The following is a 55,552-nucleotide window of genomic DNA, read 5'->3' on the forward strand; positions in this document are numbered from 1 at the left end:
TCTCCGGGCGATGACCGGCGACATGGGCGATGCGATCGCAGCCCTCACCGAGATCCAGCGTAAAGGCATGCAAGCGACCGATCAGTCGAACAGCGATCTTTACAATTCCACCAAGCTCATCCTCACCACAGCATCCGGGCTCGCCGTGCTTGTGGCGCTCGGCGCCGCATTGTGGATCACGCTCGGCATCAACAATGGTCTGAGAAAGATCACGAGCGTCGCAAACGCCGTGGCAATCGGCGATCTCAATCAGAAAGTCGACGTCAGGACCAATGACGAGATCAAGGACCTCATCGAGACGGTCAACACCATGACCGCCAATCTGCGCGCGACCGCCGCCCTTGCCGACCAGATCGCCACGGGCGATCTGACCACCGATGCCAAGCCTCTCTCGGACAAGGACTCGCTCGGGATTGCGATGCAGAGCATGATCGCCAATCTGAGGACCACGGCGGGGATTGCCAACCAGATCGCCAATGGCGATCTCACCGTGTCTCCGAAGCCGCTTTCCGACAAGGATGCGCTGGGCCTTGCGCTGGAGCAGATGGTCGAGCGGTTGCGCGGTGTGGTCGCGGACGCGATTTCGGCCGCCGAGAACGTCTCCTCTGGCAGCCAGCAGCTCTCATCGAGTTCCGAGCAGGTGTCGCAGGGCGCTACCGAGCAGGCGGCTTCGGCCGAAGAAGCTTCCGCCTCGATGGAGGAGATGGCCTCCAACATCAAGCAGAATGCCGACAATGCCGCCCAGACCGAGAAAATCGCCCGGCAGTCGGCCAAGGACGCGGAAGCCAGCGGCGAAGCCGTCGCCCGAGCGGTTGATGCCATGCGCACGATCGCACAGAAGATCGGCATCGTGCAGGAGATCGCCCGTCAGACCGACCTCCTGGCTCTCAACGCTGCCGTCGAAGCCGCACGCGCCGGCGAGCATGGTAAAGGTTTTGCCGTAGTGGCCTCGGAAGTGCGCAAGCTTGCCGAACGCAGCCAGTCGGCCGCTGCCGAAATCAGCGCCATGTCAGGCGACACAGTGACAGCCGCCCAGGAAGCCGGCGAAATGCTGGGGCGCCTGGTGCCTGATATCCGCAAGACGGCGGAACTCGTTTCCGAGATCAGTGCCGCCTGCCGTGAGCAGGATATCGGTGCAGCCCAGATCAATGAGGCGATCCAGCAGCTCGACAAGGTGACGCAGCAGAACGCCGGCGCCTCCGAACAGATGTCGGCAACGTCCGAAGAGCTCGCTTCGCAGGCGGAAGAACTGCAGACCTCGATTGCCTTCTTCAAGGTCGATATTGCGGGTGGGCGCCGCGATCGCACACAGGGCGCCAAGATGACGGTTCGTAGCCCGGCCCCTGCCGCTCGCAAGCCGGCGGCCAAGAAGCCGGCCGCCGACAGCGTTGCAGGCCAGCAGGCCCGCGTGAAGGGCTTTGCCCTCGACCTGTCGATGGGCGGCCCTGACGCCGGCGACGACGATTTCAGGGAGAGCGCATGACGCTTCCCAGAGAATAGGCGGCTTTCCCTTGCAACTGTCGTGGGCCAGCCAGCACGGCCCGCGACGCAATTCCGGCGCCCCGGGGGCGTCGCCACGGAAGTCCGCCAATTCTTCTTACCTGTCTTCGCCTGCCGGACTTTCTTTGCTGCATGACGCCGCGCGCCCGGTCCATATCATTGCTTCGCTCTCAGAGAGGAATATTGAGATGCGTATTACGATCAAACTCAAACTCGCAGCCGCATTTGGTGTCGTCATACTATTGCTGGTGGGTAGCGCGATTTATGGCATCATCAGTCTCAGTTCGCTGAACGACGCTGTCGGCAGCCTTATCTCCGGTCCTGCAAAAAGCCTCGAACTGGCTCTGGAGGCCAAGACGGCCGAGCTCAATGCGGTTCGCTGGCAGAAGAATGCCCTTCTGGAAATGAATCCCGAAACAGCGGTCAAGAACTATCAGAACTCGGCAAAGAGCGCGGATGATATGCTCGCCTTCGCTACCAGCGGTGAACAGCTCGCAACCACCGAGAGCAAACCCAACTGGGATAGGCTGATCGAGCTGGCCAAGCGCTTCAGCGAAGGTTCCGCCAGAGTTGCCGCCATCCAAGAAAGCGGTGACAGGGCAGGGGCCGCAGCGCTTTCGTCAGGAGAGGTTCGCGCTGTCGTCGTGGAACTGGAAGAGGTGTTCGAGGCGCTTGTATCGCTGCAGCAAAAGGCCATGATACAGGCTGATAACGACACTGAAGTCCTCTATGGCTCTACCAAGAACATGCTGATCGTCATTGCGGTTGGTGCGTCAGTTATCGCTTTCGCGGCTGCATTGTGGATAGCCCTCGGCGTCAACAGCGGCCTGCGCAAGATCATGGACGTTGCCAATGCCGTCGCCATCGGCGACCTAAACCAGAAGGTGGAGATCAAGAGTAATGACGAGATCAGGGATCTCGTGAATACAATCAATGTCATGACCGATAATCTTCGAGCCACCGCCGACATCGCTACGCAAATCGCCGGCGGCGACCTGAGGGTCTCGCCGAAGCCGCTGTCGGAGAAGGATACACTGGGCATCGCGCTGGAACAGATGGTCGAACGGCTGCGCGGCGTCGTCGCCGATGCGATCTCGGCCGCCGAGAACGTCTCGGCCGGCAGCCAGGAACTTTCGGCAAGCTCCGAACAGGTGTCACAGGGTGCCAGCGAACAGGCAGCCTCCGCCGAAGAGGCTTCCGCCTCAATGGAGGAGATGGCCGCCAATATCAAGCAGAATGCCGACAATGCTGCCCAGACAGAAAAGATCGCTCGCCAGTCGGCCAAAGATGCGGAGATGAGCGGCGAAGCCGTTTCGCGCGCGGTGCAGGCGATGCGGACCATCGCCGACAAGATCAGCATAGTCCAGGAAATCGCCCGCCAGACCGATCTGTTGGCGCTGAACGCCGCCGTCGAAGCGGCGCGCGCCGGCGAACATGGCAAGGGCTTTGCGGTCGTCGCCTCCGAGGTGCGCAAGCTTGCTGAGCGCAGCCAGTCGGCGGCGACCGAAATCAGCTCTATGTCGGGCGATACCGTTAAGGCTGCCCAGGAAGCCGGCGACATGCTCGGCCGCCTGGTGCCAGACATTCGTAAGACGGCCGAACTCGTGGCCGAGATCAGCGCCGCCTGCCGCGAGCAGGACGTCGGTGCGGCCCAGATCAATGAAGCGATCCAGCAGCTCGACAAGGTGACGCAGCAGAATGCCGGTGCCTCCGAGCAGATGTCTGCGACCTCCGAGGAACTTGCCTCCCAGGCCGAGGAACTGCAGGCCTCGATCGCCTTCTTCAACGTCGATGCGGCCGGCAACCGCCAGTCCCGCACGCCGGCCGCCAGAATGACGGTCCGCAGTCCGGTTCAGGGCTCCGCCCGCAAGACTGCCGCCAAGAAACCGGCCAACAGCGTTGCCGGTCAACAGGCGCGGGTGAAAGGTTTCGCTCTCGATCTCTCCATGGGCGGCCCCGATGATTGGGACGCTGAATTCAAGGAAAGCGCATGATCATGGCTACCACATCTCTGGAAGCGCAATTCGTGACCTTCAGCCTCGGCGACGAGATTTTCGCCGTGCCGGTTGAGGTCGTACGGGAAATCCTCGACTATGCGGAAGCCTTCAAGATTCCGAACGGTCCCGACTATCTGCTCGGACTGCGCGACGTGCGCGGGCAAGGCGTGCCGACCATCGATCTTCGCTTGAAGCTTGGCATGACCAAGACCGTGCCGACGCCGCACACGCGGGTGCTGGTGCTCGACGTGCCGATGGAAAGCCGGCTCCTGACTCTGGGCCTCGTCGCCGACCGCGTCTTCGAGGTCACTCCGTTCCGGCGCGACCAGATCGAGGCGGCGCCCGACATCGGCGTGCGCTGGCGTTCGGATTATATCGCCGGCGTCGTTCGCCGTGATAACGGCTTCGTTGTCATCATCGATCTTGCACGACTCCTGTCGCGCGAGGACGCCTCGGCACTGCAATCGGCAGCCTGACGCCGCCTCAAATCGGAGTTCTGCGTTCTATGAGTATGGCAGCTGTGGAAACCCAATTGCCGGGCGACCGGATCAGCAAGCGCAATTTCGACAAGCTTGCGCATTTCATCTACGACTATAGCGGCATCAAGATGCCGCCGACCAAGCTGACGATGCTCGAGGGGCGGCTGAGGCGCCGCCTTCGCGCGACCAACCATTCGACCTTCGACGATTATTGCGATTTTCTGTTCAATCACGATGGGCTTGTCCAGGAAACCGTCTACCTCATCGACGTGGTGACGACCAACAAGACCGACTTCTTCCGGGAAGCCAAGCATTTTGAATATATGCAGACCGTGGCGCTGCCGGCGATCGCCAATAGCGGTGTGCGCACCATCCGCACCTGGAGCTCGGCCTGCTCGACGGGAGCCGAACCCTATACGATGGCAATGGTGCTAGCGGAATTCGCGGAAGGCCGCAGGGATGTTTCCTATAGCGTGCTTGCCACCGATCTTTCCACCGACGTGCTGCAGACGGCGCGTCAGGGCATCTATCCGGAAGACCTGATTGCGCCCGTGCCGCGCGACCTGCAGCGCAAATATGTGCTGGTCGCCAAGCAGTCTGGCCGCAAGGAGGTGCGCATAAACCCGAAGCTGCGCAGCAGAGTGGGGTTTGCACGGATGAACCTGATGGACGACAAATATCCCGTTGGCGACTTGATGAACGTCATCTTCTGCCGCAACGTGCTGATCTACTTCGACAAGCAGACCCAGGCGGGCGTGCTCAGCCGCCTCTGCGATTGCCTGGCGAAGGGCGGCTATCTGTTCATCGGTCATTCCGAATCGATCACCGGCTTCGACCTGCCGCTGAAGCAGGTCTCGAATACGGTGTTTCAGCGTATCTAGAGGCATTCATGCGCAAGAAAATCCGGGTTCTCATCATCGACGATTCCGCCAGCGTCCGGCAGACGCTGGCTCATGTGCTGGAGCAGGATCCTGATATCGAGATCATGGCAGTGGCGTCCGATCCTTTCGTGGCGGCGCGGAGGCTGCAGGAGGAGATTCCCGACGTCATCACGCTCGACGTGGAGATGCCGCGCATGGACGGCATCACCTTCCTGCGCAAACTGATGTCGCAGCGGCCGATCCCGGTCGTGATGTGTTCGTCGCTGACGGAAGCGGGCTCGGAAACGCTGATCCAGGCGCTGGAGGCGGGCGCCGTCGACGTCATTCTGAAATCGAAGATCGGCGCCGCCGACGGTCTTGCCGATGATGCGATGCGCATTCGCGAAGTCGTCAAGAGCGCCTCGCACGCGCGACTTTCCATCGCGCGCCGTGCCGCCGGAACCATTCGTTCCGCTTCCGCCGAGGGACCGGCCAAGAAGCTGACGGCCGATGCCATGCTGCCGCCGCCAACGGGCCGCGCCATGGCGAAGACGACGGAGATGGTCGTCTGCGTCGGCGCCTCCACCGGCGGAACCGAAGCGTTGCGCGAATTCCTGGAGGAGCTGCCGGCCAATGCGCCCGGCATGGTGATCGTCCAGCATATGCCGGAGAAATTCACAGCCGCCTTCGCCAAGCGCCTGAACGGGCTCTGCGAGGTCGAGGTCAAGGAGGCCGTCGACGGCGATCCGGTGCTGCGCGGCCATGTGCTGATCGCGCCCGGTGACAAGCACACGCTGCTCGAACGCCAGGGTGCGCGCTATTATGTGAGCGTGAAGACCGGGCCGCTGGTCTCCCGCCACCGGCCTTCCGTCGACGTGCTCTTCCGTTCGGCGGCGCGCTCGGCCGGCTCGAACGCCATGGGGATCATCATGACGGGTATGGGCGACGACGGTGCGCGCGGCATGCTGGAGATGCATGAAGCCGGCGCCTATACCGTGGCCCAGGACGAGGCGAGTTCGGTTGTCTTCGGCATGCCGAAGGAGGCGATTGCAAAAGGCGGCGTCGACCGCATTCTGCCGCTCGATCAGATCGCCCGCGAAGTCCTGATAACGCAGCAGAAGTTCTGAGGCCGGTCCAGTTCCAATGGCAAATAAGGCCGACGCTTTTCAGGCCTGTGAGCAGCCCTCCGTGCCTCCCCTTGAAATTTCCGCGATTTTGTGGTCTTGAGGCCGCCAATCTTTGCTAGCGCTGCCTGTCATGCATGTTCAGGGACATTTCCCGCCCCTGGCAGCGCGCGTCCCGTATCAGTCCCAAGGAAATGCGCCGATGGCCCGTTCAGCTCTTCTCAATGTCATGGTTCAGGCTGCTCTCAAGGCAGGAAAATCGCTGGGGCGTGATTTCGGCGAAGTGCAGAACCTGCAGGTTTCGGTGAAGGGACCGGGCGATTTCGTTTCCGCCGCCGACCGCAAGGCCGAGAAGATCGTCAGGGAAGAGCTGATGAAGGCGCGTCCGACCTATGGCTTCCTCGGCGAGGAAAGCGAAGAGATCAAGGGCACCGATGGCGCGCATCGCTGGATCGTCGACCCGCTCGACGGCACGACGAACTTCCTGCATGGCATCCCGGCCTTCGCTGTCTCGATTGCGCTCGAGCGCAATGGCGAGATCGTTGCCGCCGTCGTCTTCAATCCGGCGACCGACGAACTTTATACTGCCGAGCGCGGCGGCGGCGCTTTTCTCAACGACCGGCGCCTGCGCGTCGCTGCGCGCCGCGTGCTGTCGGATTGCGTCATCGGCTGCGGTGTGCCCGCGCTCGGCAAGCGCAATCACGGCAAGTTCCTGGTCGAACTGCGCCACGTGATGGGCGAAGTGGCCGGCATCCGCCGCCTGGGCGCACCGACCCTCGATCTCGCCCATGTCGCCGCCGGACGTTTCGACGGCTTCTGGGAGGCGGAGCTTGCGCCTTGGGACATGGCAGCCGGTATCCTGCTCATCCGCGAAGCCGGCGGCTTCGCCACCGACTGGGATGGCGGAACGGCCATTCTGGAGGGCGGCGCGATCGTCGCGGGCAACGAACATGTCCATAAGGCGCTGATCGAGGTCATCAAGCGGCCGATTCCCGCCAAGTGAGCGCATAAAAATCCGGCTGTTGTAAAGTCACGGTTTTCGCCACGGCATACTTCAATTCGGCACAATGTTGCTCTAGTCTCCGCCAGCAATGAGTTCGGAGGCTGCTGGACCTATGGAAAATGTGAATGTGGCGGAGATCGGCTCCACCGAAAAGACGGCCGGCAGTTATACCTACAGGCTCTCGAGCCCCATGCCCTTCCTTTGGACGATGCTGCTTTTCCTCGTCATTGTCGGGTTCATTGCCGCGATCCTCTTTCGGCAGACGCAAACCGCCTTCATGCACAATCCGGGCCTCAACGGCCTGATCCTCGGCGTTCTCGCAGTCGGAATCGTCCTTGTTTTCAATCACGTGCTGGCGCTTCGCCCCGAAGTGCGCTGGTTCAACTCCTTCCGCGCTGCCGGCAGCGCGGATAAGGTCAACCGTAACCCGCGGCTGCTTGCGCCGATGCGCGCGCTGATCGGCAGCCGCAAGAGCTCGGTGGCGCTGTCGACGACGGCGCTGCGTTCGATTCTCGATTCGATCGCCACCCGCCTCGACGAATCGCGTGACGTTTCGCGCTACCTGATCGGTCTCTTGGTCTTCCTCGGCCTGCTCGGCACGTTCTGGGGTCTCATCGGCACGATCGGCTCGATCAGCGCCGTCATCCAGTCGCTCGATCCCGGCTCGAACGGCACGGGTGACGTGCTCTCGGCGCTGAAGGAGGGACTTTCCATGCCGCTTTCCGGCATGGGGCAGGCCTTCTCGTCGTCGCTGCTCGGCCTCTCCGGTTCACTCATTCTCGGCTTCCTCGACCTCCAGGCCGGCCGCGCGCAGAATCGCTTCTATACGGAGTTGGAAAACTGGCTCTCCTCGGTCACCGATGTCGGCTCCGATCTTGCGCCGGCGCTCGACGCCGTTGCCGGGTCTTCCTCGGACGACATGCGCGCACTTTCCGAGTATCTGCGCAAGGTCTCCGAAGAAGGCGGTGTCGGCAACCAGCGCTCTGTCGCTGCCATGGCAAGCCTTGCCGAAGGCATTCAGGGTCTGGTCAAGAATATGCGCAACGAGCAGCAGATGCTGCGTGACTGGATCGAGGCGCAGCAGGACGAGGCGAAAGCCATGCGCCGGACGCTCGACCGGCTGGCCGAGCGCATCGGCCTGCAGGAGCGGGGCGGCGAGCGGTCCGAGCGCCTGCGCGAGCGCACGAGCCATGCAGAAAAGAGCGAGGGCAAGTAAGCCATGGCACTTGCCCGCAACCGCCGCCGCGAACGCACGGTGGATTACTGGCCGGGCTTCGTCGATGCGTTGTCGACGCTGCTCATTTCGATCATGTTCCTGCTGACCGTCTTCGTCGTCGGGCAGTTCATCCTAAGCCGCGAAATCACCGGGCGCGACGAGGTGCTCAATCGCCTCAATAGCCAAATCAACGAGCTGACGCAGCTTCTGGCACTCGAAAAGGGTAGCAATCAGGATCTCCAGGATTCGGTCGCCAACCTGCAGGCTTCGCTCGCGACTGCCGAAGGGGAACGCTCACGGCTTCAGGCGCTGCTGAACGCCGGCTCGGGCGGCCAGGATGCGGCTCAAAAGCGGATCGGCGCCATGACGCAGGAGCTCGACGAGCAGAAGCAGGTGAGCGAACGGGCGCTGAGCCAGGTCGAACTCTTGAACCAGCAGATCGCCGCACTCCGCAGCCAGATCGCCGCGGTCGAAGCGGCGCTGCAGGCATCCGAGGAGAAGGACCGGGTCTCGCAGACCAAGATCGCCGATCTCGGCAGTCGCCTCAACGTGGCGCTGGCGGCGCGCGTGCAGGAACTGAATCGCTACCGCTCCGACTTCTTCGGTCGCCTGCGTGAAATCCTTTCGGATCGCGAGAACATTCGTATCGTCGGCGATCGGTTTGTCTTCCAGTCCGAAGTGCTGTTTCCCTCGGGCAGCGCCGATCTCAACCCGGAAGGGCAGGGGGAGATGGCGAAGCTTGCCGCGGCGTTGCTCGACCTCGCCAAAGAAATTCCGCCGGAGATCAACTGGGTTTTGCGCGTTGACGGCCATACCGACAATGTGCCCCTTGCGGGAACGGGCCGCTACCGCGACAATTGGGAGCTTTCCTCGGCACGCGCGATTTCGGTCGTCAAATTCCTGATCGGCCAGGGTGTGCCGGCAGACCGGCTCGTTGCCGCGGGCTTTGGCGAATTTCAGCCGATCGCACCCGGCGATGCCCCGGACGCCCGTTCCACGAACCGCCGCATCGAGCTGAAGCTCACCGAGAAATGATCAGCCTGATGTCGTCCGCCGCGCTTCGGCGAGCCGATCGACGAGAAAGGCTCGGACAGAGGGGCTGTCGCTGAGGCCGATCGCCGTCATGTAGGCATCGGCCGCGGCCGCATCGTCGCCCGCTCGTGCCAGAAGAAAGGCACGTACGGCCCAGTAGGGCTGATAGGCAGCGATCGCGCGCGGATCGATCCTGTCGAGCAGGGTCAGGCCTTCGGCGGGCCTTAAAGCCCGGCCGATCACCGCTGCTTGGGCCACGCGCGCGCCGAGCGTCGGCTTCATCGTCAGCAACGCGGCATAGAGCGTCGTGAGCGCCTGCCAGTCGGTCACTCCCGAAAGGCGGCGCGCCGCATGCACCGATTGAATCGCCGCCTGGCACTGATAGGGGCCGAAACGGTTGAAGCTTCCGGCCTTGCGCAGCAGCGCATCCGCCTCCGCGATCATGGTGGCGTCCCAGCCGGCCGGATCCTGCTCGTCCAGCGGCACATAGCGCCCGTTGCCGTCGCGCCGGGCGCTACGGCGGGCTTCGCAGTGAAGCATCAGCGAGAGAAGGCCGATCGCTTCCGGCTCATCCGGAAGTACCGTCAGAAGCGCCCGGCCGAGCCAGATCGCTTCGCCGGCAAGCGAATGGTGCGCTTCCTCGCCATCGAGACCATCCCATCCGAGGCCGTAGGCGGCGTAGACCGCCGAAAGCACGGCGGCAAGCCGCCCTGGCAGCGCGGGCCGAGGTGGTATGGTGAAGGGAATGCCGGCATCACGGATCTTCACCTTGGCCCGCACCAGCCGCTGGCTCATCGCTTCCGCTGAAACGACGAAGGCCCGGGCGATGGTTCTGGCTTCGATGCCGAGAATCGCTTGCAGCATCAGCGCCGTGTGCACGGAGCTGTCGATGGCAGGATGGGTGCAGGCGAAGAGTAGCTTCAGCCGTTCATCGGGAAAGACGGAATTGCCGGCCTCGTTCATTCGTGCCTCCGCTTCCTCGAGGGCGAGTGATATCGTCGTTTGTGCGTTGGCCTCGACAGTGCGGTGCCGGGCCGCCTGCACCAAATTGCGGCGGGCGGCCACCAGCAGCCAGGCTTCCGGATTGGCGGGAATGCCGCGCTCCGCCCAGACGCGCAGGGCCGAAGCCAGCGCTTCCGACAATGCGTCTTCTGCCGCCGGCACGTCGCGCGAGCGGGCGGCGAGAAAGGCGATCAGCCTGCCATAGGACTGTCGCGCCACTTGTTCGACGGCGCGTCCGGCATCGGGCGGCATTGCCGCCTCACATCTGCAGGCGCGGGCGCACCTCGACCGAACCCTTGTCGGAGATTGGAATACGGGTAGCCCATTCGAGCGCGGTGTCGATGTCCGGGACCTCGATCAGGTAGAAGCCGCCGAGCTGCTCCTTGCCTTCCGGATAGGGACCGTCCTGGACATCGTGATCCTCGCCCTTGCGACGTATGACCGTGCCGGTCTCGGGGGCTGTCAGCCCCGCGCCGCCGGTCATGATCCCGGCCTGGACAAGCGCCTGGGTGTAGGCAACCCAGCCGTCGCGATAGGCCGGATCGCTACGGCGGGCGAAATCCTCCGGCGCTTCGCGAATGATGAGGGCATATTGCATGGAAAACTCCTGATATCGTTGTTGGCGTTGATCCAGGCCACCGGCGAAAGCCGTTTAGCCTGGTGGAGCGGCTAGCCGTTCCGAGACAATGAGGCGCGATCGCCGGTCGTTTCGACATGGCTTTGAAAAAATATTTGAAAAAGAAAAATCGCGCCGGAAATCACAAACAGGCGAGCCGGTCTCTAAGACACCAGCGCCGCTCGAGGGCGCAAAAAAGCAGGGCGGCATTGATGCCGCCCTTGCCATGCCGTTCAGGCTTCGGCCTTCGTCTGGTCGACGATCTCGGCGCCGGAGGTATTCTTCTTGATGGACTCGATGGCATTCAGGGCTGACGCCTTCGCCTTGTAACCCTCGGAGCTGAACATGGTTTCCCCGTTCGATGCCTTGAAGCGGAAACGGAATTCGCCTGATTTATCCTTGTAGACTTCGAATTTATACATGGATGTCTCCCGAAACGCTGAATTGCACCATCAGCGTCGAGGAGGCTAGATCAAAATGCCGAGCTTTTCCACTGCGTTAATGAGGATTGAGTTCAACTGGTGCTAATAAGCGCTGCGCGGAAGATACCGCAAATGTCCTCGCATCATTCCATCTGGATGTTTGCGCCCTTGACGACCGGCCCCCATTTGGCGAGCTCAGCCTTCACGTGGGCGGCAAGTTCCTCGGGCGTCGAGCCGACGATGGTGGCGCTGAATTCCTTCATGCGTTCGGCAACGGCCGGGTCTTTGAGCGCCTTGTTCGCCGAGGCGTTGAGGCGCGTCACCACCTCGCCCGGCGTGTTGGCTGGGGCAAAAAGCGCGTTCCAGGTATAGGTCTCGTAGCCCGGTATGCCCGACTCGGCGATCGTGGGCACATCGGGGAAGGAGGGCGCGCGCTCGGCGGTGGTCACCGCCAGCGCCCGCAGCGTGCCCGCCTTGATGTGGCTGGAGGAGGAGGGCAGGTTGTCGAACATGATCGGCACCTGGTTGCCGATGACATCGTTCAATGCCGGACCGGCGCCCTTATAGGGGATATGCTGCATGCTGACGCCGGCCATGGACTTGAAGAGCTCGCCGGAGAGATGCAGCGGCGTGCCGTTGCCCGACGAGGCGTAACTGTATTTGTCGGGCTCGGCTTTCAGCAGCGCGACCAGTTCCTGCACCGTTTTTGCCGGCAATTCCGGATTGACGACCAGCACGTTCGGCACGACGACGAGCAGGGAGACCGGCGCGAAATCCTTCTCCGGGTCGTAGGGCGTCGATTTGAGGATCAGCGGATTGAGGGCGTGGGTCGCAACAGTGCCCATCAGAATGGTGTAGCCGTCAGGCTCGGCGCGGGCGACGTTGCCGGCCCCGAGATTGCCGCCGGCACCGGCGACATTCTGGACGATCACCTGCTGGCCGAGGTCCTCCGACATCTTCTGCGCGACGATACGGGCGACGACATCGGTCGAGCCGCCGGCTGCAAAGGGCACGACCATGGTGATCGGACGATCGGGAAAATCTGCAGCAACAGCAGAGCTGCTGAACCCCAGCATTGCAGTCAGGCCAAGAACGAGCGCGAGCCCCGTGCGTCGCGTCATGTCGGAAAGCGCCATTCCTATCTCCTCCCACGATTTCAACAGCAATCCCACCCAGGGGCATGAAGAGGGTAGGGCAGGAGGCGGGAAAGACAACCGCAGGGAGGTGTGGTCGGCGTGAGACTTTAGTCGCTATCGGTGGAGAAGCGCGTACCGGTTATTTGGCAGGAGCGAGCACATCCTGATTGGCGGCGTCGAATTGCAGGCGCGCCAGCCGGGCATAGATGCCGCCCTGGCGGATCAGGCTCTGATGCGTGCCTTCCTCGACGACGCGGCCCTTGTCCATGACGAGGATTCGGTCGGCCTTCAGCACCGTCGCCAGGCGATGGGCGATGACCAGTGTCGTGCGACCGTCAACCAAGCCGTCGAGCGCCTTCTGCACCAGCGTCTCGCTTTCGGCGTCAAGCGCTGAGGTCGCCTCGTCGAGCAGCAGCACGGGCGCGTTCTTCAGGATGGCGCGGGCAATGGCGATGCGCTGTCGCTGGCCGCCGGAGAGGGTGACGCCTCGTTCGCCGACCTCGGCCTCATAGCCGTTATCCAGCCGGGCGATGAATTCGTCGGCCTGGGCGGCAAGCGCTGCGGCGCGGACTTCCTCACGCGATGCACCAGGGCGGCCGAAAGCGATGTTATCATGGATCGATGCGGCGAAAATGGTGACGTCCTGCGGCACGATGGCGATGCGCTGGCGCAACTCGTCAGGTGTCGCCAGCCGCGCATCGACACCATCAATCGCCACGCTGCCCTGCTGCGGATCGTAGAAGCGTAAGAGCAGCGAAAAGACTGTGGTCTTGCCGGCGCCGGAGGGGCCGACAATCGCGACCGTTTCGCCGGGCGAGACAGCGAAGTCCAAGCCATGCAGGGCCGATTTGCCGGGGCGCGAGGGATAGGCGAAATGCACGTCGGAAAACTCGACGCGGCCGCGGCTGGGCGAAGGGAGAGCCTCGGGGTTGGCGGGGGCTGATATCGGCGACACCTCGTCGAGGAGTTCGGTCAGCCGGTCGGCGGCGCCGGCCGCCTGCGAGAGTTCGCCCCAGACCTCCGACAGCGCGCCGAGCGATCCCGCGGAGATGACAGCATAAAGCAGGAACTGGCCGAGCGTGCCGGCAGACAGCGTGCCGGCCAGCACGCTGTGGGCGCCGACCCAAAGCACGGCGACGACGCTGCCGAAGATCAGCGTAATGGCGATGCCGGTCAAGAGTGCGCGTGAGCGGATGGCGGCGCGGGCGGCCTCGTAGGCGGATTCGACGGCGTCGGCGTAACGTCTCGCTGCGGCGTCCTCGCCGTTGAAGGCCTGTACCGTACGGGTCGCGGCGATCGTCTCGTTGGCGAAGGCGGACGCTTCGGCAAGCGTGTCCTGAGCGGCGCGGGAACGCCTGCGCACCGAGCGGCCGAAGGCGACGAGCGGGAAGACGATCAGCGGGATCGCTCCGATGACGAGGCTCGACAGTTTCGGCGAAGTGACGACCATCATGCCCAAGGCGCCGAGACAGAGAATGAGATTCCTAAGCGCCACCGAGGCGGTGGCGCCGACGGCGGACTTGATCTGCGTCGTATCGGCGGTCAGCCGCGAGACGATCTCTCCGGACTGGTTGACGTCGAAGAAGGAGGGCGACAGCCGCGTCACATGGTTAAAGACGTCGCGGCGAAGATCGGCGACGATGCGTTCGCCGATGGTGATGACGAAATAATAACGCAACGCGCTCGCGATCGCGAGCACGACGGCCATGACCATCAGCATAGCGAAGTAGCTGTTGATGAAGCTGCCGTCGGATTGGGTGAAGCCGTGGTCGATCATGCGGCGCACGGCGAGCGGCAGCGCCAGCGAGGTCATGGCGGCGAGCGCCAGTGAAATCAGCGCGCCGGCCACCAGCCCGCGATAACGCATGACATAAGGCATCAGCCTGCCGAGTGGCCGCAGCGACCGCCTTCTGTTTTCCTCAGCCCGTGCCTGTTCTGCCAAATCGTCTCCGATCGCCTGCAGGACCCGCTAATGCGGCCTGTTGGCTCTTGTTATCCCGGCGTCCTTCATGTATAGGCACCGCATCCTAATGGGAAGCCGTAGCCATCACGACTGCGGCTTCATTTATTCAATCGGTTCGGTGGCCGCAACTGCATGCGGCAAATTGAACTCCGGTATCGCAGGAAGATTGTTATGAAGGCAGGCATCCATCCCGACTATCACATGATCAAGGTAGTCATGACCGATGGCACCGAATACGAAACCCGCTCGACCTGGGGTTCGGAAGGCGCTGTCATGAACCTCGAAATCGATTCCAAGTCGCATCCGGCCTGGACGGGCGGCAACCAGCAGCTCATGGACCGCGGTGGCCGCGTTTCCAAGTTCAACAAGCGTTTCGGCGGCCTCGGTCTCTAATCGCTTTTGCTCGACGAAATTTCGCAAGGAGCCCGGTTCTGCCGGGCTTTTTGCGTTAGCAGAACATGCGCAGCGGCAACAAAAAACCGGCCGCGCACTGCGCAGCCGGCCCAAATGGATTTAGCAGCTCTGGTCAGTTGTTGCCGAAGGCCGTCTGCAGCAGCGAAAGCTGTGCCTGGACGCTGTTCTGATTGTCATGAACGATCACGGCTTCGGCCGGACGATAGATTTCGCGATCCAGCAGCGCGATGCGGTTCTGCAGGCGCAGGGAGCGCTCGACGAGGTCTCGGAACGATTCCGGCAGATCGCCCCAGCCGGGTGCTGCGCGGTCGACGTTGAAACCGTCGAGGCGGACCTTGTTCTTCTCGGCCAGCACCTGGTCACGCGACATCTCGCCATTGTTGACGGCGCGCTGCAGCAGCAGCCACGAGGCCATCTGCATCAGGCGGGTGGTCAGCCGCATCGATTCCGCGGCATAGAGCACGGATGCCATGCGCGGCAGAACCTTGGAGGCTGCGCGGCCTTGGCCGTCAAGATAGGCGGCGGTCTCTTCGACCAGCGACATGCCTTCGCTATAGAGTACCTTGAACTGAGAGGATGCAGCCGCGCGGCCCGCAAAACTGATCGTGTTCAATCCAACTTCCGACATCGCAATAGTCCCTGTTGCACGCAGCTACTTATGGTCAGGTAACGCGGGGGTTGACGGAAAAGTTTCCGCGTCCGGTCTTTATGACTTTAAGATGGTATCATTAGCGCAAATGCGCAAGCCGTTTCTTAAGAAAGGGTTAATCTCCACAGTTTCATGGAAATGCGCCGGCCGCAGCAAAAAGAAGAGCCGCAAAAGCGGCTCTCAAGGTAAAACAGGGAGAAAAATCAGACCAATTCACCGCTTGGAAAACTGTCTGAGATCCAGAGAAAGTCTGGATGAGTACAGTAATACCTCATAAAGCTTAATATTTTATTAACATTGTGCCGAATGAAGACTTGAGGCTGGCTCATTTTCCTGCCCATGCTCTTGTTTTCGGAGGCTTTTAGCGGATCACGAGCGGAAGAAGCTTTCAGCGGCCTGCCGCCCGGATGCCTTGCGGCTAGCTTCGGCTTCGAGCCGGGCGATCTCGGTTTTCAGCAATTCCACTCGCGCCTTCAACTCATCCACTGAAAGCATGGAGAGATCGGCGCCGATCTCGTGGGCGGTTCTCTTCTGCGGTCGGTCGTCATCGATAAAGCTCATCGGTTCTCCTCCTTTTGCTGCCGGCAGCATAATGCCGAAAAAATGCGGCCGACACGGAATCGGAATTTAGGTCGATCCGGCCCAAATCCAGCCTCGCCCTCCCCATTTTTATTTTTCCCGAGCCAGGGCGAAAACCGCAGTGCGGCTTTTGTAGAGAGGGCCTAACCGAACTTTACAGCAGGATCGCTGCTTTCGGGAGATTTGCCTGTGCCGCGATCGGCCAGCGACATGCTCTGCGGCGTCAGCATCGGCGAAGTGCCGGTCGGGATCGTCGTATAGGCGTCGCGGTCGCTGACTGGGACGGCCGCGCGGATGCGGCTTCTGATGATGGCGTAAACGGTGATCAGCACATGAGCGACGGCGGTGACCAGGAAAAGAGCATGCGGGGTGATTGCCGACATGACCGGGCCGCCCAGCGTCGGGCCGATGACTGTGCCGATGCCGTAGAGCAGCAGCAGGCCGCCGGAGACCTTGACGAAATCCTCCGACGCCGCGAAGTCGTTCGCGTGAGCCACAGCGATCGGATAGAGCGTGTTGGCCACCGCGCCGTAGAGGACAACGAGCCCGATCAGCAAGGCAGGGGATGTCGGGTGAAGCAGAAAGATCAGCAAGCCGGCGATGGCGGCAATCGCCGACAGGGCGGCGAGCACGTAGCGCCGGTCGATGCGATCAGAAAGTCGGCCGGCCGGCAGCTGCATCATCGCGCCGGCGAAGATGGTGGAGCTCATCATGACGGCGATGCTGGTGTCGGAAAGGCCGGCGCCGGCGCCGAAGACAGCCCCGAGCGTGCCGTAAGCGCCGTTGGCAATGCCGACGAGCAGGATGCCGAGGCAAGACACGGGCGAATTGCGGTAGAGCGCCGGCAGGTCGAGGCGCACAGCTTTCAGCGGCTGTGGTGAGGCCGCGGTCGAAAGCGTCGTCGGCAGCATGGCGATGCAATAGAAGATGCCGCAGATCATGAACAGCACCGGCGTGCGCACATCTTCGAGCGGGATCATCATCTGGCCGCCGACGACACCGAGCAGGGTGATGCCGATATAGAGCGAGAAAATCGCGCCACGGCTCTCGTTGCTGGCGCGCTCGTTCAGCCAGCTTTCGATGATCATGGACGTGCCGGCGGTGGAGAAGCCGGTCACCGCACGCAGGATCACCCACCAGAACGGATCGATGATGATGCCGCTGACCAGTGCGATGATGGCGATGATCGAGATGAAGCCGGAGAAGGCTCTGACATGGCCGACGCGGCGCACCAGTTTCGGCGCCACCAGGCAGCCGATGACGAAGCCGCCCGCCCATGAGGTGCCGAGCAGGCCGAGCGTCGTCGTGGCATAGCCTTCGAGATTGCCGCGCACGGGAAGCAGGATGCCCTGCAGACCATTGCCCATGAAAAGGAAGAGCGTGCCAAAGAGCAGCGCGGCGACGGACAGCAGATTTCTCTTCATTTCCCCAGACTCGGTCTTAAGCGATTTGCGATGGACATAAGGCACGACCTCAGTCAGCCCAGCCTCAAGATGATTGATTGTGCCCCGGAATATCTTTACGGCGTGTCGAGATCCTCTTGTTCGCGCGGAAAAATGTCCGTCCTGTGACATTCCGAAAAACGGAAAAAATAAAGCATGACAAAGCTGATAGCTCTGCTGCTCATCCTTGCCATGGCGATACAGGTGATCAAACCGCTCGGGCTTCCCGGCCTCAGGCGGCGGATGGATTTCTGGAAGATCGCTCTGATCGCCTTCGGCATATGGGCGATGGCGCTATTGTCGCGCGACTTCCTGATGTAATCCTCGGATTCGAGCTTCGATGCGGGCGTTAGTCCCGCAGAATGATTTCGCCGCGCATCGCGGAAACGCAGCTTCCCGAGATGACGACGTCAGTGACGGTGCCATCGGATTTCGTCACATCAAGGGCGATGATGCTGCGGCGGCCTATTTCCACGCCCTGTTCGATGGTGATGCGGACGTTCATATCGGCTTCCGCCTGCAGTGTGACGAGATAGGCACCGAGGGCTGCGGAAGCGCTGCCGGTCGCGGGGTCCTCGGGCACGTTATCGAGCGGCGCGAACATGCGAGCGCGTATATTCCACGGATCTTCGGATGTCCTGACATAGACGAAGAGCGAGAAGTCATGGCCGCTCGTCGTCTGGTGGCCGACAGCCGCCTGGAATCCGGCAAGGTCCGGTCGGGCGGCGGCCAGCGCTTCAAGCCCGCTCAACTCGGCAATGGCGAAGTTCAGACCGACCGAGGCAAAGACCGGGGCGTGGTTGGTCTTGACGATTGCGCCGGGTTCGAGCCCGATGCAGCGGGAGATAGTTTCCTCGGCAATGACATCGCCGATTGTCAGCGGCTGCGGCGCGCGGATGGCGGCGGCCGCGACCTTTCCGCCGCTGCGTTTGAGGGCGACTTCGACGATGCCAGCCTGTTCCTCGAAACGCAGCTTCTCGCCAACGGGCTTGCCGAAGATCTCCGCCTGCTGGCCGAGGACACAGGCGGTGCCGACGTTCGGATGACCGGCGAAGGGTATTTCCATCGTCGGAGTGAAGATGCGGACACGGGCCGAATTGCGAGGATCCTCCGGCGGCAGGACGAAGGTCACTTCGGAATAGTTAAATTCGGTGGCGATCATTTGCATCGCTGCATCGCTGAGCCCGCGCGCATCGGAAATGACGGCAAGCGGATTGCCCTCGAAACGCGTGGAGGTGAAGACATCGACGGTGATGTAGGGGATGGTATCCATAGCGGCTCCTGTTTCGGCGGGCCTTTATGAATAATCACGATTTTTCGTCAGGCGAAGCGGTATCTTGTCGCCGAGACAATGAGGAAGGGCGGCAACATAACGTTGCCGCCCCTTCCTGCAGGCGATTAAAGGCTCATTGTAATCAGGCTGCCTTTTCCAGATCCTTCTGCCAACTGCCCTTGGCGGCAAGGCTGTTCATTTCGGCGCGGTGCGTGAATTCGCGCTGGCCGGCGGCGACGTTTTCCGGTTTGCCGTTCCAGGCCTTGAGCGCACTGTCCTGAAGGGCGCGGCCGTAGGAGAAGGTGACGAACCAGGGCAGGTCGGCCGTGGCATTGATGGCGGAAAGATGTGCGGTTGCCTCTTCGGTCGACTGGCCGCCTGAGAGGAAGGCGATGCCTGGAACCGCTGATGGGACCGTGCGCTTCAGCACCTGCACGGTGCGCTCCGCGACCTCGGCGACAGAGGCCTTGCGGGCATTCTTGCCGTCGATGACCATATTCGGCTTCAGGATCATGCCTTCGAGGCTGACTCGGGCTTCGGCCAGTTCCTCAAAAACGATGCGCAGCGTGGATTCGGTGACTTCGGCGCAGCGGTCGATATTGTGGTCGCCCGGCTTGCCGTCCATCAGGCATTCCGGCTCGACGATCGGAACGATCTTGGCTTCCTGGCAGAGGGCCGCGTACCGGGCAAGCGCCTGAGCGTTGGCGCGAACCGAGCCGCGGGTCGGCAGCGTCGAGGAGATGGCGATGACGCCGCGCCACTTGGCGAAACGGGCGCCGGCCTCATAATAGCGAGCAAGGCGCTCGCCGAGGCCGTCGAGGCCTTCGGTGATGGTTTCGCCCGGGAATTTGGCCATCGGCTTGGCGCCGGTATCGACCTTGATGCCGGGAATGGAACCAGCAGCGCGAATGATGTCGACGAAAGGCGTGCCGTCTGCGGCCTTCTGGAAGAGCGTCTCTTCGAAGAGGATGACGCCGGAAATATATTTCTTCATCGCCTCGTCGGAGCGGAAGAGCATCTCGCGGTAATCGCGACGGCTCGTTTCGGTCGATTCGAGATTGATCGTGTCGAAACGCTTCTTGATGGTGGAGGTCGATTCATCAGCCGCAAGCAGTCCCCGGCCGCCTGCAACCATCTGCACTGCAATGTCTTCCAGTCGTTCGCTCATTCGTTCTCTCCACAGCATGAAACATCGGCGGTTTAAGAATATAGGACGGCGATAACAGAAGTTTATAGGGAGGAAAATGGACGGCTAAGTCATTGAAACGATTGAAATGGTTTCAATCGTTTGAAAAAATGGGAATTTTTCCGGCGCTTGAGCAAAAGACCGCGAAAGGCTTCTCGCCGCCGCGGTCTATCCACATGTAAAATCTGCCAAATCCGCTTAGCGTCATTTACCGGCGTTAAGGACGGCGACGCCGGGCAACTCTTTGCCTTCCATCCATTCGAGGAAAGCGCCGCCTGCGGTGGAGACATAGGTGAAGTCGTCGGCAACGCCGGCATGGTTCAGCGCTGAGACGGTATCGCCGCCGCCGGCTACGGAGGTCAGCTTGCCGGCCGCCGTGCGCTCGGCGGCGTATTTTGCGGCAGCAACCGTCGCGGCATCGAAGGGCTCGATCTCGAAGGCGCCGAGCGGACCGTTCCAGACGAGCGTCGAGGCGCGCTCGATCCAGGCATTGATGGCCTGAACGGATTTCGGCCCGACGTCGAGCACCATGGCATCGGCGGGAATGGCGTTGATATCGACCGTCTCATTGGCGGTACCCGCCTTGAACTCGCGGGCGACGACGCCGTCTTCCGGCAGGATGATGGCGCAGCCCGATGTCGCGGCCTCGATCATGATCTGCTTGGCGGTTTCAGCGAGATCATGCTCGCAGAGTGACTTGCCGACATTGGTGCCACGCGCGGCGACGAAGGTATTGGCCATGCCGCCGCCGATGACGAGTGCATCGACCTTCTTCACGAGATTCATCAAAAGATCGATCTTGGTTGAAACCTTGGCGCCGCCGACGATTGCGACGACGGGACGGGTGGGATTGCCGAGGCCTTTTTCCAGCGCTTCCAGCTCGGCCTGCATGGTGCGGCCGGCATAGGCCGGCAGGTGGTGGGCAAGGCCTTCGGTGGAAGCATGGGCGCGGTGGGCGGCGGAGAAGGCGTCGTTGACATAGATATCACCATGGGCGGCAAGCGCCTTGGTGAAGTCGGGGTCGTTCTTTTCCTCACCCTTGTGAAAGCGGGTGTTTTCCAGCAGCAGAATATCGCCATTCTTCATTGCGGCAACGGCGGAGGCGGCGGCCTCGCCGATGCAGTCGGAGGCCGTCAGCACGGCATGATCGAGCACTTCCTCGACGGAAGGGGCGATTAGCGACAGCGACAGATCCGGCGACGGGCCGTCCTTTGGCCGGCCGAAATGAGCAAGCAGGATCACCTTGGCGCCCTTGCCCGATAGTTCGAGGATCGTCGGCGCCACCCGCTCGATGCGCGTCGTATCGGTAACCTTCCCGTCCTTGACCGGGACGTTGAGGTCGACGCGGATGAGTACGCGCTTGCCGCTGATGTCGGAGAGATCGTCGAGGGTCTTGAAAGAAGGCATGGGGAATCCAGTCTTGGTTGGCGGAAGTCGCGCCGACCATAGCAAGGATCATTCGAGACGCAAGGCGTTCAACGGCCGTTTTCGCGTCGGGCTTCGTCGCCTCCGGCCGATGCTTTCGGCATGGTTTCGGAGGCCGCCGCTTCGCGGTTGCGGCGTCCGTTCAACCTATCGCGGATGCGCTGAATAATGTCCTTGAGGTTGATGAAGATCGGCAGGGTGGTGGCGGGTTCGACCGCTTCGAGAGACATGCCGACGGAGGTGATATGGTCGTGCTCGTCGAGATCGCGGACGATGAGGATGATCGAGCCGAGACGGACGCGATCGGCATAATCGGCCTTGCCGCCGAGGCGCTGCCGCATCAGTTCCGCGATCGTCAGGCCTTTCTCGGATTCGTTTAGCAGGCCCGGCCCGTAGGCGGCATCGAGATCGGCGGCGGGACGGGCAGGCGAGAGCGCGAAGGCGCCGAAGAATTCGGCGTCATCCTCGTCCACCGGCGCCCGGCTGGCGAAGAGCCGGTCGAGCAGCCGGGAATAGCTCGGCACGATGAAGAGATAGACCAGATCGTTTTCGCGCAGCCGCCCGGCATACTGATAACGCATCGACTTGCCGTCGCGGATGACAAGCGAAGGGGTGGCCCAGCGCGGAATGCGCTCACCGCGCAAAACCGGACTATCCTTGATGACTCGGTAAGAAAGGAGTTCGTGGTTGGCAGCGCCCGGAAGGTCGACCTCGACCTTGTCGACGGCGCCGATGCGCGGCGGGATGATCAGGCCGAGCTTCTTGGCGATCGGCTTGATCGTCCAGCCCTGGACGAGCAGGGAGACCAACACGATGATGAAGGCGGTATTGAAAAAGAGCTGACCGTTTTCCAGGCCGCCGAGGATGGGCATGATAGCAAGCAAGATGGAGACGGCGCCGCGCAGCCCGACCCAGGCGACGAAACCGATCTCCTGCTGCGTATAATCGAATGGAAGCAGCGACAGCCAGATTGCCAGCGGCCGGGCAATGAAGATCAGGAAGAGGGCAAGCAGGATCGCCGGCACGACGATCGCGGGAAATTGCGACGGTGTGGCGAGCAGGCCGAGCACCAGAAACATGATGATCTGCGCCAGCCAGGTCATGCCGTCCTGGAAGCGTTTGATGGTGCCGAGCGCCTGCATTCTCCGGTTTCCGGCGTAGATACCGGCGACATAGACGGCGAGGAAGCCGCTGCCGCCGACCGCACCGGCGAAGGAGAAGACGAGAAGGGCAAGCGCCAGCACGAAAATCGGCGTCAGGCCACGATCTGTATCGAGCCTGCTGACGATCAGCACGATCATCATGCCGCCGAGCAGGCCGAGGATGACGCCGAGCCCCATCTGCTGCACGAACATGGCGAGCATGCCGATGTTGATGCCGGCATAACGTTCGCCACTCGCCAGGACCTCGACGAGGGCGATGGTGAGGAAGATCGCCATCGGATCGTTGGTGCCGGATTCGACTTCCAGCGTCGAGCGCACCTTATCGCGGATGTTGATGCCGCCGATGCGCAGCAGGAAGAAGACGGCGGCGGCATCCGTCGATGCGACGATCGAACCGAGCAGCAGGCCTTCGAGCCAGGTGAAGTTCAACAGCCACATGGCAGCGACGGCAAAGAGCGACGCGGTGATCAGAACGCCGACCGAGGCGAGCGTCAGAGAAGGCACGGCCGCGAGCCGAAAAGCCTGCATCGGCGTGCCGAAGCCGGAATCGAACAGGATGACGGCGAGCGCAATAGAGCCGAGAATATAGGCGAGGTAGTTGTTGCTGAATTCGATGCCGAGGCCGTCGACGCCGGCGGCAAGGCCGATCATCAGGAAGAGAAGAAGCAGCGGAGCGCCGAAGCGGAAGGCGAGCAGGCTCGAAAAAGCGGCAAGAAGCACGAGCGCCGTCGCGACCAGCACCACGATATAGAACGCTTCCATGCCCACCCCTTCCATCGACTGTCTGGCCGAAACGGCCCCCGGCGCTCCGCCCTGTTTCATTCCCCCGCCGCTTCCGGCGATCCGTCAACAAAGGGCAAAATCGCGGAGAAGGTTAGGCCCTGCGGCTTAACCTCGATTCAATGCCATATCATACTGCTGAGCGGCTCGCCGGACGACCGACGCGGAATGCTACGGGAGAAGTTCTCTATAAAGAATGTATAGGAAAATCAGGCGAGAGCAGGGCAAAAAACACAGGCACGGATTTTTCCTGTTCGATAGCGGATCGTAATGCCGGGCCGCTCGTAGAAGCGGCCGCGCATTGGTTGGCTACCACAACACTGCCTGAACTGTGACGATCACCAGAAACGCAAGACCGATGAACGCTGCCACCCGGACGACCAGACGATTAGCCTTTGCCAACACGGCAGGTTTGACGTCCCGCTTGGGGTGAAACCGCTGCCGCCGCTTGAGGGTGGTTTGGGACAAGCGTTTTTGCGCCTCTGCCATTTATCGCCTCCACTTAGATCACTTCAGCCATTGTGCAGCTTTATACATTTCCTCAGTTTATCACGCTTGGCCAGCGGATTGCCAACCGTGATTCCGTTCTTCGGCCGCAGCGAACCTGTCGCTTCGAGATGGTTTTCAGGCTGGAAGACCGATACATATCGACCGTCAGTCTTCGGCGTCCTCGCCCTCGTCGGTCAGATCTTCGACCGGGACCAGGAAAACCACGAACTCGTCGTCGATGGTCCTTTCCGGATCGTCGTCGAATTCATAGGCGTGCTCGACTTCGCTTGCTTCTTCAGCAGTCGCCTTGCGCAGGCTGAGTGTCTCCTTGCGGTCCCACAGGGGCTTGCCCTCGGACTCAAGGATGGTCAGGTCGTCGCGAAAATCTTCTGCCTCAAAGAAATGCGTCGCTTCCTCATGATTTTTCGAGCGAAAGCTGGCGACGGCGCGGCCGGCGATTTCAACGGTAAAATAATCCATCCATCCCTCTTTATCTCCCCGAGTGCGATTGCGGCTCCGGGGCTATCAAGAATGCCATCACCGGCTTCGTGCGCCTATAACAAAACGGCCCGGTTTCCCGGGCCGTCTGCGATTTTCGATAGTCGGGCGCTCAGATGAGCTTGGCGAAGGCCACGGCCGTGTCCGACATGCGGCTGGAGAAGCCCCACTCGTTGTCGTACCAGGACAGGACGCGCACGAAATTGCCTTCCATGACCTTGGTCTGATCGGTTGCGAAGATCGAGGAGTGGCTGTCGTGGTTGAAGTCGCGGGAGACGAGCGGCTCGTCGGTGTAGCCGAGGATGCCCTTCAGCTTGCCGTCGGAGGCAGCCTTGATGGCTTCGTTGATTTCGCCGACCGTCGTAGCCTTCTTGGAGACGAACTTGAAATCGACGACCGAGACGTTCGGGGTGGGAACGCGGATCGAGGTGCCGTCGAGCTTGCCCTTGAGGTGCGGCAGCACGAGGCCGACGGCCTTGGCGGCGCCCGTCGAGGTCGGGATCATGGAGAGGGCGGCAGCGCGGGCGCGATACAGGTCCTTGTGCATCGTGTCGAGCGTCGGCTGGTCGCCGGTGTAGGAGTGGATCGTCGTCATGAAGCCGTGGTCGATGCCGACGGCGTCGTCGAGAACCTTCACGACCGGCACCAGGCAGTTGGTGGTGCAGGAGGCGTTGGAGATGACCATGTGCTCCTTGGTGAGCTGGTCATGGTTGACGCCGAAAACGACCGTCAGGTCAGCGCCGTCGGCGGGAGCCGAGACGATGACGCGCTTGGCGCCGGCCGTCAGGTGGGCGGCGGCCTTGTCGCGGGCGGTGAAGATACCGGTGCATTCCATGGCGATGTCGACGCCGAGCTCGCGGTGCGGCAGCGTTGCCGGATCCTTGATCGCGGTGACCTTGATCGGCTTGCCGCCGCCGACGATGATCGTGTCGCCTTCGACCTTCACCTCGGCCGGGAACTTGCCGTGGATCGAGTCGTAACGCAGCAGATGCGCATTGGTCTCGACCGGGCCGAGGTCGTTGATGGCGACGACCTCGATGTCGGTGCGGCCGGATTCGACGATAGCGCGGAGGACGTTACGGCCGATGCGGCCGAAACCATTGATGGCAACCTTGACTGTCATGTTCATTCACTCCCGATAGAATAGGGCCCGATAGGCCGGGCGGCCTGGAATTGAGGAGATGGAGAGCGCCTCAAGGCGCTCTCATTAAAGCTTTGCTTCGGCGGCCGCAACGACAGCGTCGGCGGTGATGCCGAAATGCTTGTAAACGTCCTTGACCGGACCGGACGCGCCAAAGCCCTTCATGCCGATGAAGCTGCCTTCCGGTCCGATGAAGGCGTCCCAGCCTTCGCGAACGGCGGCTTCGACGGCAATCTTGACCGGTGAGTTGCCGAGCACGTCCTTGCGGTAGGCGTCCGGCTGCTCGAAGAACAGTTCGGTGCAGGGCACCGAGACGACACGCACCGAAACGCCCCTGGCTTCCAGAGTTGCGCGGGCGGCAACGGCGATTTCGACCTCGGAGCCCGAAGCGAAGATCGTCACCTTGGCATCGGCATTGCCGGCAAGCGTGTAGGCGCCGAGTTCGCAGAGGTTCTTCGCATTATACTCTGTGCGGACGGTCGTCAGGTTCTGACGGGTGAGAGCCAGAGCGGACGGGCGGTTCTTGCTCTTCATGGCGATCTGCCAGCATTCCGCCGTCTCGACGGCGTCGGCCGGACGGAAGACCTGCAGGTTCGGAACGGCGCGCAGCCCGGCGATCTGCTCGACCGGCTGGTGAGTCGGGCCATCTTCGCCAACGCCGATCGAGTCATGGGTCAGGACGTGGACGACGCGAATGCCCATCAGAGCCGAGAGGCGGATCGGCGGGCGGCAATAATCCGAGAAGATCATGAAGCCGCCGCCATAAGGGATGAGACCGCCGTGCAGCGAAATGCCATTCATGGCAGATGCCATGCCATGTTCGCGGATGCCCCAGTGCATATAACGACCGGCGAAATCCGTCGGCGTGATCGAGTGCATCTGGCTGGTCTTGGTGTTGTTCGACGGCGTCAGATCGGCGGAACCGCCGAGCGTTTCCGGCACGAAACCGTTGATGATTTCAAGCGCGTCTTCCGATGCCTTGCGGGTGGCAACCGTCGGCTTGGTTTCCGCGAGCTTCTTCTTGTAATCGTCGATCGCCTTGTCGAAACCTTCGGGCAGATCGCCGGCAAAACGGCGGGTGAACTCGGCCTTGGCAGGCGACTTGGCAAGCGTTTCTTCCCATGCCTTGACGATGTTGTCGGAGCGGGTGCCGGCCGCGCGCCATTCATCGAGAAGATCGGAGGGGATGACGAAGGGCTCGTACTCCCAATTCAGCGCCTTGCGGGTGGCTGCGATCTCATCGGCACCGAGCGGGCTGCCGTGAACCTTGTGGCTGCCGGCCTTGTTCGGGGCGCCGAAGCCGATCACCGTCTTGCAGGCGATGAAGGTCGGACGATCGGACTTGTGAGCGGCTTCGATCGCATCGGCGATGGCGGCCTGATCGTGGCCGTCGATCTCGATCGTGTTCCAGTGAACGGCTTTGAAGCGGGCGATCTGATCGGTCGAGTCCGACAGCGAGACGGCGCCGTCGATGGTGATCGAGTTGTTATCCCAGAAGAGGATCAGCTTGTTGAGCTTCAGGTGGCCGGCAAGGGCGATGGCTTCATGGCTGATGCCCTCCATCAGGCAGCCGTCGCCATTGATCACGTAGGTGTAGTGGTCCTGGAGGTCCGCACCGAATTCCTCACGCAGCTTGCGTTCGGCGATCGCCATGCCGACCGCATTGGCGATGCCCTGGCCGAGCGGCCCGGTGGTGGTCTCAATGCCGGTTGCGTGGCCGTATTCAGGGTGGCCGGCGGTCTTGGAGCCGACCTGACGGAACTGCTTCAGGTCCTCGATCGTCATGTCGGGATAACCGGTCAGATACAGCAGCGAGTAGAGCAGCATCGAGCCATGGCCGGCCGACAGCACGAAGCGGTCGCGGTTTGGCCAATGCGGCTTCTTGGGGTCGAAGCGCAGATACTTAGTGAACAGGACCGTCGCCACATCAGCCATGCCCATCGGCATACCAGGGTGGCCGGAATTCGCCTTTTCCACGGCGTCCATGGCGAGGAAACGGATCGCGTTCGCCATCCGGTCGTTTTGTTGGAGAGAGGTCATGGCTTTTCTGCAAGCTCCGGGTGTCGGGGGATGGCCTCGAGCCTCCAAGACCATCGAGTGAAAGCGGCTGACACATAGCAGTTGGGGCTGGCGAGTCAATCAATGGCGGGGCAAAACCCCGCGGCCTGCGGCAATTTTTTGACATTTGCTCGCGCAACTTTACAAAAGACCAAAGCGGCACGGCGGGCCTGCCCAAACGTTCATCCACAGATAGGCAGGCCGCCGGGTGACGGGATTTATTGACGGGCCGTTGGCGAGCTGCATATCCTCTTGAAATCAAAAGATCGGCAGATGTGGCCGATTCGCAGGTCCTGCACGGGAATCGGAAAGGCATGATGCCCACAGGCAAAACCATGGAAGCAGCGCTCGACGAATTGAGACAGGCGATTTCGAGCCTCGAGAACGCCGTCGACATGCGCATTGAGCGGCAGCGAGAGCAGGGTGAGATCGAGGGCGAGGTGCGACGTGTGCATGCCGACCGCTCCCGTCTAGCCCAGGAGCTCGATCAGGCCGAGTTTCGCGCCAACCGGCTGGAAGAGGTCAATCGTGAGGTATCGCGGCGGCTGGTGACGGCCATGGAGACGATCCGCGCGGTTCTGGACCGCTGATGAGAGAGAATTTGACATGGCGCAGGTGACGGTAACGATCGACGGCAAGGCCTATCGGATGGCCTGCGAGGAAGGGCAGGAGGATCATCTGACCGACCTCGCCACCCGTTTTGACAGCTATGTCGGCCATCTCAAGGGCCAGTTCGGTGAGATCGGCGATCTCCGGATCACCGTCATGGCCGGTATCATGATCATGGATGAGATTGCCGAGCTGACACGTCGCATCGCGGAGCTGGAAACCGAGCTCGAGTCGCTGCGCGGCAACCGCGACACCGTGCTGGCCGCGACTGCCCGCACCGAGGAAAGCCTCGCGGCGGCGCTCGGCGAGGTGTCGAGCCGCATTCGCGGCATCACCGACAAGCTGAATGGCCGGGCCGCCCCCGAACTCAATTGATGTCAATTAAATAGAGTCGGGCTGCGGTCGCCACTGGCGCGCCGATGCAAACGACCTTATATATCGCGATGCGGTCTGCGCCTCTCGACAGGAACCACAATCCCTGGGGCCATACTCGATCCAAAGGGAGCTGTCCCTGTCCGGGCTCGTGGGCCTGGACACACGGTGCCCACCTACGTTTGTAGGCGCCCAGGATCGTAAACATCCATCGGTCGTCGTGGATCGCACTTTCTCTTTATCGTTGGCAGGGCGCCGGATGCAGGAGTGAACGTGAGTTGCACGTCCGCCCCTTTCAAGATGTCCTTATTTCTTCAGGCCCGGAAGGGTGACCTGGAAGACCTGGAACATCGTGTCGACGTCGGCGCCGCGTCCGCCTTGTAGGCTGCGCCCACCTGGAAGCCATCCTGTGTGAGGAAGTCGTTGTCGTTGGCGACGAACAAGAAGTAATCGTCCGGCGACTGTGGATCGAGAACGCTTGCAAGGCCCATGGCTTGGATGACGCTTTGCGACCCCGGCATTCAGCGACTTATCTCAGGCGACCGGATAGGGTCCTTCAGCGAAGACTTCGTCATGATAGCCTTTCGAGCCGACGTCGAGCGCCAGTGGGCTTCGCCATTCGCGGTTGTCGCGCAGGCAATCCAGCACGAAGCGGAAATCATAGTGCGGATGCCAGCCAAGTTCGCGCGTTGCGCGTTCGTTGACGTAGACGCGATCGAGCGTCGGGAACATTTTCCAGCCGCGTTCGACGTAAAGGGCGTTCGCACCGGGAAACAGCCGCTCGACGACGGCAGGCGCGTCTCGCCTGAGCTCGGCAAGATCGCCCGACGAAAAGGGCGTCGTGGCCGAGACGATGTAGCGGCCGAAACCGATTGCCGGCGCCCTATCCAGAGCCAGCAGATGGGCGCCGACTACATCGCTGATGTCGACGCGGCGGTGAAGCAACTCGTTAGCCTGGGCATTTGCCGCTGAATATCTGTTGCGGATGTCGGGATCGTCATCGCTTTCAAGAAAAAAACGCGATGTCCTGAGGATCATGACCGGCAGGCGGAATTTGCGGGCGAAGAGTTCGCAGACGCCTTCGGCGGCGAGCTTCGTCACGCCGTAGATATTCTTCGCTATAGGAGGCACGTCCTCGGTGACCCACGCCGCGGGTTCGCCGGCGGCCGGCGTCAATGCCGCGCCGAAAGCACTGGTGGTGCTCGTGAAGACGAAGCTTGCAACGCCCGCGACCGTCGCCTCTTCAAGCAGGTTCAGCGTGCCGCCGACATTGATGTCGAGGAAATCGCGATTGCCGTGGGTCGCCACATGCGGCTTGTGGAGAGTCGCGGCATGGATGACATGGTTGATGCCCGACATCGCCCGCCGGATGAAGCCCCGGTCACCGATGGAACCAACCATATCGGTAAAAGCCGATGGCTTGATGTCGATGCCGCGCGCCCACCGGCTCTGAGCTCTCAAGCTGCGCATCAGCGCCTCGCCGAGATGGCCGGCGCTTCCCGTCACCAATATCGTCATCGCATCCTCTCCTGACCGTGTCGACGGCGGACGCTATAAAGACCGGTTTCGTGGGACAACGCATAAATTATGCATGGGCGTGCAGGAAAGCTGCAGGCTCAGCGGATTGTGGTGACGAGTCGGCCAGCGCTGCCGTCGGAAAGCCTGATCCGCTCCCAGGTGACGCGGCCGGGGGCAATCGGCAGGCGTGCATTGCCGTTGGCGCCGGTATCGAAGGTCAACGACAGCAGCCTGCCCTCGTGCCAGCCAATCACCTCCAGAGACTGTTCGGCGGCGGCGATCTCGGTGGAAGCGTAGGAGAAAAGAGAGCGGCCGAGAAAAGTGCTGAGCGGGGCGCGCCATTCCGCCTGCCGCGAGCGAGAGGCAGACAGCAGCCGATGGGTGCTATCGCAGATCAGATGCACAGGCCGGACGGAATCCTCGACCAGGCGCCTTAAAGCCGCGTCGGCCGCAGCGTGTTGCGCCGAGGCGAAGATCCGCTCCAGCTTGACGGCCTGTTCGGGCGAGGGACCAAGCTGGCCGCGCTCCCAGCGCGAGACGGTCGCCTGGTTGACGCCGAGGAGTTCCGCAAGGTGCTGCTGCTTCATACTGCGCAGCAACCGCATGCGGCGTATGCCGGCTCCTGATATCGTCATTTGTCCTGAGCTCCCTGCATCTCTGCCAGGATAGGAGTTCGGCGGGCCGGAAGGCAAGCCGATCCTCACGCTGGATCATTGTTCCGGCTGGTCTTCGAGATCGCTTCTTAGCTGATCGAGGATCGACAGCGCATGACCTGCATAGGCGCTGATCCAGCGGTCGTAGATATGCTTGATCGGCAGGCTGTTCAGGTGGTTCCAGCGTTCGCGGCCCTCCTTTCTGGCGATGATCAGATCCGCTTCCTCAAGCACCTTCAGATGCTGCATCACCGTGCAGCGGTCCATTTCCGGAAACATTTCGCATAGCGTTCCGGTGGTGCGGGGCGCGTCCTTGAGCAGATCGAGAATCTCGCGGCGGCGATGATGCGCTAGCGCCTTGAAGACAGAGTTGTCAGTTGATTCGCTTGACATGTTATATTTTTATAACATAATGGCATCAGGCACAATGGAGAAGAGGAGAAGTGCCATGTCTCTCGGAATCCGCGTTTCCGGCCGGATCGGCCGTCCTGTTGCCGAAGTGTTCGATGCCGTCGTCAACCCGAAGAAGCTCAGCAGCTATTTCACCACGATCGGCGGGGCGAGCGCCCCGCTCGTTCAAGGCACGACAGTAACCTGGTGGAAGGATGCGCCGGTCGAGGTTGTTGAGCTTGTGCCGGAAAGTCGCATCGTGCTTCGCTGGGACGGCGGCACTGCTGAGGACAAGACAAGGTATAAGACGCTGGTGGAAATGAATTTCAAGCCGCTGGAGGACGGCGGCACGCTGGTGACGATTGCCGAGAACGGCTGGCGCGAGGACGAGGCCGGCCGGCGCGGCACCTATCTCAACTGCGAAGGCTGGACGCAGATGCTTTGCAGCATGAAGGCCTTCGTCGAATACGGCATCAATTTGCGCGACGGCATGTATCTCAGCGAGATGAAGGGCGAGCCGGCCAGCGCCCCGGATGTCTGACGAGGCTGTCTCGAAGGAGATCGGCGGCCCATCGCCAGACTTTGCTTGCCTGTCACACTGCGGGTGCTAGTTTCCGGAGTCGATACTTCATCTCGGTTTCCAGGAGATTCATTATGCAGCTTGGTTTGGTCGGTTTGGGCCGCATGGGCAATTATATGGTCCAGCGCCTGATGCGGGGCGGTCACGAATGCGTCGTCTACGACACCAGGCCTGAAAGCGTTGCCGATTTGGCAGGTCTCGGCGCGACCGGCAGCGCTTCGCTGGAGGAATTCGTCTCGAAGCTCACGCATCCGCGTGCGATCTGGCTGATGCTGCCGGCGGCGATCGTCGACAAGGTGCTGGCGAGCCTGGTGCCGCTGCTGCAGAACGGCGATATCGTCATTGATGGCGGCAATTCCTACTATCATGACGACATCCGCCGCGGCGCTGAGCTGATCACCAAGGGCATTCATTATGTCGACGTCGGTACCAGCGGCGGCGTCTTCGGCCTGGAGCGTGGCTATTGCCTGATGATCGGCGGCGAAAAGGGCATCGTCCAGCACCTTTCGCCGATTTTCGCAACGCTGGCGCCCGGCGCCGGTACGACGGAAGCCTCGCCGAACCGCAGCGCCGAAGCGGCTGCAGCGAGCACCGCGGAACAGGGCTACCTGCATTGCGGCCCGCATGGCGCAGGCCATTTCGTCAAGATGGTGCATAACGGCATCGAGTACGGTTTGATGGCCGCCTATGCCGAGGGCCTCAACATTCTGAAACATGCCAATATCGGCGCCGCTTCGCATGATGCCGATGCGGAAACTGCGCCGCTCGCACATCCCGAACATTTCCAATACGACTTCAATCTGCAGGATGTCGCGGAAGTCTGGCGCCGCGGCAGCGTCATCACCTCCTGGCTGCTTGATCTCACCGCCGATGCACTGCATGCCGACCCCGCACTTTCGAAATTTGCCGGCCGGGTCTCGGACAGCGGCGAGGGCCGCTGGACGATCATGGCGGCAATCGATGAAAGCGTGCCGACGCCGGTGCTGAGTGCGGCGCTCTACGGCCGCTTCTCCTCGCGCGACAATGACGAGTTTGCCAATAAGGTGCTGTCGGCAATGCGGGCGGGTTTCGGAGGCCACGTGGAAAAGCCGGCTTCGAAATCCTGAGGCTCCCTTCACTGAGTCCAAGGCGACCGTCGCCCCGTAAATGGCGGATTGAAGGCGTGGCTCGGGCAGGCGACAGCCCCGGTGTTCCTAGCCATCGGCATGGTTTTTCTACCGCTTGCTGGCGGCAGCAGTCGCGAGTATCCATTGCAAGATGTCGGCCTCGTTTCGTGCAGGCGCCGACACTTCGTTGGAGGGCGGTCGTGAAGCGTGACAGGGCAGGCGGCTTGACGGCCGCCATATCGGGCATATTGGCATTCATTGCGCTTTTCTCCGTGGCTTCGCCCAGCTTTGCCCAGGCCCAGCCGGCGCAAGCGCCAGCCGCGGCCAACCCGCCGGCCCAGGTGCGTGAGATGATGCAGCTCATGCAGACGCCCGAGGTTAAGCAATGGATGTCGACCCAGATGGCGGCGACGCCTGCGGGCGGTACAGCGGCGGAAAACCAGATGTCTGTCCTGTCGGGTCTGCTGCAGCATGCCCGTCGTCATGTCTCGATGATTTCCGATGCCGCGATGACGCTGCCCTTGCAGATTAGCAATGCATCCTCGCTGCTTTTCGGCGAAATCGCCGCCACTGGCCGGGTTCGCATGATGGCCCAGTTCCTGGCGATTTTTCTGCTGGGCGCGATCATTGAAAGCATTGCCCGCTATGCCTTCCGCCGCCGCCGTCGCCGTCTGGCTCAGATGGCAGGCATGCATCTGGCGCCACGCGTCATCCCGGCACTGATCTTCGCGGCGGCGACCGTGTTGACGCTGCTCAGCCTCTACTGGCCGCCGCTCAGCCAGAGCATCGCCATTGTCTGCGTCGTAGCGCTGATCGTCCAGCGTTTCACGATCTGTCTCGGCGGCGTGCTGGTCGATCTCATCGGACTGGCGCGAGCCGAGGAAGAACGGCAGGGCGTCCCCGCGCCGGCCATGCCGGGACGTGCCGTCGCACTCTTCTGGTATCGCCGCTCTGCAACCTTCGTCATCTATTTTATCTTTGGCTGGGCGGCCATTCAGTCGATGGAGCCGCTCGGCTTTTCCCCGAGCGCCCGGCTGTTTGTGGGGTACATTCTCGGCATTGGACTGCTGCTGATCGCTATCGAGGCGGTCTGGTCGCGGCCTCACAAGGACGAGAAGCGCGGTCACGAGATTTCCTGGACGCTCACCGTTTATTTCCTGCTGCTCTGGGGCCTCTGGGTCACCGGCTTCAACTGGCTGCTCTGGCTCGGCATCTATGTGCTGATGCTGCCGCGGGTGCTCGCCGTCGCGACGATCGCAGTGAAATCGCTGCGGCAGACCGAGGCGAGTTTCCTTGCCACGCGCCGCATCGCCACCGTGTTGCTCGACCGTGGCGTGCGTGCGCTGATCATCGCAATCGCGGCAATCTGGCTCGGTCGATTGCTTGGTGTCGGCGCTGACACGATGGCTGCCGGCGACAAGATGGTCGACAAGATCGCTCGCGGCGTCATCGGTGGCATTGTCATCCTGCTTGCGGCTGATCTGCTCTGGCACGTCGTCAAAGCCTATATTGACGGCAGGCTGCTCGATTCACCCCTGGATGGTACCGCGACGGACGAGGAAAAGGCGAAACACGCGCGGATCCAGACGCTACTGCCGATCTTCCGCAATATCCTTGCCGTAGTTATCGCCGTCATCGCGGTTCTGATGGTGCTCTCCGGCCTCGGCATCGAGATCGGGCCGCTGATTGCCGGAGCCGGGGTCGTCGGCGTTGCCGTCGGTTTCGGCGCCCAGACGATCGTCAAAGACGTCATCAGCGGCATGTTCTATCTCTGGGACGATGCTTTCCGCGTCGGCGAATATATCGAAAGCGGCAGCCACAAGGGCGTCGTCGAAGCCTTCAGCCTGCGATCGGTGAAGCTCAGACATCATCGCGGGCCGCTGACAACAGTGCCGTTCGGCGAACTCGGCGCGGTGAAGAACTTGAATCGCGACTGGACGATCGACAAGATCAGCCTAAACGTCAAATACGACACCGATCTCGTTAAGGCGAAGAAGGTGATCAAGCAGATCGGCCAGACACTGCTCGAAAACCCGGAATTCGGCCCGCACATCATTGAGACACTGAAGATGAAGGGCGTCGAGCAATTCGGAGAATTCGCGATCGAGATCCGCCTGTCGATGATGACGAAGCCCGGCGAGCAATTCGTCATCCGACGCAACGCACTGGCGATGATCCGCAACGCCTTCAAGGAAAACGGCATCGAGTTCGCCGTGCCGACGGTGCAGGTGGCCGGCGATCGCGAGGCCGATTTGGAGGCTGCCGTCGCGCGTTACGCTTCTCATATGCGAGCCAACGGCGAATCGGCTGCATGAATGCCGCCACCTGAACCTCATTACCGCCGCAAGGCATTCAAGCTTACGAAAATGCAATGTGCCATCAGGTATTCCTGCGCAAATTCGCCCCAATTGAAGATGATTGAGGCGCAGGCGGCGGGGTTGGGTAGCGTCGGCATGGCTTCATAGAGCTTCTATGCCCGTCATGTTACGTCTTCGAAAAATGATTCCCGCCGAATTGGAAACTGCGCAGGTAAGAGATGTCGGGTCACGGCAATTTGGAAGAGATCGAGGCGACGGACGGTTTTTCTTTTGGCACGCTTTTCAGACGTTACAGGACGCCGCTCACTGCGGCCGCGACGCTTATCGTCTTCTGTCTCGTCGGTTACGCGATCATGCAGCTCACCAACGAGGTGCGCTATGACGATGTCGTCGCAGCGCTGGCTGCGACGAGGCCGAGCGCGATCCTGCTTGCTCTGTTCTTCACGGCGCTGAGTTTCCTTTCGCTGGTCTTCTATGATCTCAATGCGATCGAATATATCGGCAAGAAGCTGCCCTTTCCGCATGTGGCGCTGACGGCATTCAGCGCCTATGCGGTCGGCAACACCGCCGGCTTCGGCGCACTGTCTGGCGGGGCGATCCGCTATCGCGCCTATACGCGCCTCGGGCTCTCGCCGGAAGATATCGGCCGCATCATCGCCTTCGTCACGCTCTCCTTCGGCCTCGGGCTGGCGGCTGTCGCGTCAATCGCCCTCATCATCATCGCAAGCGAGATCGGCCCGCTGGTCGGTGTCAGTCCATTTCTTCTGCGGCTGATTGCCGGCTCGATCATCGCCATTCTCGGGGCTGTGATGATCATTGGTCGCGAAGGCCGCGTGCTCGATTTCGGCGCCGTGGCAATCCGCCTGCCGGACTCGCGCACCTGGTCGCGCCAATTTCTGGTCACCGCCTTCGATATTGCCGCCTCCGCGTCGGTGCTCTACGTGCTCTTGCCGCAGACGGCGATTGGATGGCCGGTCTTCCTCGCCGTCTATGCGATCGCCGTCGGTCTCGGCGTGCTCAGCCACGTTCCGGCCGGGCTCGGCGTGTTCGAGACCGTGATCATCGCTTCGCTCGGCAGCGCGGTGAATATCGACGCGGTGCTGGGATCGCTGGTGCTCTACCGGCTGATCTACCATGTCTTGCCGCTGTTGATCGCCGTGCTCGCGGTTTCGGCGGCGGAGTTGCGCCGTTTCGTCGACCACCCCGCCGCCTCCAGCGTCCGCCGTATCGGCGGACGGCTGATGCCGCAGCTGTTGTCGACCTTGGCGCTGCTGCTCGGCGTCATGCTGGTGTTTTCGAGCGTTACGCCGACGCCGGACCAGAACCTGGAATTCCTCTCCAACTATCTGCCGCTGCCGATGGTAGAAGGGGCGCACTTCCTCTCCAGCCTGCTCGGGCTCGCGCTGGTGGTCGCGGCGCGCGGCCTCGGTCAGAGGCTCGACGGCGCATGGTGGGTGGCCGTGTTTTCGGCCGTTGCCGCATTGACCTTGTCGCTTCTGAAGGCGATTGCCCTCGTCGAAGCAGCCTTTCTCGCCTTTCTCATCTTCGGGCTCTTCGTTAGCCGGCGGCTCTTCACCCGGCATGCATCGCTGCTCAACCAGGCGATGACGGCATCCTGGCTGATGGCGATCGCCGTGATCGTCGTTGGCGCCGTCGTCATCCTGCTCTTCGTCTATCGCGATGTCGAATACAGCAACGAACTCTGGTGGCAGTTCGAATTCACCGCCGAGGCGCCGCGAGGACTGCGCGCCTTGCTCGGCATCACCATCATCTCCTCGGCGATCGCCATTTTCAGCCTGCTCCGACCGGCTGCTTTCCGGCCCGAGCCGGCGACAGAGGAGGCGCTGACGCGTGCCGTCGACATTGTCAGGAAGCAGGGCAATGCCGATGCCAATCTGGTGCGCATGGGCGACAAGAGCATCATGTTTTCGGAAAAGGGCGACGCTTTCATCATGTACGGCCGGCAGGGCCGCTCATGGATCGCACTGTTCGACCCGATTGGCGATCATCGCGCCGTGCAGGAACTTGTCTGGCGGTTCGTCGAAGCGGCGCGCGCTGCCGGCTGCCGCGCCGTCTTCTACCAGATTTCGCCGGCGCTGCTTTCCCATTGCGCCGATGCCGGCCTCCGCGCCTTCAAGCTCGGCGAACTGGCGGTGGTTGACCTCCGGACCTTCGAAATGAAGGGCGGCAAATGGGCGAACCTTCGCCAGACGGCGAGCCGAGCCCAGCGCGACGGGCTGGAATTCGCGGTGGTAGAGCCCGAGGACGTGCCTGATATCATCGATGATCTCGCCGCCGTTTCCACGGCCTGGCTCGAACATCACAATGCCAAGGAAAAAGGCTTCTCGCTCGGTTCCTTCGATCCCGATTACGTTTCCTCGCAACCAGTCGGCATCCTGAAGAAGGACGGCAAGATCGTCGCCTTCGCCAATATCCTCGTCACCGAATCACGCGAGGAGAGCACGATCGATCTCATGCGCTTCTCGCCGGACGCGCCGAAGGGCTCAATGGACTTTCTCTTCGTGCAGATCATGGAATATCTGCGTAACCAGGGTTTCACCCACTTCAATCTCGGCATGGCGCCTCTCTCCGGCATGTCGAAACGCGAAGCAGCGCCCGTCTGGGACCGTATCGGTAGCACCATCTTCGAGCACGGCGAGCGCTTCTATAACTTCAAAGGCCTTCGGGCATTCAAATCCAAGTTTCATCCGCACTGGCAACCGCGCTATCTTGCGGTTTCCGGAGGAGGCAATCCGATGATCGCGTTGATGGACGCGACATTTCTGATCGGGGGCGGATTGAAAGGGGTAGTGAGAAAATGATCAGGACAATCCTTCTTGCCACGGCATGCGTCTGCATGCTCGCGGCCGCGCCGGCTGATGCCGCCGAGGAAACCACGCAGAGCTTCGAAAGTGGGCTCATCCCATCGCCGCACATCTTCCTGCCGGAAGGGGAGGTGAAGGGCACCGTGATGCTGATCTCGGATGCCGCCGGCTGGGGCGATTATGAGAAGGCCGAGGCCGACAGGCTGGTCGCCGAAGGCGCTGTCGTCATCGGCGTCGACTTTCCCTCTTATATGCAGGCGCTCAGCCGCTACGACGTCAGCCTCAACGACGGCTGCATCTACATGGTCTCGGATATCGAATCGCTGAGCCAGCAGGTTCAGCGCGCGACCGGCAACAATGCCTATCACCTGCCGATCGTCGCCGGCATCGGCGAGGGCGGCGCCTTGGCCTTGGCGATCGCGGCTCAGACGCCGGATGCGACGATCGGTCAGACGCTTGCGGTCGATCCGCTGGCCGGCATTCCGCTAACCAAGGAGCTTTGCACGCCGGCTTCCAAGAAGGTGATCGGCCAACGCACGGTCTATGGCCTCAGCGACGGCGCCCTGCCGGATCCGATCATATCAGTTTTCACGCCTAAAGCTGACAAGGACGGCCGGGCGCATGCCGAGGCGCTACAGAAAGCCCATTCCGAGATCGAGATCCGCGATTCCACAGACGATGCACAGACGGTATTCGGCGACACGCTCGATGACCTCGTCACTGCCTCCGGCGCCTTCGGCAATCCGCTCGGCCTGCCGCTGGCGGTGCTGGAAGCAAGGCCTGCCTTTGATACGATGGCCGTGATCTATTCCGGCGACGGCGGTTGGCGCGACATCGACAAGGAGGTCGGCGGCACGCTGCAAAAAGAAGGCATTCCCGTGGTCGGCGTTGATTCACTTCATTATTTCTGGTCGGAGCGCAAGCCCGAGGAGACAGCCAACGATCTTTCGAAGATCATCGATTTCTATCGTAAGCAGTGGAAGGTGAAGCATGTTCTGCTCGTCGGCTACTCATTCGGCGCCGATGTCGTGCCCGCTACCTATCAGCTGCTCAAACCGGCCGAGAAGTCCTCGGTGGTGCAGTTGTCGCTGCTGTCGCTCTCGCACCAAGTTGATTACGTCATCTCCGTTCTCGGCTGGCTCGGCCAGAAGACCGAAGGGGCAGGGGGAGATCCGGTCAGCGACCTGAAGAACGTCGATCCAAAGTTGGTGCAGTGCATCTACGGCAAGGAAGATGACGATGATGTCGCATGTCCGGCACTCAAAAATAGCGGCGCCGAAGTGGTCGAACTGCCCGGCGACCATCATTTTGATGAGAACTACGATCTTCTCACCAAGTCAATCATCGATGGGCTGAAGAGACGGCTGCAGGATTAACGCATCAGCCGTTCTTCACTCCAGCCGAGTTCGGCGAGTTCCCTGCCGCGAAACCGCGCATCATCGGCGACGATGAATTCGTCGAGCTGCGGCGGGGCAACGCTGGTGCCGGCAAGCATTGCATGGACCTGGCCGCGATGATGGGTCTGATGCTGAAAAAGGTGGGCAAGCACGTCGTCCATCCGCTCCTGCTGAATACGATCGCCGCGATGGAGACTGACGATCGAGATCAGCCTTTCCGGCGTCAGGACTTCGCAAAGGTCGATCAGGCGCTGATCGACCTTTGCCTGCGCTTGGGTCAGTGACTCGACATCGTCGAAGGGTTCGTCCACCTCGAAAGCCTGGAAGCCGAGCGTGCCACCTTCCATGCCGTCGACATAGAACCAGTCGACGGTGATGATATGATTCAGGGTCTCCTTGATCGACGGAAAGAAGCTCGTGCGCGGCGCTTCGAATTCGCCCGCTTTCAACGCCGCGCAGGCGTGAAGCAGCCGGTGGTTGGCAAGGGCGTTGTTATAGGCAAGCTTGCGAAACGCCCTGGCGGGATCGAAGGTCGACATCGGCGGCTTTCCTCTTTCAGCACTCCGGAATGTTTGCGTCAGTCATCGAGATTGCCGTCGCGCCAGACGAGATGACGTGGTGCTCCGGGCAGGTTCTCGATTTCATCAGCGATGAAATAGGGCGGGATGTCGAGCGCGGTCAGGGCCGCGCGCGTTGCCGGCACCCATTTGAATTGGAGATGGTTGTCGCCATCTTCGACGCGATGAATGATCTCATGCGGCTGAAAGGGAAATTCCGCCGGGATTTCCATCAGATAATAGAAGCCGAGTTCATGCCAGTCGCGTTGTTCGTAGTGGAAAAAGTTCTCGACGATCCAGAGCAGGCGCAAGACGGGGACCGTGAGGCCAAGCTCCTCCATCATCTCGCGGTTCAGCGTTTCCTCCGACGTCTCGCCGATTTCCGCCCGACCGCCCGGAAAGGTCCAGAAGGGCTCGTGCACGGCGCGATGAACAAGCACGTGCCCATCGCGAAAGCCGAGGCCGGCAATGCGGTAGTTGAAACGCGCAGCACCCTGAGTCAGGCGGATGGGAGTGCGCTTGCTCATGTCGTTCTTATCCGAGATCGATTACGACGATTTCCGGTGGTACGCCGAAGCGGACAGGAGCAATGGAGCAGCCGAGCCCACCGGAAACGATGATATTACGCCCCTCCTCGACGATATGGCCATAGGCGTAGCGATCGCCGTAGCGCGACGGGACAATCGGTGAACGACCGAAGAAGCGGATCTGTCCGCCATGGGTGTGGCCCGAGAGCGTCACCGAGACGCGCTCGGGCGCACGGGGAAATATATCGGGCTCATGGGCAAGTAGGATGACGGGCGCGTCATCAGTGACCTGAGCCATCGTTCCGTCGAGATCGTCGAGGCCGGTCATGCGCGTGCGACCCCATTTCCTGCCCGGGAGCAGCGCTAGCTGATCTTCGAGCCCTGCGAGCCAGAAGCCGCGGCCATCCTTTTCGAGCCGGACGGCGCGGTTGCTGTAGACAGGGATGCCGACATCGGCAAGAGCCCGGTGCCCGAAGGTTTCCATCCCGCCGTTCTTCTGGGCGGTCCTGTCTTCCCACCAGTCGTGATTGCCCATGATTGCGTGGACGCCGAGTGGTGCCTGGAGTGCGGCCAGCGCCTTGGACCATTGGCTCGAATGCACGTACTGCGTCACCATGTTCATGCCCGAGGCGTAATCGCCGAGCAGGACGGTCACGTCGCCTTCGAGTTCATTGGCCCGGTGGCAGATCGAGGTAATGCGGTTTGCCGACATCCAGGGTTCGCAGGCATGGATATCGGCGAGTGCGACAACGCGAAGCTTCAGCCCCGATGTCCATCCCGGCGGCGTCAGTCGGTAGCGGGCGATGCCGAGCCGCGCCAGCGGTTCATAGGCGAAGGCATAACCGCCGAGCGCCATGACGCCTGCGACACCCCCGCCAAGAACCTTGAAAAATCCGCGGCGGGTGATCACTCAGTCGTCCTCCTGGAACAGCCGGAACTGCGCAGCCTCCATCTCCTTGGGCGGTTGCATTCCCAGATGTTTCCACGCGATTGCGGTCAGAACGCGGCCGCGCGGCGTACGCTGAATGAAACCCTGCTGGATCATGTAGGGCTCGATAATGTCCTCGATCGCGTCGCGCGGTTCCGAAAGGCCGGCGGCGATGGTTTCGATACCGACCGGTCCGCCGCCGAAATTGACGGCGATCATGTTGAGGTAACGTTTGTCGAGCTGGTCGAAACCGACATTGTCGACCAGCAGGCGGGTCAGCGCTTCGTCGGCGATCTCGCGGGTGACGGCCTCGGCCCTTGCCACTTCGGCGAAATCACGCACGCGCCGCAGCAGCCGGCCGGCAATCCGCGGCGTACCGCGGGCGCGCCGGGCGATCTCGCGGGCGCCTTCTTCGGTCATCGGCAGGTTCATCAGCCGCGCGCCGCGGCGCACGATCAGCTCCAGTTCCTCGACGGTATAGAAGCTGAGCCGCACCGGGATGCCGAAACGATCGCGCAGCGGTGTCGTCAGCAGGCCGAGGCGGGTAGTGGCGGCGACAAGCGTGAATTTCGAGAGGTCGATCTTCACCGAGCGAGCGGCAGGGCCTTCACCGATGATCAGGTCGAGTTGGAAATCCTCCATAGCGGGATAGAGGATTTCTTCGACCGCGGGGTTGAGGCGATGGATCTCGTCGATGAAGAGTACGTCGCGCTCCTCGAGGTTGGTAAGCAGGGCGGCGAGGTCGCCGGCCTTGGCAATGACGGGACCGGATGTCGATCGGAAGTTGACACCGAGCTCCTTGGCCATGATCTGCGCCAGCGTCGTCTTGCCGAGGCCCGGCGGGCCGACGAACAGCACATGGTCCAGCGCCTCGCCGCGGTTCTTCGCCGCCTCGATGAAGATCTTGAGATTGGCGCGCGCCTCAGCCTGGCCGGTGAACTCGTCCAGCGATTGCGGGCGTAGGGTGACATCAAGGTCTTCACCCCGCTTTTCCGGCGATATCAGGCGGGCGGGTTCGCTCATGCTCTCATTCCGTTTTGAAACCTGTTACAGCAATACACCAAAAGTCGGCTGCCTCGACATCCATTCCTAGGTTTTCCGGTCGTCACCGTGCCAGTTCTTTCAATCCGAGCCTGATCAGCTTGGCGCTGTCTGCGCCTTCGCCAGCCGTTTTCAATGCCGAGGCGACGGCATTCGCAGCCTGATCTCTGCTGTAGCCGAGGTTGGTTAGCGCGGAAACCGCATCGGCAACCGGTGCGGCGGCGACACCTTCGCCGAGTTCCTGCTTGAGGGCGATATTGATCGCTTCCCCGGCATAGGCGGGCGCGCGATTCTTCAGTTCGGTGACGAGGCGCATCGCCACTTTCGGACCGACGCCCGGTGCGCGCGACACTGCCGCGCGGTCCTGCAGGGCGATCGCATTGGCGAGTTCGCCCGGCGTCAGCGTCGAGAGCACGGCGAGCGCCACCTTGGCGCCGACGCCCTGGACGCTCTGCAGCAGGTTGAACCATTCCCGCTCCAGTGCGGTCATGAAGCCGAAGAGCTTCAGCTGATCCTCGCGAACATAAGTCTCTATGAACAGTATGCAGGCCTCACCGGCCGAGCCGAGCTTCGACAGCGTTCGGGCCGAGCAATAGGCGACGTAGCAGACGCCGTGCACATCGACGAGCACGTAGTCTTCGCCGATCTCGTCTATAGTGCCTTTCAGCTTGCCGATCATGGGTCGCGGTCTCTCAAGGGTGCGTTTCGGGAGAAATGATGTCCAACTCCGGGAAATAGGAGCGGTAGCGCGCGCCATCGCGTGTCAGAAGACGATGCGATCGAACGACGGCGTGCGCACCGATGAAAAAATCCGGCAGGGTGCGCTCGCGCAGGCCGCCGCTCCTCCGGTACTGTGCGTGCGCCATGCCGGCCCGATAAGCGGCGGAAAACGGCAGGGCCTCGCGGATCAGGTTTAACCGTGACAGCAGAAACGCAAGCGTTTCCTCGCGCGGGGTCATGCTTGCCAGCTCCGCCCAGACGACGGGTGTCATGATGAATTGTGAATCCGGGCGCAATGCGCTCAAGGCACGTGCGGACCATTGACTGAAAGGATTGTCCGGGCCGAAGATATCGATGAAGATGTTCGTATCAACCAGGACTGAGATCATCGCGTGGTCCCCTCAGCCATTCCATGAACTCATCGGTCGTCATGCCGTTGGTGTCGAAAGTGCCGCTCATGCTGCCGAGCCAGGATTCAAAATCGTCCTGCGATGATTCCGTGCGGCTGGACAGAACGACTAGGCGGGCGCCCTTTTCATCAGCAATGAAATCAACCTCGGATCCCGGGCCGATCTTCAAGCGATCCCTGATGTCCTTGGGAATGGTCACCTGGCCTTTTTCGGTCACGCGCATGGTAATACCTCCGCGGTATTACTTATCATGGGAAAAGAACAGGTCAAGAACGAATTATCCGGCCAGCGCTTGACGCATCCGGTGGCCGCCGCGATTGTGAGCATGACAAATTGCGATCGCCAAGGCGTCGGCGGCGTCATTACCTTTGAATTCGACCTTCGGCATCAGGATCTTCAACATCATGTGAATCTGCTGCTTTTCGCCGTGACCGACACCGATGACCGCCTTCTTCACCGCGTTCGGGGCATATTCGGAAACCGGCAATCCAGCGCGCGCCGGCACTAGCATGGCGATGCCGCGGGCCTGGCCGAGCTTCAGGGTCGCCACCGCGTCCTTGTTGACGAAGGTTTGTTCGACGGCGGCTTCATCTGGCTGGTAGCTATGGACGATGTCGGCCAACCCATCATGCAACTGGCAGAGGCGGGAGGCGAGATCCATCTCGCCATCTGAGGTCACCGTCCCTGAGGCCACGAATTTCAGGGAATTGCCTAATGTGTCGATGATTCCCCAGCCAGTGCGGCGGAGACCGGGATCGATACCGATGATGCGAATCGTATTTTGCATGGTTCAACCTATAGCGATTGCAAAATAAGTGCCATCGATATGTGAACAAAACAAAAACATCGTTGTTTTCGGATGCGCCATTTACCGCGAATTAAAAGAGATGCCTGAATTCTTGTTCGTCGAATGTGGGTGGGGCTTCGTTCCGCAAGAATAAGCCCCCGATATTCTGTTGAGGTCAGCCGGCCGCGCGCCCAGGCTGGCAGGCGCCGTTCAGAGGGTTCGTCGTATATGGCTCAGAGATTTCAATCCCTGTCCTTCAAGGTCATTGCCACATTCATCCTGATGACCGTGCTGTCGATCGCGGTCATCGATGTGCTCGCCTATTTCGCCAGCAGCCGCATCTCCGACGAGCAGGCGCTGAAGGCCAAGGAGAGCGTGCTGATCTTCCGTGGCGACATGCTGCAGGACCAACTGGTGCAGCTCGAGAACCAAGCCAATTCCATCGCGCGCATCGAGGCGCTGCAGATGTCGATCACCAGCTTGAAGAGCGGCTGGAAGACAATCCAGAAGACTTCGGGGGATGCCCGCGCCGAGCTGAAGAAGGTTTTTATCACGGGCAATCCCAACCCGGCAGACCAGCGCGAGAAGCTGATGAAGCCGGAAGGGCCGAGCGGGTTCTATTATTCAAACCATGAGCAGACGCAGGGCGAAGTTGCCCGTGACCTCGAAAACACCGCTTTCAGCGATCTGCTGATCGCCGATCTCGACGGTAGCGTACTCTATTCCTACAAGAAGGACGACGACTTCGCGGAGAATCTGAAGTCGGACGCCTGGAAGACAACCGGCGCCGGCGTCGCTTTCGCCAAGGCGATCGAGAATGCCGCCAAGGCGACGGATGACGCCGCACCGACGGGCTTCTCCGGCCTCCGTGTCGATGCGGCAAGCGGCAAGCCCGCGATCTTCTATGCCGTGCCGATCGTCAAGCTCGGAGCGGCCAAGGGCATTATCCTGTTCAAAGTGCGCGACGACATCATCTCGAGCATCCTTGCCAAGGGCATCGTCCAGGGCAGCACCTCGCGGGCTGCGATCGTCGCCAGCGATGGCTCCGCTATCGCCCTCGATGCCGGCGGCAAGCTTGCGACGCTCGATGCCACCCCCTTCACCTTCATCAAGGACGCGCTTGCCAGCTCCGCGATGACCGTGGCCGATTTCGACAGGGCGGATGGCGCGGCCCGTGCCTATGTCCGCGGCATCGACTATCGTGGCGACCGCTTTCTCGTGGTCGAGAGCGTGCTGCTCAGCGAGCTCAATGCCGGCTCGATCGAAATCGCCACTTTGCTGACGATGATTGGCTTGGGTGTGCTCGTCGTCATGGCGGTCGCAACCGGACTCGTCACGAATTTCCTGTTTTCGCCGCTGGCGCGGCTCGCCGGTGTGACTCGCGACGTCGCCGACGGCAAGCTCGACAGCGAGATCGGCAGCCTGAACCGCAAGGACGAGATCGGCACGATGGCGAAAGCGCTTGCCCGCTTCCGGCAGTCGCTGATCGAAGGCCGCGAACTCGAAGCGGCGAGCGAAGAGACACGCCTGCAGGCCGAGCAGGAGCGCCAGCAGAATCTCGCAGAACGGGAGGCCGAGGCGAAGTCGCTGCAGCAGGTGGTGGAAGCGCTCGATGAGGGTCTGCATCATCTGGCAAGCGGCGATCTCGCCTACCAGATCGACACCCGCTTCCCGAACGAGCTCGAAAGCCTGCGCGTCAATTTCAACGAGGCGCTTGCAACGCTCAGCGAAACTATGACGGCGATCGGCGGCAACTCGATGGCGGTGCGTGCCGGCTCCGAGGAGATGCGCACCGGCGCCGACGAGCTTGCCGGGCGCACCGAACGTCAGGCCGGGTCGATCACCGAGACGGCGAATGCGATCAGCGCCATTACCCAGTCCGTTCGCCGTCAGATCGAGCGGGCAGAGCAGGCTGAGCGTATCGCCCGAGACGCCAAGACGGAGACGACCGGCTCCAGCCAGATCATGCGTGAGACGATTGCGGCGATGGAGGCCATCCAGACTTCATCGCGCCAGATCAACACCATCATATCGGTTATCGACGACATCGCCTTCCAGACCAATCTTCTGGCGCTGAACGCTGGCGTTGAGGCGGCCCGCGCGGGGGAATCGGGCAAGGGCTTTGCCGTCGTCGCCATGGAAGTCCGGGAGCTCGCCCAGCGCTCATCGAGTGCGGCAAAGGAGATCTCCAGCCTGCTGCAGAAGTCCACGCATGAGGTCGAAAGCGGTGTCGCGCTGGTCGAGAAGGCCGGCGTTGCCCTTACGGGCATCGGCGCCCATGTAGAGGCGATCAACGGCCAGATCAACGAGATCATGGGTGCGACCCGCGACGAAGCCAATACGCTGCGCGAGATCAACAATGCAGTGGCCGAACTCGACGCGATGACGCAGCAGAACGCCTCAATGGTCGAGGAGACAACGGCGGCGATCCACCGCCTGGCGACGGAAGCTCTGGAAATGGACCGCCAACTCGGCAATTTCACGCTGCCGCAGGGGCACCACAGACCGAGCGCCGAGGTGCATGTGTTGCGCCGTCACCGGTGAGGCATCGCTTGCAATATTCGACCAGAGCCGCCTTCGCGCGGCCCTTTGTTTGCGTGCATGGTTTGGAATGGGGCGGGCGCCAACCTACATAGACGGGATCCTTCAACTGCCCGGCAGGTTTCCATGGTTCCCTTCTCCATACTCGACCTTTCTCCCATTGCCGAAGGCAGCACCGTGCGCCAGTCGCTCGAAAGCTCCGCGCGGATGGCTCAGAAGGCTGAAGAGTTCGGTTACAAGCGCTTCTGGTTAGCCGAGCATCATGGCATGCCGGGCATCGCCAGTGCTGCGACCGCCATTGTCATCGGCCATGTCGGGGCTGCGACAAAACGCATCCGCATCGGCTCCGGCGGCATCATGCTGCCCAATCATTCGCCGCTCGTCATCGCCGAGCAGTTCGGCACGCTGGAGGCGCTCTTTCCCGGCCGCATCGATCTCGGCCTGGGACGGGCGCCGGGAACGGACATGCGCACGGCACAGGCGTTGCGGCGCAACCTCGAGGCCGGCGCGAACAGCTTCCCGAATGACGTGGTGGAATTGCAGCAGCTTCTCGGCACTCCGCTCGAGAACCAGGCGATCCTTGCGGTGCCCGGCAATGGTTCGCATATCCCGATCTGGCTGCTCGGCTCCAGCCTCTACAGCGCCCAGCTTGCTGCGATGCTCGGGCTTCCCTATGCCTTCGCCTCGCATTTTGCCCCTGATATGCTGCTCGACGCCATCGCAATCTATCGCGACCGCTTCCAGGCCTCGGCGGCGCTCGACAAGCCCTATGTAATGGTCGGCGTCATGGGCGCGATGGCGGCGACGGACGAGGAGGCGCGCTACCATTTCACTTCCGCCCAGCAGCAGTTCGTCAACCTACGCCGCAATGTCCGCGGCCCGTTCCCGCGCCCTGTCACCGATATGGAGAGCTTCTGGTCGCCGATGGAGAAGATGAACGTCGAACACACGCTGCGTTATGCCGTGGTGGGCTCGCCGGCGACGGCTGAGGCGAAACTGGCGGAGTTTCTCAAGGAAACGAAGGCCGACGAGGTGATCATCTCGATGCCGATCCATGATATCCAGGCGCGGCTGAAGTCGGTGGAATTATTCGCAGGCCTTGGGAACTTCATGCGGGCGGCCGCTTAAGATTTTCCGAGCAGTCGCCAGAAATGGAAAAACCCGGCGCCAAGGCCGGGTTCCGATTGTTCAGCGGCTCAAGCTGAAAGCTTCGCCAGAACCTCTTCCGAGACCTCGAAGTTGGAATAGACGTTCTGCACGTCGTCGTCGTCTTCGAGCGAGTCGATGAGCTTCATCAGCGACTGTGCTCTTTCCTCGTCCACTGGCACGTTGTTCTGGGCGCGCCAGACAGCGTTGACGGTTTCGGCTTCGCCGAGGCTTGCCTCCAGGGCTTTCGACACTTCGCCAAGGGCTTCGAAAGCGCAGGTGATGTAATGGCCCTCTTCGTCGGTCTCGACGTCATCAGCGCCGGCTTCGATCGCGGCTTCCATTACCTTGTCGGCGTCGCCTGCGGAAAGTTTGTAGGTGATTTCGCCGACATGATCGAAGGAGAAGGAAACGGAACCGGTTTCTCCGAGGGCGCCGCCTGCCTTCGTGAAGATCGAGCGGACGTTGGAGGCGGTGCGGTTGCGGTTGTCGGTCAGGGCTTCGACAATGATAGCCGTGCCGCCCGGACCATAACCCTCGTAGCGGACTTCATCATAGTTTTCGCTGTCGGCGCCAGCTGCCTTCTTGATGGCGCGGTCGATGTTGTCCTTCGGCATGGACTGGGCCTTGGCGTTCTGGATTGCCAGGCGAAGACGGGCGTTCATCGTCGGGTCGGGCAGGCCGGCCTTGGCGGCAACGGTGATTTCGCGCGCAAGCTTGGAGAACATTTTCGACCGCACGGCATCCTGACGGCCTTTGCGGTGCATGATGTTTTTAAACTGTGAATGGCCAGCCATGGCACCCCTGTTCACGTCTCATTGTTCGGAATGGGCCGCCTTATAAGAGCGAAACGGCAGCCGTTCAAGGGGAAAGCAGTTCGGAACAAAGGCGAAAGGATGACGTTTCAACCGAACTCCACCCAACGGAAAGGAACGGTCATGGCAAGTCTCAGCGAGGCGCGGGAACAACCAGCACGTCAGCTTTGGGATCAGGTCAACGGTGTTCATGCCGGCATGCTCGGAATTTCCGGGCTTGATATGCACATGCAGCCGATGGCGCCGCATGCCGATCCCACCACCAACACGATCTGGTTTTACACCAAGACCGACGCCGACATCGTGCGGGCCATCAAGCCCGGCAGCCGCGCGCATTTCTGCGTCATCGGCAAGGATCACGATTATCACGCCTGCCTTTCCGGCGTCATCGAGGTACGCCCCGACCCGTCCAAGATCGAGGAATATTGGAGTTCGATGGTGGCGGCCTGGTATGACGGCGGCAAGAAAGACCCGAAACTCACCATGCTTTCCCTGCATGTCGATGATGCCGAGATCTGGGTTTCGACAGGCAGCACGCTAAAATTCGGTTGGGAGATCGCCAAGGCCAATCTCGACGACGACAAAATGCCCGAGGTCGGCGTCAAACGCCACCTACAATTTGCTTGATCAGCGAGGTTTGGAGGGCCCGCCGGGCTATTACTGCACGCCCTTCATCACATAGATCAGCGGCTTCCTGGGAAGCGTGCGCATGGAAACGGTGAGGCTGTCATCAGGCGCATAAGTGATATCGAAGTCCTTTCCGAACATGGAGACGAAGGCATTGACCGGCGGGCCACGGCGGTGCATCGGCAGGATCAGCGACGAGCGTAGCCGCTTGATGACGCGGCTCATGCTGTCGGCACCCATGGTCAGGCCGCCGTCGACGGGCACCATGACGACGTCAAGGCGGCCGATTTCGGTATAATGGCTATCCGTCAGCTCGTAGTGCAGATGGCCGAGATGGCCGATGCAGAGACCGGCAATCTCGAAGATGAAAATCGAGTTTCCATCCTCCTGCGACCCGCCGATGCCGTAGCTGAAGCGGATATCGGTCGTGACGTTGCGGATATAGGCATCGCCGACGACGAGATTGATGCTGGCCTTCTCGCCCGGCACGTCGCTCCAGCCGTGGAGCACATGCTTGATGTCGGGCTCAGGCGTCAGGGTGAAGTGGGTCGTATGAGCCTTGTTCATCGTGACGACATCGGGGGTCGTCGCCGGCTTGTACCAGCCATTATAATCCGTCGCGATAATGATGCCGCCGGGTGTCTCGATTTCGAAGGTGGAATGGCCGAGATAGGTGAATCTAACATTCTCGCCTTCGGATACAGCCGGCATCGGCGCCGGGGCGATGGAGAAACTGGCGAAGGTCGCCCTGGGCATATTCTCGGCGATCACGTGGCATTGGCTGGCTCGCCGGCGCTGCTCCTGTGCCTCGGCGGGATCTGATGCGGCGAAGGCCGTCAGGCATGTGATAGCGAGGATAAGATAATGCGGCCTCATGCCACCTCCTCCGGCGCTTTCATTGAGCGGCGGAGGATGCGTCATGAGGTCGCAGCGGTCCAGAGCCGCGATGCTCACAATTGCGTGTTGGAGCGGCTGGATTACCGCCAGAACTCCGGCACCGTTTCGGCCAAACGCGGCCCGAGCCGAAGCGGCGCGATCTTTTCGGCCAGTCCGCTGGCATCGGAAATCTCGACGCCGACGCCGCAGATCGTCGCCGGGCCGCTTGCCGCTTCCATGCGGCCCTTCGGCATCTTGGAGATGAAGCGGTTGAGTGGCTCCTCCTTGTCCATGCCGAGGGAGGAGTCGTAGTCGCCGCACATGCCGGCATCCGACATATAGGCGGTGCCGCCGTTCAGGATCTGCGCATCGGCGGTCGGCACATGGGTGTGGGTGCCGACGACGAAACTGGCGCGGCCGTCGACGAAATGGCCAAAGCATTGCTTCTCGCTGGTCGCTTCGGCATGGAAATCGAAGACGATTGCATCGGCCTGCTCTTTCAGCGGGCAGGCATCGAGGATCGCTTCCGCCGATTTGAAGGGGTCGTCGAGTTCCGGATGCATGAAGACGCGGCCCATGACATTGGCAACGAGCACCCGCGCACCGTTCCTGGCATAGAAAAGGCCAGAGCCGCGCCCTGGCGTGCCTTGCGGATAATTGGCCGGCCGCAGGAATTGATCGTGCCGCCCGGCAAAGGCAACGGCTTCCTTCTGGTCCCAGACGTGATTGCCGGTCGTCACCACATCGGCACCGGCATTGATCGTTTCGAGAAAGATGTCCTCGGTGATGCCGAAACCGCCGGCGGCATTCTCGCCGTTGACGACGACAAAATCGAGCCTGAGGTCGGAGATCAGGCCGGGGAGGCGGTCCCAGACCGCCGTGCGTCCCGTCTTGCCGACCATGTCACCCAAAAAAAGCAGCCGCATTCCCTATCCAATCCAAGAAGCAAAAAAGCGAAGGCCGCTTTCTGTCAGGATGGCATCCAGGCTTATGTCATGCGGCTCGTCGGGCACATGTGCCACTTCCTGGCAGTCGAATGCAATGCCGATCAGCTTGGGGTGCAGGCCTTTCTCTCTGAGCCGGCTGATGGCGCGGTCGTAGTGGCCGGCGCCGTAGCCGATGCGGTGGCCTCTGACATCGAAAGCCGAAAGCGGCACCAGCATGATCTCGGGATCGAGGACGGCGGCATGCTCGGTTGGGCCGACCGTGCCGAAACCGGTAGCGACAAGCGGTGCGCCTTCCGCCAATTCGCGAAAGACGATGGTCTGCTTGTCGAGGATCGCCGGCACGCAGAGCCGCGCGCCGCGTGCTGCAAAGCGCGACATCAGCGGCCTGAGATCGGCCTCCGACCGGATCGGCAGGAAGCCGGAGATGATGGTGCCCGGCTCGAAGGCGACCGCCTCGCCGGCGTGATCGGCCATTGCAAGGCTTTTGGAGATGCGCTCTTCAGGAGCGATGGCGTCGCGGGCGGCCAGCCGTTCGTTGCGCAGCTGCGCTTTCAGTTCTTTTGCGGTCATTCGATCTGCCGGATTGAGAGGTCTAACCGAGCATAGCCGGCTGGAGACCCGATGCAAATGCCGGCTGCGACAGGGCTGCACACGTTTCACGTCGTATCACCCTGCGGTTACCGATCGTCAGACGAGGATGACTATCGATACTGCGCAGATTCGTGCCGCGGCGACACCGGCAAGGCGGCCGCCAGCCACCGCATCGTTTCCTCGAACAGAGGAGCTCCACCTGGCAGCCAGCCGAGCGCACGGATTTTCGCCGTGTTCATCGGATTGAGGGCAGCCTTGTCGGCGGGGGGCGGCAAAGCGTGGGGACAGCTCGTTTCACGGCGGATAGCCGCGAGAATGTCGTGCGTGTCGACTGTTATGTCGGATATGTTGAAGACTTCGCCCGAGATGCGGGTGCTTTCCGTCTCCAGCATCAGCCGCACCGCGCGGCCGAGGTCGCGACCATGAACCTCCGTCCCGGCGCGAGCAGCGACTGGCCGGCCGGCGAGATAATCGGCGACGAGGCCATCCCATTTGTTCGGTGGGAGATCGCCATAGACACCAGTTGCCCTCAGGCTTACGCCGGCAAAACCCGGCGTCGAGAGATGGCTGAGCGCGCCTTCGGCGTCGAGTTTCACCTGGCCGTAGAGCGTCTCCGGTTTTGGAAGCATCGTTTCGACAAGCTCGGTTCCCGGCGGTTGGTCGCCATAGGCAGCGCGGCTGGACAGGAAGACGCAACGGCGCGTGCCGGCGCGTTTGGCCGCTTCGAAGAGCCGGACGGTGCCGTCGAGGTTCAATCTGTGGAAGCTCTCGGGATCCTCGCCCTCGCCGCCGCGATATTTGCCGGGAACATGGCTGAAGGCGGCGTGCACGAAGAAGTAAGCGTCGTCGAAGACGTCGATCTGATCCTTATCGGGATCGAGGGAGAGTGCTGCGAACTCGACCGGGCGAGAGAAGAAACGCGGCAGCGGCGCCCGGCGCCCGCCGACAATCACCTGATAGCCGGCGGCCAACAGCTCCTCGACGACGTACCGGCCGACGAGACCCGTTCCCCCGGATACCAATACTTTCATGCCGTCCCTTCCGGATTTCCCAGCGCCGTGATCTGAGGCAAGTCGCCATGATCGTGTATATTGTGCCACAGGTCGATCAATGGTTGTAGTTGTTTTGCCTTTGGATGATCCTTTTCCCACGGTTTTTCATACTGATAGTGCACGATCGAAATACTCTTCCAGTCCCAAAGCTCCGGCATAGTGAACCATACATATTGCAGCATGTTGAAATAGACCGGTAGGCCGTGCCATTCCGGGAAGAACGTCTGCAGAAAGGTCTGGTCGGTGCGTCGCCAGAAAGCCTCGGGCCTGTCGAGCCTTTCGAGCATTTTTCCGAATGTGTCATGCGACGGCGTGGCGACGAAGACGCCGGAATTCAAGCGGCGAAAGTCGGCGAGACTTTCATAGACGTTGGGAGCGGCAGAAAATTCCGGATAGAGGAAGAGCCTGTCGACGTTCTTCAGCACCAGGGCGTCGGCATCGACGAAGACGCAGCGCTCATACTTCACCAGCTGCCAGAGCCTGAGCTTGCAGAAATTGTCGAGCGGCGAATGGAACTCCGGCTTGCGGCCTTTAGTGAAGGGGGCTGCAGAATGGAGATGGCCGCGGGCGTGGCGCTCGTTGAAGGCATCGGAAAGCGGCAAGTGCTCGACCTCAACGAGCTGGCAACCGAGCGCGTTCAGCGGAGCGAGGGCGGCCACATCGACGCCGCCGGTGTGCAGGACGACGATATCGGCATTGGTACCGGTTCGGCGAAGCGACTTCGCCAGGGCGGTGGCGCCCATAGCGTAGTCAGCATTGGTGACGAGGGTGACGTAGGCGAAGACGGGCGAGGGGCTCATCGGATTTGACTGCCCCGATAAATCTCGCTTCGGCGAAAGAGAGACGGCAAGGCATTGCTACGCGTCTCTTCTCCCCAGCGGGGAGAAGGTGCCGGCAGGCGGTTGAGGGGGTGAGCGACGACAGGAGCGAATGCTCTGAGCGCGAGCAAAAGGCAATGTATGGCGTGCCGTGGGGCCCCCTCATCAGACCCTGCGGGCCACCGCCCGGGGCCGAGCCGCGGGTCTTGACCCGTCCTTTGGACCCCCGCTGGGGAGATGAGGGAGCAAGCCGCGACCTTTCCTCTTTGGCGAGTCCAAATGAGATGCCGGCCCTTGGTTGAACTGACGTGATGTGGGGGAGTTTTCGGGTCGGCCGATAATCCTCTGGCGTTCGTCATCTCAGCGCTCATGACACAGACTTCAGCCGCTTGCCTTCCGGATCGTGATCGATGGTCGCGGCAATGTCTTTAGTCCAGGCGGAGACGGCCGGCACGCGAGAGCGGTCGACGCGATAGGCGAATTTCTTCGCCACGTCGACGATTTCGCCCAGCAGCCCGGCTTCCAGCGTGGTCGGTTCAAGGCCAAGGTCGAGGAACTTTTCGTTCCGGACGATCAGCTCGTTTTCGGCAGCCTCCTTGCGCGGGTTAGGCAGCCAGGCAATCTTGGCGCCGCTCATTCTGGCGATTATCTCGGCCAGGTCGCGCACCCGGTGGGTTTCCGTCATTTGATTGAAGATCTCGACGCGGGCGCCGCGGGCGGGCGGGTTCTTCAGCGCCAGCTCGATACAGCGCACTGAATCCTGGATGTGGATGAAGGCGCGGGTTTGGCCACCGGTGCCATGCACCGTCAGCGGATAACCGATCGCTGCCTGAATGAGGAAACGGTTCAGCACCGTGCCGTAATCGCCGTCGTAATCGAAACGGTTGATCAGCTGCGCGTGGCGGCGCGTCTGCTCGGTATGCGTGCCCCAGACGATGCCTTGGTGCAGGTCGGTGATCCGCAAGCCGTCGTTCTTAGCGTAGAACTGGAAGAGAAGCTGATCCAGGCACTTGGTCATGTGGTAGATCGAGCCCGGATTGGAGGGGTAGAGAATCTCCTGGCTGACCGTTTCGCCGTCCACGGTTTCAACGCCGACCGGCAGATAGCCTTCGGGGATGGCTGCACCGACTGTCGAATAGCCATAGACGCCCATGGTGCCGAGATGGATGAGGTGGGCGTCGAGATTGAGATCGGTCAGCGCGTTCAGGAGGTTGTGCGTGGCACTGACATTGTTGTTCACCGTGTAGTTCTTGTGGCGGTCGCTCTTCATCGAATAGGGCGCGGCCCGCTGTTCGGCGAAATGGATGATCGCGTCCGGCCGGTGTTCCGAAAGCCATTTCTTCAGAAGTTCGTAATCCCTAGCGAGATCGATCAGATTAAAGTGGATACGGCGTCCGGTTTCTGCGTGCCAGATGCGCGTGCGCTCCTGGATCGAATCCATCGGGGTGAGCGACTGCACGCCGAGTTCGGTGTCTATCCAGCGGCGCGAGAGATTGTCGAGGATATGGATGTCATGACCGGCATCGGAAAGGTGGAGCGAGGTGGGCCAACCAATGAAACCGTCTCCGCCCATAACCGCAATCTTCATCGCATCATCTCCTGATCGGTCGCTATTATCGGGAATAGTTAGGAATTATGACAATCATTCAATGCCTGCCGGCGGCGCATTGAATGCCGGACGGTCCGGCATTCAACGCTTGCCTGCCGCCTAGCGTTGCGCCAAAGAGGGCACCTCACTTTGGAGAAAATTATGACCGAACGCCCTTTTTCCATCTCGGGAGAGCTGACGGAGGCCGGACATCGCCTCGTTCAGCGGGTCTATTATGAAGATACGGATTTCTCCGGCCTCGTCTATCACGCCCGCTACCTGCATTTCCTCGAGCGCGGCCGCACCGATTATCTGCGCTGCCTCGGCGTCGAGCAGCGCGAGCTCGTCAGCGCCGATGAAGAAGGC

55 protein-coding genes, 1 other RNA gene and 1 pseudogene (2 of these 57 cut by a window edge) are annotated in these 55,552 nt (G+C 61.5%); 22 read left to right on the forward strand and 35 right to left on the reverse strand.

The genetic code is table 11. The features are described from left to right. The 8 genes from FHT70_RS03015 to FHT70_RS03050 all read left to right on the forward strand — a co-directional run. Positions 1–1,483 carry the 3' portion of a methyl-accepting chemotaxis protein gene (locus FHT70_RS03015; protein WP_183698804.1) on the forward strand. The gene continues 440 nt to the left of window position 1, outside the view, so the window shows 1,483 of its 1,923 coding nt (coding positions 441–1,923); its start codon lies beyond the left edge, outside the window; the stop codon is at positions 1,481–1,483. A 205-nt stretch (positions 1,484–1,688) separates the two neighbouring features. Further along, positions 1,689–3,494 (forward strand): methyl-accepting chemotaxis protein, encoded by a 1,806-nt coding sequence (locus FHT70_RS03020; RefSeq protein ID WP_183698806.1) that lies wholly within the window; start codon positions 1,689–1,691, stop codon positions 3,492–3,494. Beyond that, positions 3,491–3,973: a chemotaxis protein CheW gene (locus tag FHT70_RS03025; RefSeq protein ID WP_183698808.1), complete on the forward strand. Its 483-nt coding sequence runs from the start codon at positions 3,491–3,493 to the stop codon at positions 3,971–3,973. Before FHT70_RS03020 ends, FHT70_RS03025 begins: the two co-directional genes overlap by 4 nt. Positions 3,974–4,002: 29 nt before the next feature. Continuing rightward, on the forward strand, positions 4,003–4,857 hold the full coding sequence (locus tag FHT70_RS03030) for a CheR family methyltransferase (RefSeq protein ID WP_183698810.1): 855 nt from the start codon (positions 4,003–4,005) through the stop codon (positions 4,855–4,857). A gap of 8 nt (positions 4,858–4,865) precedes the next feature. Then, the gene (locus tag FHT70_RS03035) at positions 4,866–5,963 is read left to right on the forward strand and encodes a chemotaxis response regulator protein-glutamate methylesterase (RefSeq protein WP_183698812.1); all 1,098 of its coding nucleotides are present in this window, start codon (positions 4,866–4,868) and stop codon (positions 5,961–5,963) included. A gap of 199 nt (positions 5,964–6,162) precedes the next feature. After that, a complete protein-coding gene (locus tag FHT70_RS03040; protein WP_085779364.1) occupies positions 6,163–6,963 on the forward strand; it encodes an inositol monophosphatase family protein in 801 nt (266 codons plus the stop codon). A gap of 112 nt (positions 6,964–7,075) precedes the next feature. Beyond that, complete coding sequence (locus FHT70_RS03045; RefSeq protein WP_183698814.1) at positions 7,076–8,179, forward strand: MotA/TolQ/ExbB proton channel family protein; 1,104 nt, start codon at positions 7,076–7,078, stop codon at positions 8,177–8,179. Between the two features lie 3 nt (positions 8,180–8,182). Beyond that, positions 8,183–9,214 carry a peptidoglycan -binding protein gene (locus FHT70_RS03050; RefSeq protein WP_085779362.1) on the forward strand — a complete coding sequence of 344 codons (1,032 nt, stop codon included), beginning with the start codon at positions 8,183–8,185 and terminating at the stop codon, positions 9,212–9,214. Here FHT70_RS03050 and FHT70_RS03055 read toward each other — a convergent pair whose 3' ends face one another. The 5 genes from FHT70_RS03055 to FHT70_RS03075 all read right to left on the reverse strand — a co-directional run bounded on the left by FHT70_RS03055 (position 9,215) and on the right by FHT70_RS03075 (position 14,329). After that, complete coding sequence (locus FHT70_RS03055) at positions 9,215–10,465, reverse strand: DUF6596 domain-containing protein (RefSeq protein WP_183698816.1); 1,251 nt, start codon at positions 10,463–10,465, stop codon at positions 9,215–9,217. It lies immediately after the preceding gene. A 7-nt stretch (positions 10,466–10,472) separates the two neighbouring features. Next, positions 10,473–10,811 (reverse strand): YciI family protein, encoded by a 339-nt coding sequence (locus FHT70_RS03060; RefSeq protein WP_085779360.1) that lies wholly within the window; start codon positions 10,809–10,811, stop codon positions 10,473–10,475. A gap of 251 nt (positions 10,812–11,062) precedes the next feature. Next, entirely contained in the window at positions 11,063–11,251 is a 189-nt protein-coding gene (locus FHT70_RS03065) for a YegP family protein (protein WP_064694384.1), read from the reverse strand. A gap of 143 nt (positions 11,252–11,394) precedes the next feature. Beyond that, on the reverse strand, positions 11,395–12,387 hold the full coding sequence (locus tag FHT70_RS03070) for a tripartite tricarboxylate transporter substrate binding protein (protein WP_183698818.1): 993 nt from the start codon (positions 12,385–12,387) through the stop codon (positions 11,395–11,397). Positions 12,388–12,526: 139 nt separating this feature from the next. Continuing rightward, positions 12,527–14,329, reverse strand: a complete 1,803-nt coding sequence (locus FHT70_RS03075; RefSeq protein ID WP_183698820.1) for an ABC transporter transmembrane domain-containing protein — start codon at positions 14,327–14,329, stop codon at positions 12,527–12,529. 192 nt (positions 14,330–14,521) lie between these two features. Here FHT70_RS03075 and rpmE point away from each other — a divergent pair, with 192 nt between their 5' ends. Next, positions 14,522–14,743, forward strand: a complete 222-nt coding sequence (gene rpmE, locus FHT70_RS03080) for a 50S ribosomal protein L31 (RefSeq protein ID WP_003566413.1) — start codon at positions 14,522–14,524, stop codon at positions 14,741–14,743. Between the two features lie 133 nt (positions 14,744–14,876). On the opposite strand, the gene FHT70_RS03085 is transcribed toward rpmE, so the two are convergent. From FHT70_RS03085 to FHT70_RS03095, 3 genes are all read right to left on the reverse strand, one after another. Then, positions 14,877–15,392: a DUF1465 family protein gene (locus tag FHT70_RS03085; protein ID WP_183698822.1), complete on the reverse strand. Its 516-nt coding sequence runs from the start codon at positions 15,390–15,392 to the stop codon at positions 14,877–14,879. A 390-nt stretch (positions 15,393–15,782) separates the two neighbouring features. Further along, positions 15,783–15,974, reverse strand: coding sequence for a DUF1192 domain-containing protein (locus FHT70_RS03090; RefSeq protein WP_183698824.1), 192 nt, complete (start codon positions 15,972–15,974; stop codon positions 15,783–15,785). A gap of 161 nt (positions 15,975–16,135) precedes the next feature. After that, the gene (locus FHT70_RS03095) at positions 16,136–17,416 is read right to left on the reverse strand and encodes an MFS transporter (RefSeq protein WP_097597302.1); all 1,281 of its coding nucleotides are present in this window, start codon (positions 17,414–17,416) and stop codon (positions 16,136–16,138) included. A gap of 174 nt (positions 17,417–17,590) precedes the next feature. Between FHT70_RS03095 and FHT70_RS03100 the strand changes: the two genes are divergently transcribed. Next, entirely contained in the window at positions 17,591–17,755 is a 165-nt protein-coding gene (locus tag FHT70_RS03100) for a hypothetical protein (protein ID WP_097597303.1), read from the forward strand. 28 nt (positions 17,756–17,783) lie between these two features. On the opposite strand, the gene FHT70_RS03105 is transcribed toward FHT70_RS03100, so the two are convergent. The 8 genes from FHT70_RS03105 to tkt all read right to left on the reverse strand — a co-directional run bounded on the left by FHT70_RS03105 (position 17,784) and on the right by tkt (position 27,429). Beyond that, entirely contained in the window at positions 17,784–18,707 is a 924-nt protein-coding gene (locus FHT70_RS03105; RefSeq protein WP_183698826.1) for a PhzF family phenazine biosynthesis protein, read from the reverse strand. Positions 18,708–18,849: 142 nt separating this feature from the next. Further along, positions 18,850–19,875: a class I fructose-bisphosphate aldolase gene (locus FHT70_RS03110; RefSeq protein WP_085779354.1), complete on the reverse strand. Its 1,026-nt coding sequence runs from the start codon at positions 19,873–19,875 to the stop codon at positions 18,850–18,852. A gap of 222 nt (positions 19,876–20,097) precedes the next feature. Further along, positions 20,098–21,300 carry a phosphoglycerate kinase gene (locus FHT70_RS03115; RefSeq protein WP_183698828.1) on the reverse strand — a complete coding sequence of 401 codons (1,203 nt, stop codon included), beginning with the start codon at positions 21,298–21,300 and terminating at the stop codon, positions 20,098–20,100. A 68-nt stretch (positions 21,301–21,368) separates the two neighbouring features. Continuing rightward, a complete protein-coding gene (locus tag FHT70_RS03120; protein ID WP_183698972.1) occupies positions 21,369–23,243 on the reverse strand; it encodes a potassium/proton antiporter in 1,875 nt (624 codons plus the stop codon). A gap of 327 nt (positions 23,244–23,570) precedes the next feature. Then, positions 23,571–23,750: a hypothetical protein gene (locus FHT70_RS03125; RefSeq protein WP_097597307.1), complete on the reverse strand. Its 180-nt coding sequence runs from the start codon at positions 23,748–23,750 to the stop codon at positions 23,571–23,573. A 165-nt stretch (positions 23,751–23,915) separates the two neighbouring features. Continuing rightward, a complete protein-coding gene (locus tag FHT70_RS03130) occupies positions 23,916–24,230 on the reverse strand; it encodes a hypothetical protein (RefSeq protein WP_183698830.1) in 315 nt (104 codons plus the stop codon). Between the two features lie 130 nt (positions 24,231–24,360). After that, entirely contained in the window at positions 24,361–25,371 is a 1,011-nt protein-coding gene (gap, locus tag FHT70_RS03135; protein WP_183698832.1) for a type I glyceraldehyde-3-phosphate dehydrogenase, read from the reverse strand. A gap of 84 nt (positions 25,372–25,455) precedes the next feature. Then, the gene (gene tkt, locus FHT70_RS03140; RefSeq protein WP_183698834.1) at positions 25,456–27,429 is read right to left on the reverse strand and encodes a transketolase; all 1,974 of its coding nucleotides are present in this window, start codon (positions 27,427–27,429) and stop codon (positions 25,456–25,458) included. A gap of 332 nt (positions 27,430–27,761) precedes the next feature. Here tkt and FHT70_RS03145 point away from each other — a divergent pair, with 332 nt between their 5' ends. The 3 genes from FHT70_RS03145 (at position 27,762) to ssrS (ending at position 28,659) form a co-directional block, all read left to right on the forward strand. Beyond that, positions 27,762–28,037: a DUF4164 domain-containing protein gene (locus tag FHT70_RS03145; protein ID WP_011426717.1), complete on the forward strand. Its 276-nt coding sequence runs from the start codon at positions 27,762–27,764 to the stop codon at positions 28,035–28,037. Between the two features lie 16 nt (positions 28,038–28,053). Continuing rightward, positions 28,054–28,431: a cell division protein ZapA gene (locus tag FHT70_RS03150; RefSeq protein WP_085779349.1), complete on the forward strand. Its 378-nt coding sequence runs from the start codon at positions 28,054–28,056 to the stop codon at positions 28,429–28,431. Between the two features lie 69 nt (positions 28,432–28,500). Further along, positions 28,501–28,659: non-coding RNA, 6S RNA (gene ssrS / locus FHT70_RS03155), on the forward strand. Positions 28,660–28,734: 75 nt separating this feature from the next. Here the strand turns inward: ssrS and FHT70_RS03160 are convergent. The 4 genes and pseudogenes from FHT70_RS03160 to FHT70_RS03175 all read right to left on the reverse strand — a co-directional run. Continuing rightward, a pseudogene (locus tag FHT70_RS03160) lies at positions 28,735–28,925 on the reverse strand (hypothetical protein); the annotation flags it as partial. Positions 28,926–28,962: 37 nt separating this feature from the next. Beyond that, positions 28,963–29,946 (reverse strand): NAD(P)-dependent oxidoreductase, encoded by a 984-nt coding sequence (locus tag FHT70_RS03165; protein ID WP_183698836.1) that lies wholly within the window; start codon positions 29,944–29,946, stop codon positions 28,963–28,965. A 98-nt stretch (positions 29,947–30,044) separates the two neighbouring features. Further along, the gene (locus tag FHT70_RS03170) at positions 30,045–30,581 is read right to left on the reverse strand and encodes a helix-turn-helix transcriptional regulator (protein WP_183698838.1); all 537 of its coding nucleotides are present in this window, start codon (positions 30,579–30,581) and stop codon (positions 30,045–30,047) included. A 75-nt stretch (positions 30,582–30,656) separates the two neighbouring features. Further along, positions 30,657–30,992 (reverse strand): metalloregulator ArsR/SmtB family transcription factor, encoded by a 336-nt coding sequence (locus tag FHT70_RS03175; protein WP_183698840.1) that lies wholly within the window; start codon positions 30,990–30,992, stop codon positions 30,657–30,659. A gap of 55 nt (positions 30,993–31,047) precedes the next feature. Between FHT70_RS03175 and FHT70_RS03180 the strand changes: the two genes are divergently transcribed. The 5 genes from FHT70_RS03180 (at position 31,048) to FHT70_RS03200 (ending at position 39,194) form a co-directional block, all read left to right on the forward strand. Then, a complete protein-coding gene (locus FHT70_RS03180; protein WP_085779345.1) occupies positions 31,048–31,530 on the forward strand; it encodes an SRPBCC domain-containing protein in 483 nt (160 codons plus the stop codon). Positions 31,531–31,643: 113 nt separating this feature from the next. Next, positions 31,644–32,675, forward strand: a complete 1,032-nt coding sequence (gene gnd, locus FHT70_RS03185; RefSeq protein ID WP_183698842.1) for a phosphogluconate dehydrogenase (NAD(+)-dependent, decarboxylating) — start codon at positions 31,644–31,646, stop codon at positions 32,673–32,675. Between the two features lie 200 nt (positions 32,676–32,875). After that, a complete protein-coding gene (locus FHT70_RS03190) occupies positions 32,876–34,990 on the forward strand; it encodes a mechanosensitive ion channel family protein (protein WP_183698844.1) in 2,115 nt (704 codons plus the stop codon). A 221-nt stretch (positions 34,991–35,211) separates the two neighbouring features. Continuing rightward, positions 35,212–37,815 (forward strand): bifunctional lysylphosphatidylglycerol flippase/synthetase MprF, encoded by a 2,604-nt coding sequence (gene mprF, locus FHT70_RS03195; protein WP_183698846.1) that lies wholly within the window; start codon positions 35,212–35,214, stop codon positions 37,813–37,815. Beyond that, a complete protein-coding gene (locus FHT70_RS03200) occupies positions 37,812–39,194 on the forward strand; it encodes a virulence factor family protein (protein ID WP_183698848.1) in 1,383 nt (460 codons plus the stop codon). Before mprF ends, FHT70_RS03200 begins: the two co-directional genes overlap by 4 nt. Here the strand turns inward: FHT70_RS03200 and FHT70_RS03205 are convergent. The 8 genes from FHT70_RS03205 to ruvC all read right to left on the reverse strand — a co-directional run bounded on the left by FHT70_RS03205 (position 39,191) and on the right by ruvC (position 44,185). Next, positions 39,191–39,754: a DinB family protein gene (locus FHT70_RS03205; protein WP_097597317.1), complete on the reverse strand. Its 564-nt coding sequence runs from the start codon at positions 39,752–39,754 to the stop codon at positions 39,191–39,193. The two genes, FHT70_RS03200 and FHT70_RS03205, sit on opposite strands and share 4 nt — an antisense overlap. 38 nt (positions 39,755–39,792) lie before the next feature. Beyond that, positions 39,793–40,299, reverse strand: a complete 507-nt coding sequence (locus FHT70_RS03210) for an NUDIX hydrolase (RefSeq protein WP_183698850.1) — start codon at positions 40,297–40,299, stop codon at positions 39,793–39,795. A gap of 7 nt (positions 40,300–40,306) precedes the next feature. Next, the gene (locus FHT70_RS03215) at positions 40,307–41,209 is read right to left on the reverse strand and encodes a metallophosphoesterase (RefSeq protein ID WP_183698852.1); all 903 of its coding nucleotides are present in this window, start codon (positions 41,207–41,209) and stop codon (positions 40,307–40,309) included. After that, positions 41,210–42,250 carry a Holliday junction branch migration DNA helicase RuvB gene (gene ruvB, locus FHT70_RS03220; RefSeq protein ID WP_064694410.1) on the reverse strand — a complete coding sequence of 347 codons (1,041 nt, stop codon included), beginning with the start codon at positions 42,248–42,250 and terminating at the stop codon, positions 41,210–41,212. Between the two features lie 82 nt (positions 42,251–42,332). Further along, positions 42,333–42,947 (reverse strand): Holliday junction branch migration protein RuvA, encoded by a 615-nt coding sequence (ruvA, locus tag FHT70_RS03225; RefSeq protein WP_183698854.1) that lies wholly within the window; start codon positions 42,945–42,947, stop codon positions 42,333–42,335. A gap of 13 nt (positions 42,948–42,960) precedes the next feature. Further along, positions 42,961–43,377 (reverse strand): type II toxin-antitoxin system VapC family toxin, encoded by a 417-nt coding sequence (locus FHT70_RS03230; RefSeq protein ID WP_183698856.1) that lies wholly within the window; start codon positions 43,375–43,377, stop codon positions 42,961–42,963. Then, complete coding sequence (locus tag FHT70_RS03235) at positions 43,358–43,621, reverse strand: AbrB/MazE/SpoVT family DNA-binding domain-containing protein (protein ID WP_097597322.1); 264 nt, start codon at positions 43,619–43,621, stop codon at positions 43,358–43,360. Before FHT70_RS03235 ends, FHT70_RS03230 begins: the two co-directional genes overlap by 20 nt. A 54-nt stretch (positions 43,622–43,675) precedes the next feature. Further along, entirely contained in the window at positions 43,676–44,185 is a 510-nt protein-coding gene (gene ruvC, locus FHT70_RS03240) for a crossover junction endodeoxyribonuclease RuvC (RefSeq protein ID WP_097597323.1), read from the reverse strand. A gap of 228 nt (positions 44,186–44,413) precedes the next feature. Between ruvC and FHT70_RS03245 the strand changes: the two genes are divergently transcribed. Further along, complete coding sequence (locus tag FHT70_RS03245; RefSeq protein WP_183698858.1) at positions 44,414–46,729, forward strand: methyl-accepting chemotaxis protein; 2,316 nt, start codon at positions 44,414–44,416, stop codon at positions 46,727–46,729. Positions 46,730–46,852: 123 nt separating this feature from the next. Next, positions 46,853–47,854, forward strand: coding sequence for an LLM class flavin-dependent oxidoreductase (locus tag FHT70_RS03250; protein WP_183698860.1), 1,002 nt, complete (start codon positions 46,853–46,855; stop codon positions 47,852–47,854). Positions 47,855–47,922: 68 nt separating this feature from the next. Here FHT70_RS03250 and FHT70_RS03255 read toward each other — a convergent pair whose 3' ends face one another. Next, on the reverse strand, positions 47,923–48,669 hold the full coding sequence (locus FHT70_RS03255; RefSeq protein ID WP_183698862.1) for a YebC/PmpR family DNA-binding transcriptional regulator: 747 nt from the start codon (positions 48,667–48,669) through the stop codon (positions 47,923–47,925). Between the two features lie 141 nt (positions 48,670–48,810). Here FHT70_RS03255 and FHT70_RS03260 point away from each other — a divergent pair, with 141 nt between their 5' ends. Next, positions 48,811–49,314, forward strand: coding sequence for a pyridoxamine 5'-phosphate oxidase family protein (locus FHT70_RS03260; protein WP_097597327.1), 504 nt, complete (start codon positions 48,811–48,813; stop codon positions 49,312–49,314). A 30-nt stretch (positions 49,315–49,344) separates the two neighbouring features. Here FHT70_RS03260 and FHT70_RS03265 read toward each other — a convergent pair whose 3' ends face one another. The 6 genes from FHT70_RS03265 to FHT70_RS03290 all read right to left on the reverse strand — a co-directional run bounded on the left by FHT70_RS03265 (position 49,345) and on the right by FHT70_RS03290 (position 55,186). After that, positions 49,345–50,190: an MBL fold metallo-hydrolase gene (locus FHT70_RS03265; RefSeq protein WP_183698864.1), complete on the reverse strand. Its 846-nt coding sequence runs from the start codon at positions 50,188–50,190 to the stop codon at positions 49,345–49,347. A gap of 101 nt (positions 50,191–50,291) precedes the next feature. Beyond that, positions 50,292–51,116: a YmdB family metallophosphoesterase gene (locus FHT70_RS03270; RefSeq protein ID WP_183698866.1), complete on the reverse strand. Its 825-nt coding sequence runs from the start codon at positions 51,114–51,116 to the stop codon at positions 50,292–50,294. A 3-nt stretch (positions 51,117–51,119) separates the two neighbouring features. Next, a complete protein-coding gene (locus FHT70_RS03275) occupies positions 51,120–51,707 on the reverse strand; it encodes a 5-formyltetrahydrofolate cyclo-ligase (protein WP_085779326.1) in 588 nt (195 codons plus the stop codon). A gap of 131 nt (positions 51,708–51,838) precedes the next feature. Then, entirely contained in the window at positions 51,839–52,759 is a 921-nt protein-coding gene (locus FHT70_RS03280) for an NAD(P)-dependent oxidoreductase (RefSeq protein WP_183698868.1), read from the reverse strand. Continuing rightward, entirely contained in the window at positions 52,756–53,580 is an 825-nt protein-coding gene (locus FHT70_RS03285; protein ID WP_183698870.1) for a glycosyltransferase, read from the reverse strand. The genes FHT70_RS03280 and FHT70_RS03285 overlap by 4 nt, the downstream gene beginning before the upstream one ends. Before the next feature lie 385 nt (positions 53,581–53,965). After that, a complete protein-coding gene (locus FHT70_RS03290) occupies positions 53,966–55,186 on the reverse strand; it encodes an NAD-dependent epimerase/dehydratase family protein (protein WP_183698872.1) in 1,221 nt (406 codons plus the stop codon). Positions 55,187–55,348: 162 nt separating this feature from the next. On the opposite strand from FHT70_RS03290, the gene ybgC reads away from it, so the two are divergent. Beyond that, a protein-coding gene (gene ybgC, locus FHT70_RS03295; RefSeq protein ID WP_183698874.1) for a tol-pal system-associated acyl-CoA thioesterase crosses the window boundary here: on the forward strand, positions 55,349–55,552 show its 5' portion. Its footprint extends 252 nt past the window's final position; only the first 204 of its 456 coding nucleotides appear in the window; the start codon lies at positions 55,349–55,351; its stop codon lies off the right edge, out of view.

This window comes from Rhizobium sp. BK049 (assembly GCF_014193135.1).
Classification (GTDB): domain Bacteria; phylum Pseudomonadota; class Alphaproteobacteria; order Rhizobiales; family Rhizobiaceae; genus Rhizobium.

Excerpts from the sequence above, each read along its gene's own strand:
- FHT70_RS03105 (WP_183698826.1), bottom strand. The coding sequence starts at position 18,707 with ATGGATACCATCCCCTACATCACCGTCGATGTCTTCACCTCCACGCGT.
- FHT70_RS03115 (WP_183698828.1), bottom strand. The coding sequence starts at position 21,300 with ATGCCTTCTTTCAAGACCCTCGACGATCTCTCCGACATCAGCGGCAAG.
- FHT70_RS03255 (WP_183698862.1), bottom strand. The coding sequence starts at position 48,669 with ATGGCTGGCCATTCACAGTTTAAAAACATCATGCACCGCAAAGGCCGT.
- FHT70_RS03205 (WP_097597317.1), bottom strand. The coding sequence starts at position 39,754 with ATGTCGACCTTCGATCCCGCCAGGGCGTTTCGCAAGCTTGCCTATAAC.
- FHT70_RS03065 (WP_064694384.1), bottom strand. The coding sequence starts at position 11,251 with ATGTATAAATTCGAAGTCTACAAGGATAAATCAGGCGAATTCCGTTTC.
- FHT70_RS03245 (WP_183698858.1), top strand. The coding sequence starts at position 44,414 with ATGGCTCAGAGATTTCAATCCCTGTCCTTCAAGGTCATTGCCACATTC.
- FHT70_RS03055 (WP_183698816.1), bottom strand. The coding sequence starts at position 10,465 with ATGCCGCCCGATGCCGGACGCGCCGTCGAACAAGTGGCGCGACAGTCC.
- FHT70_RS03260 (WP_097597327.1), top strand. The coding sequence starts at position 48,811 with ATGGCAAGTCTCAGCGAGGCGCGGGAACAACCAGCACGTCAGCTTTGG.
- FHT70_RS03170 (WP_183698838.1), bottom strand. The coding sequence starts at position 30,581 with ATGACGATATCAGGAGCCGGCATACGCCGCATGCGGTTGCTGCGCAGT.
- ruvA (WP_183698854.1), bottom strand. The coding sequence starts at position 42,947 with ATGATCGGCAAGCTGAAAGGCACTATAGACGAGATCGGCGAAGACTAC.
- FHT70_RS03285 (WP_183698870.1), bottom strand. The coding sequence starts at position 53,580 with ATGAGCCCCTCGCCCGTCTTCGCCTACGTCACCCTCGTCACCAATGCT.
- rpmE (WP_003566413.1), top strand. The coding sequence starts at position 14,522 with ATGAAGGCAGGCATCCATCCCGACTATCACATGATCAAGGTAGTCATG.
- FHT70_RS03165 (WP_183698836.1), bottom strand. The coding sequence starts at position 29,946 with ATGACGATATTGGTGACGGGAAGCGCCGGCCATCTCGGCGAGGCGCTG.
- FHT70_RS03280 (WP_183698868.1), bottom strand. The coding sequence starts at position 52,759 with ATGAAAGTATTGGTATCCGGGGGAACGGGTCTCGTCGGCCGGTACGTC.
- FHT70_RS03030 (WP_183698810.1), top strand. The coding sequence starts at position 4,003 with ATGAGTATGGCAGCTGTGGAAACCCAATTGCCGGGCGACCGGATCAGC.
- FHT70_RS03130 (WP_183698830.1), bottom strand. The coding sequence starts at position 24,230 with ATGGATTATTTTACCGTTGAAATCGCCGGCCGCGCCGTCGCCAGCTTT.
- FHT70_RS03275 (WP_085779326.1), bottom strand. The coding sequence starts at position 51,707 with ATGACCGCAAAAGAACTGAAAGCGCAGCTGCGCAACGAACGGCTGGCC.
- FHT70_RS03050 (WP_085779362.1), top strand. The coding sequence starts at position 8,183 with ATGGCACTTGCCCGCAACCGCCGCCGCGAACGCACGGTGGATTACTGG.
- FHT70_RS03235 (WP_097597322.1), bottom strand. The coding sequence starts at position 43,621 with ATGCGCGTGACCGAAAAAGGCCAGGTGACCATTCCCAAGGACATCAGG.
- tkt (WP_183698834.1), bottom strand. The coding sequence starts at position 27,429 with ATGACCTCTCTCCAACAAAACGACCGGATGGCGAACGCGATCCGTTTC.
- FHT70_RS03125 (WP_097597307.1), bottom strand. The coding sequence starts at position 23,750 with ATGGCAGAGGCGCAAAAACGCTTGTCCCAAACCACCCTCAAGCGGCGG.
- FHT70_RS03265 (WP_183698864.1), bottom strand. The coding sequence starts at position 50,190 with ATGAGGCCGCATTATCTTATCCTCGCTATCACATGCCTGACGGCCTTC.
- FHT70_RS03150 (WP_085779349.1), top strand. The coding sequence starts at position 28,054 with ATGGCGCAGGTGACGGTAACGATCGACGGCAAGGCCTATCGGATGGCC.
- FHT70_RS03230 (WP_183698856.1), bottom strand. The coding sequence starts at position 43,377 with ATGATCTCAGTCCTGGTTGATACGAACATCTTCATCGATATCTTCGGC.
- FHT70_RS03045 (WP_183698814.1), top strand. The coding sequence starts at position 7,076 with ATGGAAAATGTGAATGTGGCGGAGATCGGCTCCACCGAAAAGACGGCC.
- FHT70_RS03180 (WP_085779345.1), top strand. The coding sequence starts at position 31,048 with ATGTCTCTCGGAATCCGCGTTTCCGGCCGGATCGGCCGTCCTGTTGCC.
- FHT70_RS03200 (WP_183698848.1), top strand. The coding sequence starts at position 37,812 with ATGATCAGGACAATCCTTCTTGCCACGGCATGCGTCTGCATGCTCGCG.
- FHT70_RS03270 (WP_183698866.1), bottom strand. The coding sequence starts at position 51,116 with ATGCGGCTGCTTTTTTTGGGTGACATGGTCGGCAAGACGGGACGCACG.
- FHT70_RS03090 (WP_183698824.1), bottom strand. The coding sequence starts at position 15,974 with ATGAGCTTTATCGATGACGACCGACCGCAGAAGAGAACCGCCCACGAG.
- FHT70_RS03025 (WP_183698808.1), top strand. The coding sequence starts at position 3,491 with ATGATCATGGCTACCACATCTCTGGAAGCGCAATTCGTGACCTTCAGC.
- gap (WP_183698832.1), bottom strand. The coding sequence starts at position 25,371 with ATGACAGTCAAGGTTGCCATCAATGGTTTCGGCCGCATCGGCCGTAAC.
- gnd (WP_183698842.1), top strand. The coding sequence starts at position 31,644 with ATGCAGCTTGGTTTGGTCGGTTTGGGCCGCATGGGCAATTATATGGTC.
- FHT70_RS03020 (WP_183698806.1), top strand. The coding sequence starts at position 1,689 with ATGCGTATTACGATCAAACTCAAACTCGCAGCCGCATTTGGTGTCGTC.
- FHT70_RS03110 (WP_085779354.1), bottom strand. The coding sequence starts at position 19,875 with ATGAGCGAACGACTGGAAGACATTGCAGTGCAGATGGTTGCAGGCGGC.
- FHT70_RS03035 (WP_183698812.1), top strand. The coding sequence starts at position 4,866 with ATGCGCAAGAAAATCCGGGTTCTCATCATCGACGATTCCGCCAGCGTC.
- FHT70_RS03070 (WP_183698818.1), bottom strand. The coding sequence starts at position 12,387 with ATGGCGCTTTCCGACATGACGCGACGCACGGGGCTCGCGCTCGTTCTT.
- FHT70_RS03250 (WP_183698860.1), top strand. The coding sequence starts at position 46,853 with ATGGTTCCCTTCTCCATACTCGACCTTTCTCCCATTGCCGAAGGCAGC.
- FHT70_RS03175 (WP_183698840.1), bottom strand. The coding sequence starts at position 30,992 with ATGTCAAGCGAATCAACTGACAACTCTGTCTTCAAGGCGCTAGCGCAT.
- ruvC (WP_097597323.1), bottom strand. The coding sequence starts at position 44,185 with ATGCAAAATACGATTCGCATCATCGGTATCGATCCCGGTCTCCGCCGC.
- FHT70_RS03145 (WP_011426717.1), top strand. The coding sequence starts at position 27,762 with ATGATGCCCACAGGCAAAACCATGGAAGCAGCGCTCGACGAATTGAGA.
- FHT70_RS03085 (WP_183698822.1), bottom strand. The coding sequence starts at position 15,392 with ATGTCGGAAGTTGGATTGAACACGATCAGTTTTGCGGGCCGCGCGGCT.
- FHT70_RS03095 (WP_097597302.1), bottom strand. The coding sequence starts at position 17,416 with ATGAAGAGAAATCTGCTGTCCGTCGCCGCGCTGCTCTTTGGCACGCTC.
- FHT70_RS03060 (WP_085779360.1), bottom strand. The coding sequence starts at position 10,811 with ATGCAATATGCCCTCATCATTCGCGAAGCGCCGGAGGATTTCGCCCGC.
- FHT70_RS03100 (WP_097597303.1), top strand. The coding sequence starts at position 17,591 with ATGACAAAGCTGATAGCTCTGCTGCTCATCCTTGCCATGGCGATACAG.
- FHT70_RS03040 (WP_085779364.1), top strand. The coding sequence starts at position 6,163 with ATGGCCCGTTCAGCTCTTCTCAATGTCATGGTTCAGGCTGCTCTCAAG.
- ruvB (WP_064694410.1), bottom strand. The coding sequence starts at position 42,250 with ATGAGCGAACCCGCCCGCCTGATATCGCCGGAAAAGCGGGGTGAAGAC.
- FHT70_RS03210 (WP_183698850.1), bottom strand. The coding sequence starts at position 40,299 with ATGAGCAAGCGCACTCCCATCCGCCTGACTCAGGGTGCTGCGCGTTTC.
- FHT70_RS03290 (WP_183698872.1), bottom strand. The coding sequence starts at position 55,186 with ATGAAGATTGCGGTTATGGGCGGAGACGGTTTCATTGGTTGGCCCACC.
- mprF (WP_183698846.1), top strand. The coding sequence starts at position 35,212 with ATGTCGGGTCACGGCAATTTGGAAGAGATCGAGGCGACGGACGGTTTT.
- FHT70_RS03120 (WP_183698972.1), bottom strand. The coding sequence starts at position 23,243 with ATGGAAGCGTTCTATATCGTGGTGCTGGTCGCGACGGCGCTCGTGCTT.